General features: G+C 68.4%; 49 protein-coding genes and 1 tRNA gene (1 of these 50 only partly in view). 39 read left to right on the forward strand and 11 right to left on the reverse strand.

Annotated features, from left to right (window positions below; translation table 11 throughout):
• The 16 genes from fliF to P6144_RS08875 all read left to right on the forward strand — a co-directional run.
• On the forward strand, positions 1 to 494 hold the 3' portion of the coding sequence (fliF, locus tag P6144_RS08800; RefSeq protein ID WP_277767359.1) for a flagellar basal-body MS-ring/collar protein FliF. Its footprint begins 1,198 nt before the window's first position; 494 of the gene's 1,692 nt are visible here — the last part of the coding sequence; its start codon lies beyond the left edge, outside the window; it ends in the stop codon at positions 492 to 494.
• The gene (fliG, locus tag P6144_RS08805) at positions 491 to 1,507 is read left to right on the forward strand and encodes a flagellar motor switch protein FliG (RefSeq protein ID WP_277767360.1); all 1,017 of its coding nucleotides are present in this window, start codon (positions 491 to 493) and stop codon (positions 1,505 to 1,507) included. Before fliF ends, fliG begins: the two co-directional genes overlap by 4 nt.
• On the forward strand, positions 1,500 to 2,228 hold the full coding sequence (locus P6144_RS08810; RefSeq protein WP_277767361.1) for a FliH/SctL family protein: 729 nt from the start codon (positions 1,500 to 1,502) through the stop codon (positions 2,226 to 2,228). The genes fliG and P6144_RS08810 overlap by 8 nt, the downstream gene beginning before the upstream one ends.
• Positions 2,222 to 3,550 carry a FliI/YscN family ATPase gene (locus P6144_RS08815; RefSeq protein WP_277767362.1) on the forward strand — a complete coding sequence of 443 codons (1,329 nt, stop codon included), beginning with the start codon at positions 2,222 to 2,224 and terminating at the stop codon, positions 3,548 to 3,550. Before P6144_RS08810 ends, P6144_RS08815 begins: the two co-directional genes overlap by 7 nt.
• Positions 3,543 to 3,968, forward strand: a complete 426-nt coding sequence (locus P6144_RS08820; protein ID WP_277767363.1) for a hypothetical protein — start codon at positions 3,543 to 3,545, stop codon at positions 3,966 to 3,968. Before P6144_RS08815 ends, P6144_RS08820 begins: the two co-directional genes overlap by 8 nt.
• Before the next feature lie 143 nt (positions 3,969 to 4,111).
• Positions 4,112 to 5,524: a flagellar hook-length control protein FliK gene (locus P6144_RS08825; protein ID WP_277767364.1), complete on the forward strand. Its 1,413-nt coding sequence runs from the start codon at positions 4,112 to 4,114 to the stop codon at positions 5,522 to 5,524.
• Between the two features lie 15 nt (positions 5,525 to 5,539).
• The gene (locus P6144_RS08830) at positions 5,540 to 6,181 is read left to right on the forward strand and encodes a flagellar basal body-associated FliL family protein (RefSeq protein WP_347275521.1); all 642 of its coding nucleotides are present in this window, start codon (positions 5,540 to 5,542) and stop codon (positions 6,179 to 6,181) included.
• A 6-nt stretch (positions 6,182 to 6,187) separates the two neighbouring features.
• Positions 6,188 to 7,135 (forward strand): flagellar motor switch protein FliM, encoded by a 948-nt coding sequence (locus P6144_RS08835; RefSeq protein WP_277767365.1) that lies wholly within the window; start codon positions 6,188 to 6,190, stop codon positions 7,133 to 7,135.
• Positions 7,132 to 7,428: a flagellar motor switch protein FliN gene (fliN, locus tag P6144_RS08840; protein ID WP_277767366.1), complete on the forward strand. Its 297-nt coding sequence runs from the start codon at positions 7,132 to 7,134 to the stop codon at positions 7,426 to 7,428. The genes P6144_RS08835 and fliN overlap by 4 nt, the downstream gene beginning before the upstream one ends.
• Before the next feature lie 3 nt (positions 7,429 to 7,431).
• Entirely contained in the window at positions 7,432 to 7,710 is a 279-nt protein-coding gene (locus P6144_RS08845) for a flagellar biosynthetic protein FliO (RefSeq protein WP_277767367.1), read from the forward strand.
• Complete coding sequence (gene fliP, locus P6144_RS08850) at positions 7,710 to 8,537, forward strand: flagellar type III secretion system pore protein FliP (protein ID WP_277767368.1); 828 nt, start codon at positions 7,710 to 7,712, stop codon at positions 8,535 to 8,537. The genes P6144_RS08845 and fliP overlap by 1 nt, the downstream gene beginning before the upstream one ends.
• A 4-nt stretch (positions 8,538 to 8,541) precedes the next feature.
• Positions 8,542 to 8,811, forward strand: a complete 270-nt coding sequence (fliQ, locus tag P6144_RS08855; RefSeq protein ID WP_184163011.1) for a flagellar biosynthesis protein FliQ — start codon at positions 8,542 to 8,544, stop codon at positions 8,809 to 8,811.
• A gap of 7 nt (positions 8,812 to 8,818) precedes the next feature.
• Positions 8,819 to 9,592, forward strand: coding sequence for a flagellar biosynthetic protein FliR (gene fliR, locus P6144_RS08860; RefSeq protein WP_277767369.1), 774 nt, complete (start codon positions 8,819 to 8,821; stop codon positions 9,590 to 9,592).
• Positions 9,592 to 10,728, forward strand: a complete 1,137-nt coding sequence (locus tag P6144_RS08865) for a flagellar type III secretion system protein FlhB (RefSeq protein WP_277767370.1) — start codon at positions 9,592 to 9,594, stop codon at positions 10,726 to 10,728. Before fliR ends, P6144_RS08865 begins: the two co-directional genes overlap by 1 nt.
• Positions 10,729 to 10,776: 48 nt before the next feature.
• Positions 10,777 to 12,186, forward strand: coding sequence for a flagellar filament capping protein FliD (fliD, locus tag P6144_RS08870; RefSeq protein WP_277767371.1), 1,410 nt, complete (start codon positions 10,777 to 10,779; stop codon positions 12,184 to 12,186).
• Positions 12,186 to 12,584: a flagellar protein FliS gene (locus P6144_RS08875; protein WP_277767372.1), complete on the forward strand. Its 399-nt coding sequence runs from the start codon at positions 12,186 to 12,188 to the stop codon at positions 12,582 to 12,584. The genes fliD and P6144_RS08875 overlap by 1 nt, the downstream gene beginning before the upstream one ends.
• A 9-nt stretch (positions 12,585 to 12,593) precedes the next feature.
• Here P6144_RS08875 and P6144_RS08880 read toward each other — a convergent pair whose 3' ends face one another.
• Entirely contained in the window at positions 12,594 to 13,673 is a 1,080-nt protein-coding gene (locus P6144_RS08880; RefSeq protein ID WP_277767373.1) for a CaiB/BaiF CoA-transferase family protein, read from the reverse strand.
• 98 nt (positions 13,674 to 13,771) lie between these two features.
• Between P6144_RS08880 and P6144_RS08885 the strand changes: the two genes are divergently transcribed.
• Both P6144_RS08885 and P6144_RS08890 read left to right on the forward strand, forming a co-directional pair.
• Complete coding sequence (locus P6144_RS08885) at positions 13,772 to 14,308, forward strand: NADPH-dependent FMN reductase (protein ID WP_277767374.1); 537 nt, start codon at positions 13,772 to 13,774, stop codon at positions 14,306 to 14,308.
• Between the two features lie 60 nt (positions 14,309 to 14,368).
• Positions 14,369 to 14,917 carry a response regulator gene (locus P6144_RS08890; protein WP_277767375.1) on the forward strand — a complete coding sequence of 183 codons (549 nt, stop codon included), beginning with the start codon at positions 14,369 to 14,371 and terminating at the stop codon, positions 14,915 to 14,917.
• A gap of 219 nt (positions 14,918 to 15,136) precedes the next feature.
• Here P6144_RS08890 and P6144_RS08895 read toward each other — a convergent pair whose 3' ends face one another.
• The 5 genes from P6144_RS08895 to argH are packed head-to-tail and all read right to left on the reverse strand — an operon-like array spanning position 15,137 to position 19,722.
• The gene (locus tag P6144_RS08895; protein WP_277767376.1) at positions 15,137 to 16,090 is read right to left on the reverse strand and encodes a CorA family divalent cation transporter; all 954 of its coding nucleotides are present in this window, start codon (positions 16,088 to 16,090) and stop codon (positions 15,137 to 15,139) included.
• A complete protein-coding gene (locus P6144_RS08900) occupies positions 16,087 to 16,818 on the reverse strand; it encodes an NAD(P)-dependent oxidoreductase (RefSeq protein WP_277767377.1) in 732 nt (243 codons plus the stop codon). The genes P6144_RS08895 and P6144_RS08900 overlap by 4 nt, the downstream gene beginning before the upstream one ends.
• A 1-nt stretch (position 16,819) precedes the next feature.
• Positions 16,820 to 18,079, reverse strand: coding sequence for a diaminopimelate decarboxylase (gene lysA / locus P6144_RS08905; RefSeq protein WP_277767378.1), 1,260 nt, complete (start codon positions 18,077 to 18,079; stop codon positions 16,820 to 16,822).
• An 18-nt stretch (positions 18,080 to 18,097) separates the two neighbouring features.
• Complete coding sequence (locus tag P6144_RS08910; protein ID WP_277767379.1) at positions 18,098 to 18,346, reverse strand: hypothetical protein; 249 nt, start codon at positions 18,344 to 18,346, stop codon at positions 18,098 to 18,100.
• Positions 18,343 to 19,722 carry an argininosuccinate lyase gene (gene argH / locus P6144_RS08915; protein WP_277767428.1) on the reverse strand — a complete coding sequence of 460 codons (1,380 nt, stop codon included), beginning with the start codon at positions 19,720 to 19,722 and terminating at the stop codon, positions 18,343 to 18,345. Before argH ends, P6144_RS08910 begins: the two co-directional genes overlap by 4 nt.
• A gap of 16 nt (positions 19,723 to 19,738) precedes the next feature.
• On the opposite strand from argH, the gene P6144_RS08920 reads away from it, so the two are divergent.
• The 9 genes from P6144_RS08920 (at position 19,739) to P6144_RS08960 (ending at position 26,373) form a co-directional block, all read left to right on the forward strand.
• Complete coding sequence (locus P6144_RS08920) at positions 19,739 to 20,314, forward strand: TlpA disulfide reductase family protein (protein ID WP_347275529.1); 576 nt, start codon at positions 19,739 to 19,741, stop codon at positions 20,312 to 20,314.
• Between the two features lie 373 nt (positions 20,315 to 20,687).
• Positions 20,688 to 21,416: a pyrimidine utilization protein B gene (gene rutB, locus P6144_RS08925; RefSeq protein ID WP_277767381.1), complete on the forward strand. Its 729-nt coding sequence runs from the start codon at positions 20,688 to 20,690 to the stop codon at positions 21,414 to 21,416.
• 4 nt (positions 21,417 to 21,420) lie between these two features.
• Entirely contained in the window at positions 21,421 to 21,804 is a 384-nt protein-coding gene (gene rutC, locus P6144_RS08930) for a pyrimidine utilization protein C (RefSeq protein ID WP_277767382.1), read from the forward strand.
• Positions 21,804 to 22,598 (forward strand): pyrimidine utilization protein D, encoded by a 795-nt coding sequence (gene rutD, locus P6144_RS08935; RefSeq protein ID WP_277767383.1) that lies wholly within the window; start codon positions 21,804 to 21,806, stop codon positions 22,596 to 22,598. Before rutC ends, rutD begins: the two co-directional genes overlap by 1 nt.
• A gap of 12 nt (positions 22,599 to 22,610) precedes the next feature.
• Positions 22,611 to 23,675 carry a pyrimidine utilization protein A gene (gene rutA, locus P6144_RS08940; protein WP_277767384.1) on the forward strand — a complete coding sequence of 355 codons (1,065 nt, stop codon included), beginning with the start codon at positions 22,611 to 22,613 and terminating at the stop codon, positions 23,673 to 23,675.
• Positions 23,676 to 23,731: 56 nt separating this feature from the next.
• Positions 23,732 to 24,289: an RcnB family protein gene (locus tag P6144_RS08945; RefSeq protein ID WP_277767385.1), complete on the forward strand. Its 558-nt coding sequence runs from the start codon at positions 23,732 to 23,734 to the stop codon at positions 24,287 to 24,289.
• Between the two features lie 285 nt (positions 24,290 to 24,574).
• A complete protein-coding gene (locus P6144_RS08950) occupies positions 24,575 to 25,369 on the forward strand; it encodes a TIGR04255 family protein (protein ID WP_277767386.1) in 795 nt (264 codons plus the stop codon).
• Complete coding sequence (locus P6144_RS08955) at positions 25,366 to 25,911, forward strand: hypothetical protein (RefSeq protein WP_277767387.1); 546 nt, start codon at positions 25,366 to 25,368, stop codon at positions 25,909 to 25,911. Before P6144_RS08950 ends, P6144_RS08955 begins: the two co-directional genes overlap by 4 nt.
• Positions 25,912 to 25,929: 18 nt before the next feature.
• Positions 25,930 to 26,373: a hypothetical protein gene (locus P6144_RS08960; protein WP_277767388.1), complete on the forward strand. Its 444-nt coding sequence runs from the start codon at positions 25,930 to 25,932 to the stop codon at positions 26,371 to 26,373.
• A gap of 110 nt (positions 26,374 to 26,483) precedes the next feature.
• Here P6144_RS08960 and P6144_RS08965 read toward each other — a convergent pair.
• Positions 26,484 to 26,557: transfer RNA gene (locus P6144_RS08965), tRNA-Gln, on the reverse strand.
• Between the two features lie 189 nt (positions 26,558 to 26,746).
• Between P6144_RS08965 and P6144_RS08970 the strand changes: the two genes are divergently transcribed.
• Positions 26,747 to 27,778, forward strand: coding sequence for a Ppx/GppA phosphatase family protein (locus P6144_RS08970; protein ID WP_277767389.1), 1,032 nt, complete (start codon positions 26,747 to 26,749; stop codon positions 27,776 to 27,778).
• 106 nt (positions 27,779 to 27,884) lie between these two features.
• Positions 27,885 to 28,580 (forward strand): RlmE family RNA methyltransferase, encoded by a 696-nt coding sequence (locus P6144_RS08975; RefSeq protein ID WP_277767390.1) that lies wholly within the window; start codon positions 27,885 to 27,887, stop codon positions 28,578 to 28,580.
• Positions 28,581 to 28,636: 56 nt separating this feature from the next.
• Here P6144_RS08975 and rpoZ read toward each other — a convergent pair whose 3' ends face one another.
• Positions 28,637 to 28,981, reverse strand: a complete 345-nt coding sequence (gene rpoZ / locus P6144_RS08980; protein WP_116839672.1) for a DNA-directed RNA polymerase subunit omega — start codon at positions 28,979 to 28,981, stop codon at positions 28,637 to 28,639.
• A 191-nt stretch (positions 28,982 to 29,172) separates the two neighbouring features.
• On the opposite strand from rpoZ, the gene P6144_RS08985 reads away from it, so the two are divergent.
• Positions 29,173 to 30,336 carry a phosphatidylserine/phosphatidylglycerophosphate/cardiolipin synthase family protein gene (locus P6144_RS08985; RefSeq protein ID WP_277767429.1) on the forward strand — a complete coding sequence of 388 codons (1,164 nt, stop codon included), beginning with the start codon at positions 29,173 to 29,175 and terminating at the stop codon, positions 30,334 to 30,336.
• 89 nt (positions 30,337 to 30,425) lie between these two features.
• Here P6144_RS08985 and P6144_RS08990 read toward each other — a convergent pair whose 3' ends face one another.
• Positions 30,426 to 31,205: a manno-octulosonate cytidylyltransferase gene (locus P6144_RS08990; protein ID WP_277767391.1), complete on the reverse strand. Its 780-nt coding sequence runs from the start codon at positions 31,203 to 31,205 to the stop codon at positions 30,426 to 30,428.
• Positions 31,206 to 31,310: 105 nt separating this feature from the next.
• Here P6144_RS08990 and P6144_RS08995 point away from each other — a divergent pair, with 105 nt between their 5' ends.
• From P6144_RS08995 to P6144_RS09010, 4 genes are read left to right on the forward strand one after another with little or no spacing between them, the layout of a single operon-like run.
• Entirely contained in the window at positions 31,311 to 32,537 is a 1,227-nt protein-coding gene (locus tag P6144_RS08995) for a capsular biosynthesis protein (protein WP_277767392.1), read from the forward strand.
• A complete protein-coding gene (locus P6144_RS09000; RefSeq protein WP_277767393.1) occupies positions 32,534 to 33,661 on the forward strand; it encodes a glycosyltransferase family 1 protein in 1,128 nt (375 codons plus the stop codon). The genes P6144_RS08995 and P6144_RS09000 overlap by 4 nt, the downstream gene beginning before the upstream one ends.
• A complete protein-coding gene (locus P6144_RS09005; RefSeq protein ID WP_277767394.1) occupies positions 33,661 to 34,440 on the forward strand; it encodes an ABC transporter permease in 780 nt (259 codons plus the stop codon). The genes P6144_RS09000 and P6144_RS09005 overlap by 1 nt, the downstream gene beginning before the upstream one ends.
• A 25-nt stretch (positions 34,441 to 34,465) precedes the next feature.
• Positions 34,466 to 35,617 carry a lipopolysaccharide biosynthesis protein gene (locus tag P6144_RS09010; protein WP_277767395.1) on the forward strand — a complete coding sequence of 384 codons (1,152 nt, stop codon included), beginning with the start codon at positions 34,466 to 34,468 and terminating at the stop codon, positions 35,615 to 35,617.
• 96 nt (positions 35,618 to 35,713) lie between these two features.
• Here P6144_RS09010 and P6144_RS09015 read toward each other — a convergent pair whose 3' ends face one another.
• A complete protein-coding gene (locus P6144_RS09015) occupies positions 35,714 to 36,382 on the reverse strand; it encodes an ATP-binding cassette domain-containing protein (RefSeq protein ID WP_277767396.1) in 669 nt (222 codons plus the stop codon).
• Positions 36,383 to 36,482: 100 nt separating this feature from the next.
• Between P6144_RS09015 and P6144_RS09020 the strand changes: the two genes are divergently transcribed.
• From P6144_RS09020 to P6144_RS09035, 4 genes are read left to right on the forward strand one after another with little or no spacing between them, the layout of a single operon-like run.
• On the forward strand, positions 36,483 to 37,823 hold the full coding sequence (locus P6144_RS09020) for a glycosyltransferase family 1 protein (RefSeq protein ID WP_277767397.1): 1,341 nt from the start codon (positions 36,483 to 36,485) through the stop codon (positions 37,821 to 37,823).
• A complete protein-coding gene (locus P6144_RS09025; protein ID WP_277767398.1) occupies positions 37,816 to 38,907 on the forward strand; it encodes a polysaccharide biosynthesis/export family protein in 1,092 nt (363 codons plus the stop codon). Before P6144_RS09020 ends, P6144_RS09025 begins: the two co-directional genes overlap by 8 nt.
• Positions 38,904 to 39,950: a hypothetical protein gene (locus P6144_RS09030; RefSeq protein WP_277767399.1), complete on the forward strand. Its 1,047-nt coding sequence runs from the start codon at positions 38,904 to 38,906 to the stop codon at positions 39,948 to 39,950. Before P6144_RS09025 ends, P6144_RS09030 begins: the two co-directional genes overlap by 4 nt.
• Entirely contained in the window at positions 39,947 to 40,771 is an 825-nt protein-coding gene (locus tag P6144_RS09035) for an FkbM family methyltransferase (RefSeq protein WP_277767400.1), read from the forward strand. The genes P6144_RS09030 and P6144_RS09035 overlap by 4 nt, the downstream gene beginning before the upstream one ends.
• Positions 40,772 to 40,951: 180 nt before the next feature.
• Here the strand turns inward: P6144_RS09035 and P6144_RS09040 are convergent, their stop codons facing one another.
• Positions 40,952 to 41,413, reverse strand: a complete 462-nt coding sequence (locus P6144_RS09040; protein WP_277767401.1) for an Lrp/AsnC family transcriptional regulator — start codon at positions 41,411 to 41,413, stop codon at positions 40,952 to 40,954.
• Positions 41,414 to 41,511: 98 nt separating this feature from the next.
• Between P6144_RS09040 and putA the strand changes: the two genes are divergently transcribed.
• Positions 41,512 to 45,099 carry a trifunctional transcriptional regulator/proline dehydrogenase/L-glutamate gamma-semialdehyde dehydrogenase gene (gene putA / locus P6144_RS09045; RefSeq protein ID WP_277767402.1) on the forward strand — a complete coding sequence of 1,196 codons (3,588 nt, stop codon included), beginning with the start codon at positions 41,512 to 41,514 and terminating at the stop codon, positions 45,097 to 45,099.
• The last annotated feature ends 314 nt before the right edge of the window (positions 45,100 to 45,413 follow it).

Raw genomic sequence — 45,413 nt, forward strand, 5'->3', positions numbered from 1 at the left:
AATCGGGCAAGCCGCGCTCGACCGTGGAGATCCAGCAGATCACCCAGCTCGTCCAGGCCGCGGTCGGCTATAATCAGGGCCGTGCCGATCAGGTCACCGTGATCAGCCGCAAGTTCAACGCCGCTGCCGATGCCGCCGACAAGGGCCCGGCCTGGTACGAGGCCGAATGGGTGCCGCTCGCCGCGCGCAATGCGACGGCGCTCGTCATCGCGCTGCTCGTACTGTTCCTCGGCGTCCGCCCGCTCACCAAGGCGCTGCTCAAGAAGCGCGAGGAGCCGGCCGCCGGTGCCGGCAACCGTCCGGCGCTCGCGATGAGCGGTGCGGCCGGCGAGGACGGCGTCGCACCCGGCGCCGCCCCGGTCTCGATCGAGATGCTCGATCATGCCGGCAACAGCTATGACGAGCGTGTCGGCCTGGTCCGCGGCTTCACTCGCGACAATCCGGCGCGCGCCGCACTGGCCGTGCGCGACATGATCAAGGCAGACGCGCAATGAACGCCATCCGCAGCTTCAACGGCGTCGAGCGCGCCGCGGTCCTGATGATGCTGGTCGGCGAGGAGGAGGCCGCGGCCATCCTCCAGAAGCTCGATCCGGAAGAGGTCCGCTCGCTCGGCAAGGCGATGTTCAACGTCGCCGATGTCAGCGAGGCCGAGGTCGAGATCGTCCTCGACGATTTCGTCTTCAAGGCGCGCGAGCGCACCGGCGTCACCTTCGATCCGGCGCCGAAGATCGAGAGCATCATGAACAAGGCGCTCGGCCCCGAGCGTGCCTCGGGCGTGCTCGCCCGGGTGATGCCGGCCAGCCAGGCCGCCTCGATCGAGTGGCTCGACTGGTTCGAGCCCGAGGAGATCGCCGGGATGATCGAGGCGGAGCATCCGCAGATCGCCGCGGTGCTGCTCGCCAATCTCGATCCCGACATTGCCGCCAAGGTGTTCGAGCACCTGCCCGAGGCCGCGCAGCCGCAGATCCTGCGGCGCATCGCCAAGCTCGGCCCGATCCCGCCCGAGGCGATCGAGACGCTGAAGACGATGCTCCAGGGCCGGGCCGGCGCGGGTGCGAAGAAGTCGAGCGGCGGGCTCCAGCTCGGCGGCACGCGCGAAGCGGCGAAGATCCTGTCGGGCGCCCGCAAGGTCACCGAGCAGCGCGTCATGCCCAAGCTCGCCAAGATCGACCGCGACGTTGCGCGCGCGATCGAGGAAGCGATGTTCGTCTTCGACAATCTGCTCGAGCTCGACGACAAGAACCTGTCGACGCTCATCCGCAACGTCGACACCACGATCCTGGTCAAGTCGCTCAAGGGCGTCGAGGAAGACGTCCGGACCCGCTTCCTGGGCTGCATGTCGAGCCGCGCAGCCGACGGCATCCGGGACGAGATCGAATCGCTCGGCCCGATGAAGATGGCGGACGTGCTCGAGGCGCAGAAGGGCATGATCGCGATCGCGCGCGGCCTGGTGAAGGACGGCACGATCCAGATGCCGTCGAAGGGCGGAGACGACGACTATGTCTGATTTCGCGCCGGGCTTTGCCGGGCGGATCAGCGCGGCCGAACATGTCCTTGCCCGCGCCTTTGGCGAGACTGCCGGCTTCGCACCTTCGGAAGTCGAGCGGATCGGCCGCCGGTTCGAGGAGAAGCCGGCACAGCCGCGCCACTTCACGCCGGCCAATCCCGATGCCAACCCGACCGAGGGCTGGGATCCCTTCGCTGCCGATGCGCAGCATGCGCACGAGCACGGCCCGTTCGTCGATCCGATCGCGGCGGCGCACGAGGCGGGTTTCGCCGAGGGCCATGCCGCGGCCGTGGTCGAGATCGAAGCGGCGCAGGCCCGCGAGAACGCATTGCTCGATCAGGTCTCGACGGCGCTCGCCACCGGCGCGCATTTCGATCGCGAGCGGATGGCCGGCCAGCTGCGCCAGACCGTGCTGCATCTCGTCACCCGCATGGTCGGCGAAGTCGGCGTCGCGCCCGATATTCTCGCAGCCCGGATCAATGCCGCGGTCGACCTGCTCGCCGACAGCGCCGAATCGGCGCTGCTCCGCCTGCATCCCGACGATGTGCCCTTCATCCAGGGCAAGCTTCCCGCCACCGTCTTCCCGGTCGGCGATCCGCATCTGGCGCGTGGCGCCTTCGTGATCGAAAGCGCCTCGACGATCGTCGAGGACGGCCCCGATCTGTGGCTTGAGCAGCTCGCCCAGGCGATCGACCGCGTGCCGATCCCGCCCGCATGCTGAACCTCTTTCCCGAAACCTATCTGGAGGGCCTGGGCGTCGGCGATTTCGTCGCCAGGCCGCTGATCTCCGGCCGCCTGTCTTCCTATGACGGGCTGCTGATGGAGGCGATCGGCCTGCAGCTTCCGGTCGGCACGGTCTGCGCGATCGGCGATGGCGACAGCCGGGTCGAGGCCGAAGTGATCGGCTTCCGCTCGGGCAAGACGTTGCTGATGAACCTGGGTGGCCCCGCTGCCCTGCTCCCCAACGCGCCCGTCCGCCCGATCGGCCCTCCCGGAGAGGCCGAGGTGGGCGCGGCGATGCTCGGCCGGGTGGTCGATGGCTCGGGCAAGCCGATCGACGGCCTCGGCCCGATCCGCGGCGCCGGCAAATGGCCGCTCGCCGGCAAGCTTCAGTCGCCGCTCGACCGCGGCCGCGTGCTCGAGCCGCTTGATGTCGGGGTGCGCGCGATCAACGGGCTGCTCACCATCGGCCAGGGGCAGCGCGTCGGCATCATGGCCGGCTCGGGCGTCGGCAAGTCGGTGCTGCTCGGCATGATGGTCCGTGCGGCGCAGGCGGACGTGATCGTCATCGGCCTGATCGGCGAGCGTTCGCGCGAAGTCGCCGATTTCCTCGAGACCAAGGTGGCCGGCGAGGCGCGTGCGCGCTCGGTGGTCGTCGCGGTGCCCGCCAATCATTCGCCGGTGCTGCGCATCCGCGGCGCGCTGCGCGCCACCGCCATTGCCGAGGCATTCCGCGACGAGGGCAAGAAGGTCCTCCTCATCATGGATTCGCTCACCCGTGTCGCCCATGCCGGGCGCGAGATCGGGCTGGCGCTGGGCGAGCCGGCTTCGGCGCGCGGATATCCGCCTTCGGCCATTGCGATGCTGCCCAGCCTCATCGAGCGCGCGGGCACCGATGTGCACACCGGCGGCTCGATCACGGCGATCTACACCGTGCTGGCCGATGGCGACGACGGCAATGATCCGGTGGTCGATTCGGCCCGCTCGATCCTCGACGGGCATATCGTGCTGAGCCGGGCGCTTGCCGAGCGCGGCGTCTATCCCGCGATCGACCTCGGCCCGTCGGTCAGCCGCGTGATGACCGATATCGTCGGCAAGGATCATGTCGGTGCCGCGCGCGTGCTGCGCCGCCACCTCGCGACCTATGAGGAAAATCGGGACCTGGTGCTGATGGGCGCCTATCGCGCCGGCGCCGATCCGGAGATCGATGCGGCGATCGCCTGCCATCCCGCGGTGATGGAATATATCCGCCAGGCGTCCGACGAGATCGTGACCCTGCCCGACGCGGTGACCGAGCTGGTCGGCGTGTTCGGTCATGGCTAGGTCGGTAAAGAAGCTCGACCGGCTTTTGCGCGTCCGCACGCTCCAGCTCGATCTGGTGCGCGCCGACGAAGTCCGTGCCGTCGCCAAGGTCGACCAGGAATCGAAGCTGCGCGATCGTATCGCCAATCTCGCGGCGAACGTGGCACCGGCGCCCAGCGCTTCCGAATCGGCGTCGAGCCTCGCCGCCGCCGCGCATTTCCGCGATCGGCTGCACCAGTCCGCCTTTGCCGCCGATAAGCGCGTGGAAAATGCCGAGCAGAGCCTCGAGATCGCCCGCGCCGCCACGCGCGAGGCACGGCGCGACCAGAATGCGATCGAGAAGCTGATCACCCGTGCCGAGGCCGATGCTGCGCTCAAGGCGCTGCGCGAACTGGAGGAGCTTCCTCCCATGGGTAAAAACCGGCACGATATTTGCTGAGTACCCCGTGAACCACGTTTCACGGGGACTTGAACTTGATCCAGCTTGCCACCGCGCTTCCTGCAATTTCCGTAGGGCCCGTAAAGCCGAACGCCGCGATTTCCGCGGATGTGAGCGGCTTTGCGCTGGCTCTGGGAGCGCTGATGCCCAAGATCGCCGCGCCCGTGACGGGCCTGCCGGGCAAGGCGGGCGACGCTGCGGTGCCTTTGCCGGAGGGGCAGGATCTTGCCGAGGGCGGCAAGGATTTGCCGGATGCCGTGCTCGGCCTCGAGGGCAAGGGCGAGGAGGAGCCGGGCGCCGATACCGATAGCGCCGAGGACGATGCGAGCGCCGAAGAAGCGCCGGCGCCGCCCTACGCCTGGTTCGCGATCGCCCCGCCGCCTGCGGCACAGCCCGAGACGAAGGCCGAGACCGGAGTCGCGGTGACCGTCGAGGCCGGCGGCAAGCGCGCGCGCCGCGAGATTCAGCTGCCCGAGGCGCCGATTACCGAAACGAGCGAGCCCGCCACAGGCGATGCCAAGGCGAAAGCGCCCGGTGCCGGGCCGGCCGCAGCCGCCACGTCCCCGGTGCCGGCGCCGGTCGTGCCGGAGGCCAAGCCGCAATCCGCGGTCCGGCGCGGCGACGTCCAGCGCCAGCCCAAGACCGATGCCGCAGCGGCGGCTATGGTGCCTGCAGCCCGACCGGCTCCGAGCGTGCCTGACGAGGTGCCGGTTGACGAATCCGCGGCCGCCGTCGCCGCCACCCCTGCCGATACCGGCGATACGACTGCCAAAGCGGCTTCGCGGCCCGTCCTTGCCCAGGCGCCGCGCGAGCTGCGCCAGGCGGCCGCCGAGGCCCCCGTCGTCCGCATCACGCTCGACAGGCCGGTCGCGCCGCAGAATGTGTCGATTGCCGACGTGACCCGGAGCCAGCGCCAGCTTGCTGCCGCTGCATCGCAACCGGTGGCCGAGCAGGCTGCCGTTCTCGACGCGCCCCAGCCGCGCGCCGTCACGAGCCAGGCAGGCGATCCGCAGGTCGATCTCTCGACGGTCGCGGCGCCTGCCACCGGCACGCAGACCGCCGCTGCGGTCACTGCCACCGGCCAGGGACAGGACGCCGTGCTCGATACGCGCCACCAGCAATGGACGGCGAAGATGATCGACAAGATGGAGGCGCTGCAGGAGGGCGGGCCGGTTCGCGAGACGCGGCTCAGCCTGATGCCGGAGGGCTTGGGCAAGGTCGATATCGCGATCCGTCAGGACGATGCCGGCAGCCTCCATGTCGAATTCAACACCGATACCCAGGCCGCGCGCCAGCTGATCGCCGACGCGCAGCCCAAGCTCGCCGAGATTGCGCAGGAACGCGGCATCCGGCTGGGCTCGACCAGCGTCGAATCGAACCTGGCCGGCAACAATGGCGGGGCCAATGGCGGCACCGGTGCCGGCTCGAACGCCAATTCGCAGACGAACCAGGGCCAGCGCGGCGACGCCCAGCCCCAGCGCAACCAGCCTTCGGCGCCGCCCAGCGCACGCCGCGAGGCGCAGACTTCCACCCAGGATGACGAACGGATCGCCTGAGATCCCCGGAGATAGATGATGGCCGACACCAAGGATGCGGGCGCCGAGGCGCCGAAGAAGAAGAAAAAGAACCTGCTGCTGCTCGCCGGCGTGCCGGTGCTGCTGCTCGGCGGCGGAGGCGGCGCGGCCTTTTACGGCATGCAGGCGGGCTGGTTCAGCGCCGCTGCGCACGCCGAGGAAAAGGATGAGCCGCATCTCGTGCCCAAGAGCGAAGAGAAGCGCGCGTCCGCCAAGGAAGGCGGCGAGGGCGGCGGCCATGGCGGCGGCGAAGGCGAGGGTGCCGGCGAGGCACCGGGCCATGGCGGCATGCCGACGCCCAAGGGCGAAGGCGGCGACAAATACGCCTCCACCTATTACCCGATGGACAAGGAGTTCACCTCCAACCTCCAGGACAGCGTCCATTTCGTCCAGGTCGGCGTCGCCGTCTCGACCCCCTATGACGAGCGCGTCCTCGAGAACATCAAGACCCACGAGATCGCGATTCGCTCGGCCGTGCTGATGGCGCTGGGCGAGACGACCGAGGACGAAGTCTTCACCGCCGAGGGCAAGCGCCATATCCAGGACCGCCTGGTGAAGGCGATCAACGGCGTTTTGAAGGAAAAGGAAGGCTTTGGCGGCGTTAGTAACGTCTACTTTACCAATTTCATTGTTCAGTGAACGGGCATGGTTAACAGCCCTTCACTAGACGGCACGGCCGAACGGCGGGAACGCCCCCGGACCAGCGCGGAGCACGCGCCGGCGCTGGGGACGGTCAACCTCAATCCGTTCGGCGATCTGGTCACGCTGCAGCACCTCAGTGCGCGGCTCGCCAAGTCGTTGAAGGGCGCGTTCGAATCCCTCCTCCGCAAGGATCTCCGCGCCTGGGCCGAGCCGCTCTCTGTCCAGCGCTTTGCCGACTACAAGGCGGAGCGCGGCAACGTGCTGTCGGCGTGGCAGCCGCTGGTGATGGGCAGTGCCCGCGCCCGCGCCCAGTTCGTGCTCGATGCCGGGCTGGTCTTCGAGATGCTCGACGCCTTTTTCGGCGGCGACGGCGAAGCGCCGCAGCCGCTGCCCAATGAATTCACGCCCGCCGCCGAAGCGCTGGTCGGCCGCCTCGCCCAGTCGGCATCGACGATGCTCGACAAGGCCTGGGAGCCGCTGTCGCGCGTCGCCTTCCGCGCCGAAGCGGCCGTCAATCTCGCCGGCGCGCCCGATCTCGGCGCCGACGATCCGGTGGTCGTCACCCGCTTCGGCATCGCCGCGGGCGAGGGAAAGCCGCACTTCTTCGACATTCTCTATCCCGTCGCCGCTTTGAAGCCGCACGGCGCTGCGCTGATGGTCAAGGTCCATGGCCCCAAGGAAGAGGCCGAACCCGAATGGCGATCGGGTCTCACCCGCGCCGTGATGTCGGTGACCTTGCCCGTGCGCTCGGTGCTCGCCGAGCCGACGCTGCCGCTCGGCCGCCTGCTCGAGCTCAAGGAAGGCGACATCATTCCGATCGATTTCGGTCCCGAGGTTCCGGTGATGGTGGCCAGGCGCCGCCTCGGCACCGGCCTTGTCGGCACTGCCAACGGCCGCGCCGCGGTCCGTCTCACCCAGCTCGAACAGCTTAACGCAGAGGACTTCCAATGAACGACATGACGGCCTCCTTCCAGGTCGACACTGCCGTCGCCGCCAATTTCCGGCTGCTGCAGGACGTCGACGTCAAGCTGACCGTCGAGATCGGTTCGACCCGGCTCACGCTGCGCGAGCTGCTCGCGCTCGGCGAGGAAAGCGTGATCGAGCTCGACCGCGATGCCAATGAGTTGCTCGACGTGTTCGTCAACGGCACGCTGATCGGTCGCGGCGAAGTCGTCACCGTCGGCGAGAAGTTCGGCGTGCGGATGACCGAGCTGGTCAGCCCGGACAAGCGCGCGGGCCGCTGATTCATGACCTGGTACATCATCAAGCTGATCGTGCTGCTGCCGCTCGTCTGCGGCCTGCTGATCGGCTGCCTCTATGCCTGGCGCAAGCTCGAGGCGCGCCTGCCCAAGAACCAGCAGACCCGCATGGTGCAGCTCAAGGAGACGATGATGCTCTCGCCGGGCCTGCGCCTCGCCGTCATCGAATTCGAAGGCCAGAAGCTGCTCGTCTCGGTGAGCCGCAGCGGCGTCACCCTGGTCGACAAGCAGGGCCAAGCCCAGGCCCGGGGACAGGGGCTCTCGTGATGCGCGCGATCGTTCCGGCGCCGCGCACGGTCGGGGGCCGCGCCGCGGTCTTCATCGGGTTGCTGGCCTTCCTCGTCCTCTTCGCCTTCCCGGCCTTCGCCCAGGGCGCCGCGCCCGCGGTGCCGACTCCGGTGGCGACGCCCGGCATGGGCGATGCGGTGGACCGCGCGCTCGGGGATCTCGGCGGCGGCAATGCGCCGCTCAGCCTGTCGCTCCAGGTCCTCATCATCATGGGCCTGCTCTCGGTTCTGCCGGGCATCCTGCTGATGATGACCAGCTTCACGCGGATCATCATCGTGCTCGCGCTGCTCCGCCAGGCTTTGGGCCTCCAGCAGACCCCGCCCAACCAGGTTCTGATCGGCCTGGCGCTGTTCCTCAGCTTCTTCGTGATGGCGCCGACGCTCACCACGATGAACACCACTGCGATCCAGCCCTATTCGGCCGGCAAGATCGGTGCGAGCGAGATGATCGCCAAGTCGGGCGAGGCGCTGCACGGCTTCATGATCAAGCAGACCCGCACCAAGGACGTCACCATGTTCGCCGGGCTCGCCAAGAGCGGGCCCTATGCCAAGCCGGCCGACGTGCCCTTTTCGGTGCTGCTCCCGGCCTTCGTCACCAGCGAGCTCAAGACCGCCTTCCAGATCGGCTTCCTGATCTTCCTGCCCTTCATCGTCATCGATCTCGTCGTCGCCACCGTATTGATGGCGCTCGGCATGATGATGATGTCGCCGACGATCATCTCGCTGCCCTTCAAGCTGCTGCTCTTCGTCCTGGTCGATGGCTGGGCGCTGACCATGGGTTCGCTTGCCTCCAGCTTCGTGAGTTAGCGCGATGGACGCCGAATATTTCCTCACCGTCGGCCGCGAGGCGATGTGGGTGCTGGCGCTTGCCGCCACGCCGATCCTGGTGCCGGCGCTGCTGGCCGGCCTCGTCCTGGGCATGGTCCAGGCGGCGACGTCGATCCAGGAGCAGACGCTCACCTTCGTGCCCAAGCTGATCGTGGTCGGCATCAGCCTGATCATCTTCGGCTCGATGATCCTCGGGCTGCTCGGCGATTTCACGGTGAGCATCTTCGAGCGCATTCCGGATCTGGTGAAGTAACGCCGCCATGCTGATGGGCTTCGGCCTCTCGATCGAGCCGCAGCTCTGGGCGCTCCTGTTCGCGATGGTGCGGGTGGGCGCGGCGTTCATCGCGGCGCCGGTGTTCAGCAACATGGCGATCCCGCTGCCGGCGCGGATCGCGCTCACCGGCGCGATCGGCGTGCTGGTGCTCAACGTGGCGCACATCACGCCGCCCGAGCAGATCTTCTCGCTCACCACTTTCCTCGCCGTCGCCGCCGAGGCGCTGACCGGGCTCGCCATGGGCTTCGTGCTCCAGGTCGCCTTTGCCGCGCCGATGGTGGCGAGCGAAGTCATCTCGATGTCGATGGGCCTGGGCTTCGCCAACACGGTCGATCCCACCGTTGGCCATCCCACGCCGGCGATCGGCACCTTCCTGTCGCTGATGCTCACGCTGCTCTTCCTCGCGGTCGACGGGCATCTCGTCCTCGTCGACCTGGTGGTGCGCAGCTATGCCGTCATGCCCCCCGGCGCGTGGATCGCGCCCGAGCGGCTGCTCGGCATCGCGATGTTCGGCGGCTATACCTTCCTCGCCGGGCTGCTGCTGTCGCTGCCGATCGGCTTCCTGCTGCTCTGCCTCAACCTGATCGTCGGCATGCTCAGCCGCGCCGCCCCGGCGCTCAACCTGTTCGCGGTGGGCCTGCCCGCCAGCCTGCTCTTCGGCGTCGTCGCGATGCTGCTCGCGCTGCCCGCCATGGGGGATTATCTCGTCGTCATCGTCCGTGAAGCGCTCACGATGATGCCCCAGCTGGTGCTCGGCTGATGTCGGAGTCCGCTGGCGAAAAGACAGAAGCCCCAACAGCCAAGCGCAAGCGCAAGGCCGCCGACGAAGGCCAAATATTAAGCTCCAAGGATTTCGGCACGGCGCTGGTGGTGCTGCTCGGCTGCGCTTGGATGGCGATGCTCGGCCCCTCGCTGGTGCGCGCCTGCAAGGAAGTGATGGTCGGCAGCTTCACCTTCGGCGTCGCCGATGTCGAGGATTTCGAGCCCTGGCGCCCGATCGCCGAAGCGGGCTGGAAGCTTGCGCTGCCGATCGGCGGCCTGCTGATCCTCGCGGTGATCGGCGCGATCCTCAGCCATGCCGGGCTCGCCGGCATCCGCTGGAACGCCAAGCTGTTCGCGCCCAAGGCGTCGCGGATCAACCCGGCCTCGGGCCTCTCGCGGATGTTCGGCCCCAATGGCTGGATCGAATTGGGCAAGGGTCTGCTCAAGGTGGTGCTGCTCGGCAGCATCGGCACCTGGCTGCTCTGGTCGATGACCCAGCGCTCGCTTGGGCTGGTCGAGGCCGATCTGCACGGCGCGATCGGCGCGATGGGCAACGACTTCATCCATCTGCTCTTCGTCATGGCGGGCGGGCTGCTGCTGATCGCCGGCATCGACCTGCCGATCCAGATCATCCGGCACATGAGCCGGCTGCGCATGTCGAAGCAGGAAGTGAAGGACGAGCACAAGGAGGCCGAGGGTTCGCCCGAGGCCAAGGCCGCCCAGCGCCAGCGCCAGCGCCAGATCCTCAAGGGTGGCTTCCGCAAGGCGGTCGCCACCGCGAACGTGGTCATCACCAACCCGACCCACTTCGCCGTCGCGCTGCGCTACGAGCAGGGCAGGGACCAGGTGCCGGTGGTGGTGGCCAAGGGCCGCGGCGCCACGGCGCTCGCCATTCGCGAGCTGGCCGGCGAGCTCGATGTGCCGATCCTCGAATATCCGCAGCTCGCCCGTGCGGTCTATTACACCAGCAAGGAAAACCAGGAGATCCGCGACGATCTCTACATGGCCGTCGCCACCGTGCTCGCCTTCGTCTTCCAGCTCAGCAAGCGGGCGAATGCGGTGATGCCGGCGATCACCGTCCCCGAAACCGCACTTTTCGACGAGCACGGCCGCAAACAGGCGCGCCCGCACTAAAAATCCCGCGGCGACGGCCGTTTACCGGAGAGAGCAGGGGGAACGAAGATGGCTGTCGAATCGATCGCAAAGACGCTGGGAACCGGATCGGGGATCGACACCACCGCGCTGGTCGAATCGCTCGTCGAGAACGCCTTCGCCAACAAGAATCACCTGATCGAGACGCAGAGCGACACGCTCACGACGCAGATCTCCACGGTCAGCACGCTCAAGAGCAACATCAGCGATTTCGCCTCGGCGCTCGCCTCGCTCACCAGCTCGGGCTCGCTCGCCACCCAGCCGACCAGCTCGAACACCGGCATCCTCACCGTCACTCGCCTGCCCGGCGCCGATCTCGCCGGCCTCAACGCGACGATGGAAGTGCGCCAGCTCGCCCAGGGCCAGGTCACCAGCTCGCCGGCGTTCAGCGGCGGCAGCAGCACCGTGATCGGCACCGGCAAGCTCACCCTCACCTTCGGCACCGCGACGGTGGCGGACGGCGTGATGAGCGATTTCACCGCGGGCCCGGCCACGCCAATCACCATCGATATCACGTCGTCGAACAACACGCTCAAGGGCATTGCCGACGCGATCAATGCGAAGAAGACCGGCCTCACCGCCTCGATCCTGAGCGACAGCAACGGTGCGCGCCTGGTGCTCAAGAGCGCCACCGGCGCATCGCAGGCCTTCACGCTCAGCGGCACCGGCGATCTCGCCCAGCTCGATGTCGGCAAGAACATCACCAGCTCGACGATCAATTCGACGGCGCAGGATGCGCTGGTTGCGCTCGACGGCGTCGAGGCCAAATATCCGACCAACAGCATCTCGGGCATGATCTCGGGTGCCCGCATCGATCTGGTCGCGGCGTCGGTCGGCACCAAGGTCTCGATCGGTGCCAGCTCGCCGACCACGTCGATCAGCGATGCGGTCACCAATTTCGTCGCTACCTACAATGAAGTGTTCAAGGCGGCCCAGGCGGCGATCGATCCGATCACCGGCCCGCTGCGCAGCGATCCGGCCGCCAAGGATCTGGTGCGCCAGCTCAAGAGCCTGACGCTGACCGAGCTGGTGCCGGGCGCATCGACCGACGTGCCGTCCAAGCTCGCCGATATCGGCGTGAAGACCAATCGCGACGGCACGCTCGGCATCGACACGAGCCGCCTTGCCAGCGTGCTCGCCACCTATCCCAACGATGTCGAGAAGATCTTCGCGGGCAGCGCCGGGCTGTCCAAGGCGCTGTCGACCATCGCCACCAACGCGGCGAGCACCAAGGTCGGGCTCGGCGCCAGCGCCGACAAATATACCAAGGCGCAGACCAAGCTCGAGGAGCAGAAGGACAAGGTCCTCACCGACACCGAGGCCTTGCGCGCGCGGATGACGCAGCAGTTTGCGGCGATGGATTCGAAAGTCGCGGCGTACAAGTCGACCCAGAGCTTCCTCACGCAGCAAATCGCTGCCTGGAACGCGCAGGGCAATTGATGCGCTACGCTTCGGCCCTGGCCGCCAATCCCGCCGCCACCTACCGCCAGATCGATCTTGTCGGCCGCGGCGCCGGCGGCGATCCGCATGCGCTGGTCGGCCTGCTCTACGAGGAGGGCATCGCCGCGCTGCGCACCGCTGCCTGGGCCGCCGAACGCGGCAACTACGCGGTCAAGGGCGAGCGCGTCGCCCGCGCCACCGCAGTGCTGTTCGCGCTCGAGGCCGGGCTCGATTTCGACAAGGGCGGCCAGGTCGCCAAGACGCTGGGCACCTTCTATTACGGGCTGCGCGGCGACATTCTCCAGGCGGCCACGGGCATCGACCCCGCGCCGTTCCGCGACGCCGCCAACAGCCTCGAAGAGATCGCCAAGGCCTGGAGCAGCCTCAAGGCCGGCTAGGCCCCCGCTTCAAGCCCAGCGCTCGAGTACGTCCGCCACGCTTTCCTCCGTCGCCGGCACCGCCATCGCCGGCGTCGTCGAGAAGCGCGGCGCCGGCATTGGCTGCATGACGCCGCCCGGCGCATCGAAGGTGGCGCGCGCGCGGTTGTGCGGATGGAGCGGCGCCTCGGTGAGCGAGAGTACCGGCGTCACACAGGCCTCGCCGCTTTCGAACAAAGCCGCCCATTCGTCGCGCCCGCGCGTCGCGAAGCCTGCCGCCAGCGCCTCGCCCAGCGCCGGCCAGCAGGCGCGGTCATAGGGGTCGAACCGGTCCGCCGGCAGCCCGAGCCCGCCGCACAGCGCGCGGAACGCCTGCGGCTCGAGCGCGCCCACCGCAACATGCCGGCCATCGGCGCAGGCATAGCAGCGATAATAGGGCGCGCCGCCGTCGATCATGTTCGCCGCCCGGGCATCGGCCCAGCGCCCGGCGCCGTGCAGCGCGTAATAGAGCGTCATCATCGACGCCGCGCCGTCGAGCTGCGCCGCCTCGATCACCTGCCCGCGCCCGGTGGCCTGGGCGGCGAGGATCGCCGAGACCAGGCCCAGCGCCAGATAGAGCGCGCCGCCGGCATATTCGCCGATCAGGTTGAGCGGCGGCACCGGCGCGGGCGCCGGCCCGATCGCATGGAGCGCGCCGGACAGGGCGAGATGGTTGATGTCGTTGCCGGGCGTGCCGGCGAGCGGCCCTTCGCGCCCCCAGCCGCTGGTGCGGGCATAGACCAGCCGCGGATTGAGCGCGAGGCAGCGCGCCGGATCGAGCCCGACCTGCTCGGCCACGCCCGGCCGATAGCCTTCGATCACGCCGTCGGCCTGGGCGATCAGCGCCAGCGCCTGCTCGCGCCCTGCCGCCTGGGCGAGGTCGAGCGCCACTTGCGAGCGCCCGCGATAGAGGCTGGCGGCGACCCCGGCGCCCTCCTGCCGCGGCCGCAGGATCCGCACCACGTCGCAGCCGAGATCGGCGAGCAGCATCCCGGCAAAGGTCACCGTGCCCGGGCTGTCGAACTCGACGATGCGCAGGCCCGCCAGGGGTCCGTGCGTTGTTGCAACCATAAGCTCCCCCACGGGCGATTCAGGCCCTCAATAGCCGCTCGCCGCCGCCCAGGTCCACGGACTGGCGCCGCGCCGGGCTTTGGGCTAGCGCAGGGTGCATGACGGCACCTCATATCGTCGCGATCGGCGGCACCCTGCGCGCTGAATCGGCTACCGGACGCCTGCTTGCGGCGACGCTGGAAATGGCGGAGGCGCGCGGCGCCCGCACCACCTTGCTCACCGGCGATGCGATCGCCTTTCCGCACTACGAGCCCGGCAATGTCGAGGGCAACCCGGCGGTGATGCGCTATCTCGAGGCGCTGCGTTCGGCCGATGCGGTGATCGTCGGCTCGCCCGGCTATCACGGCACGCTTTCCGGCCTGGTCAAGACCGCGCTCGACTATGTCGAGGCGATGAGCAAGGACGAGCGCCCCTATTTCGACGGGCTTCCGGTGGGCCTGATCGCCACCGCGGCGGGCTGGCAGGCGGCGGTCTCCACGCTCCAGGCGCTGCGCACGATCACCCATGCCCTGCGCGGCTGGCCCACGCCGATGGGGCTGGCGATCAACACGATCGAGCCGGGCGATCCGATCGCCAAGTGCAACGGCCCGATGGCGCTGATGGTCGGCCAGATATTCAACTTCCTGGAACGCTGATCCAAAGCTGGTTGCGCGCCGCTTAACTGTTTCGTGATTGTTGCTGGCTAGAATGCTGGCATGGACGAAGCTTCGGCACAGGAGGGGATCGGCACGCGCCGCCGGGCCACGCGCACGATCCTGGCAGTCGATGACAGCCGGACCAATCTGCACGTCCTCGCGCACCGTCTCGGCCAGCTCGGCTATCTCGTCGTGCTTGCCGATCGCGGTGCCCAGGCGCTCGAGCTGATCTCGGCGCGCGGCTTCGACATGGTGCTGCTCGATTGCGTGATGCCCGAAGTCTCGGGGCTGCACGTGCTCCAGGAAATCCGCGGATCGCGCGACACCGCCGACCTGCCGGTGATCATGGTCACCAGCCAGGATCATCCCGAAGGCGCGGTCGAGGCGCTGCAGGCCGGCGCAGACGACTATCTCTCGCGCCCCTATGCCTTCGAAGTGCTTGCCGCCCGGATCGAGCGGACGCTCGCCCGCGCGCAGCGGATGGAGGAGCTCAAGCGCTCGAACCTCGCGCTCGATGCCCGCATCGCCGCCCGCGCGATCGAGCTGGGCGAAGTGCGCAGCGAGCTTGCCGCCGCCCGCGCCGAGCTGGAGCGCCGCCAGCGGGCTTGAGGGCTCAGGGCGTATCTCCCCAATTCCGTCATCCCGGCGAAAGCCGGGATCTCGTGCGGTTCCTTTCCCGCGCCTTCTCCTGAGATCCCGGCTTTCGCCGGGATGACGGCTGTGGAGAGGCGCGATGGCCTTCGCGTGGGCCACTCTCTTATTCGTGGGGCGCGCCGAGCCGTTGTGCGAGTGCGGCTTTCGAACGACGTGCTCGAACATTGATACGCCCTAGCCTTCGAACCAGTGCCGCCACAGGAAATAGCCGGCGATCGCCACTGCCGTGACGACGCACACCGCCACCACCCCGGCAAAGGCCCAAGGCTCGTGCGCATAGGGTATGCCGGCGACGTTCATGCCGAGCAGCCCGGTGAGGAAGGTCAGCGGCAGGAACACCATCGCCACCACCGCGATCGTCAGCGAGCGCTGGTCGATCAGTTCCGAACGGAGATCGGTCAGCGTCTCGTGCGTCAGCGCGGCGCGCTCGCGGATGCTCTCCAGCTCCTCGGCCATGCGCGCGGCGCGGTCGGCGGCGGCGGTCAGGTGCAGCCGGTCGTCGTCGGCCAGCCATTCCACCGGCAGCCCGGCGAGCTTCTCCAGCGCGGCGCGCTGCGGATAGAGGAAGCGGCGCAGGCCGATCGCCTTGACCCGCGTCGCATTGACCATCCGGCGCAGGTCGAAGGCACGGTGCTTCGAGATCTGCTCCTCGCAATCGTCGAGCGAATCGCCGAGCTCGGCGACCATCGGGTCGAGCTCCTCGGTGATCGCCTGGGCGATCGCCGCGATCAGGTCGCCGGGATCGAGCACCTTGCCGTCCTCGACCAGCTTGCGCACCGGCTGGATCGCGTTGAGCGGCTTGCGCGTCACCGAGAAGACGCAGCCGCCATGCGCGTACATCCGGATCGAGGCGAGCGGATCGGAGCTGTCGAGCGTCTCGGACGACATGCCGCGCAGGTTCACCAGCGCCGCCGGCCCGAACATGTCGCAGCGCGGGCGCGTCTCGGTCGCGGTCAGCGCGTCGATCACCGGCTGGTCGAGCCTGGCCTCGCCGCTCAGCCAGACCTGGGCGCGCTCGTCATTGGTGGTCAGGTGGATCCAGCTGAGGCCGGCGTCCTTGCCCAGCGCTTCCTTGAGGATCGGCTGGTCGACCTTCCCGTCATGAACGATATACGCAAAGCCGCTCATTCGGCGATCTCCAGCCACACGGAAAGCCCCGGCCCCGGCGCCTCGGGCGGCGCGGCACAGGCGATGCGCGGGGCATCGGCCCGGGCGCGGTTCAGGATCGCGGTCGGCACCGCGGGAAGGTGATATACCCGCTCGGCCTGCGCAAGCGCGCGTGCCTGGCGCAGCGTCAGGTCGTCGGGATCGGCGGAGATCAGCGTGAAGCGCTCGAGCCGCGCCGCCTGCGGATCGCGCAGCCGCGCCACCACGTCGCTGCCCAGCCCTTCGGCCAGCGCGGCGCCGATCGCGCGGCGGCGCTCGGCGATGTCGGGGAAGCGCGTGCGCAGCTCGGGCCGTGCCGCATGCAGCGCGCGCGCAGTCTCGCCCAGATCGGCGGGCAGCTCGGCCTCGAGCTTCTGGCGGATCGCCGCCGCGAGCCCGGCCGAGACGCCGCCGGTGCCCACCGCCACCAGCACGGGATCGCGCTCGACGATCGCCGGCAGGGTGAAGTCGCACAGGTCGGCGCGGTCGACGGTGTTCACGAGCACACCGCGAGAACGCAGCCGGGCGACAATGGGTTCGGGGTCGTCGCTCGCGACGATGGCGAGCGACGCCTGGGCGTCCTCGCCGACGATCGCCGCACCCGCGCGGACCAGCAGCCGGTGCTTGGCTTCCGCCGCCTCGCCGCTGCCGATCAGGATCACCGGCCGCCCTGCCAGCTTCACGAAGATCGGCAGGGCGGTCAGCTTCATCCTACTTCAGCCAGTCCGGGATCTGCTCTTCGCCCATGATCGTCTCGGCGGTGATCCGCCCGGCGACGGTCTCGAAGCGATCGCCCGAGACGAGCACCTCGGGCACCAGCGCGCGGCTGTTATAGGTGCTGGCCATGGTCGCGCCGTACGCGCCGGCGCTGTGCAGCACCGCCAGGTCGCCGCTCTTCAGCGCGTCGATCTCGCGGTTCTTGAGGAACACGTCGCTGCTCTCGCACACCGGCCCGCAGACATTGGCGACGAAGGTCTCGCCGGTCGGCGTCACCGAGGAGAAGCCGTGATAGGCATCGTACAGCGCCACGCGCTGCAGGTCGTTCATCGCCGCATCGACCACCACCCAGGGATTGGTCACGCCCGGCTTCACCCACAGCACTTCGGTGAGCAGCACCCCGGCATTGGCCGAGATGTGGCGGCCGGGCTCGAACATCAGCTCGACGTCCCAGTCGCGGGTCAGCCGCGCGACCATATCGCCGAACGCCTGCGGCGTCGGCGGCACGTCGCCGGGCTTGTAGGCCACGCCCAGCCCGCCGCCCAGATCGACATGGGTGATCCTGTGGCCGGCGGCGCGCAGGTCGGCAACCAGCTTGCCGACGCGCACGAACGCGGCTTCGAGCGGCTCGAGGCTCAGCAGCTGGCTGCCGATATGCACCGCGACGCCGCGCAGGTTGATCCCTTCCAGCTTCGCCAGCCGGTCGAAGATCGCCGGGGCCTGGTCGATCGGCAGGCCGAACTTGTTCTCGGCCTTGCCGGTCGAGATCTTCTCGTGCGTGCCGGCATCGACGTCGGGGTTCACGCGCAGCGCCGCGGGGGCGACCATGCCCTTGGAGGCCGCGATCTCGGCGAGGACGACGCCTTCTTCCTCGAGCTCGAGGTTGAACTGGCCGATCCCGGCATCGAGCGCCTGGCGCAATTCCTTGCGCGTCTTGCCGACGCCGGAGAACACCACGTCCTTGGCCGGGATGCCCGCGGCCAGCGCGCGCGACAGCTCGCCGCCCGAGACGACGTCGGCGCCATAGCCTTCATTGGCGAGCAGGCGGAGCACCGCCAGGTTCGGATTGGCCTTCACCGCGAAGGCGACATGGTGGCGCCCGACCGGCTTCAGCGCGTCGCGAAAGGCGCGGGCGGATTCGCGAAAGGCTTCGGTCGAATAGACATAGACCGGGGTACCGACCTGCTCGGCAATGCGCGCGAGCGGAACATTCTCGGCGTGCAGCTGGCCGCCGATGACTTCGAAATGGGACACTGGGAAACTTCCTGTGGATTAGCGCGGCGGCAAATCGAAATTGTCGCTTCGCCGCTGGCTCGTGCTTTCGATGAGGTCGTCGCTACGTGCCGGGCGCGTCTGGACGGGGGGCTTGAGCAGGTCACCGGGCGACGGCGTCGCTTTCGCACCCTCGGGCGCTACCGGCAGCGATGCCGTCGCCGCAGGTTTGAGCTCCGCGCGGTTGCCGCACGCCGCCAGGGCAAGTGCTCCGAAGAGCGCCGTCGTCAGCACCACCACTCGCTTCATCGCTCTTCCTCCTCGCGGCCCTTGCGTGCCGCCGCGATCGCCTCGCGCACCCGCTTGGGAGACGTCCCCCCGAAGCTGGTGCGGCTCGATACCGAAGCATCGACGCTGAGAACGTCATATACGCGTTCATCGATCCGCGAGTCGATTTCCTTAAGTTGCGCGATCGATAGCTGATCGAGCCGGATGCCGCCCGCCTCGGCGGCGGCAACGGCGCGTCCGGTGATGTGGTGCGCCTCGCGGAACGGGATGCCGCCCTCGCGCACCAGCCAGTCGGCCAGATCGGTCGCCGTCGAGAAGCCGGCCTCGGCGGCGGCGCGCATGCGCTCGAGCCGGAAGGTCGCGCTCTCGACCATCCCGGTCATCGCCGCGATGCTGAGCCCGAGCAGGTCGTGCGCCTCGAACACCGGCGGCTTGTCGTCCTGCATGTCCTTCGAATAGGCGAGCGGCAGGCCCTTCATCGTGATCATCAGCGAGACGAGTGCGCCGGTGATGCGGCCCGAATGGCCGCGCACCAGCTCGGCCGCGTCGGGATTGCGCTTCTGCGGCATGATCGAGCTGCCGGTCGACCATTGGTCGCTCAGCGACACGAAGCCGAAGGGCTGGCTCGCCCAGATCACGAACTCCTCGGCCAGTCGGCTGAGGTGCAGCGCGGCCTGCGACGCGGCGGTGAGATATTCGATCGCGAAGTCGCGGTCGGAAACCGAATCAAGCGAGTTGCGCGTCGGGCCGTCGAAGCCGAGCGCCTTGGCGGTGGCCTCGCGGTCGAGGTTGAAGCCGGTGCCGGCGAGCGCCGCCGAACCGAGCGGGCAGAGGTTGAGCCGCGCCCGGGCATCCTGCAGCCGGCTGCGATCGCGCGCGAACATCTCGAAATAGGCCATCAGGTGATGGCCCAAAGTCACCGGCTGCGCGACCTGGAGATGGGTGAAGCCCGGCATCACGCTGTCGGCATGTTCCTCGGCGCGGGCGAGCAGCGCGTCCTGGAGCGCGCCCAGCGCCGCCTCGGCCTGGTCGATCGCGTCGCGCACCCACAGGCGGAAGTCGGTCGCCACCTGGTCGTTGCGCGAGCGCGCGGTGTGCAGCCGGCCCGCCACGGGTCCGATCTTCTGCGTCAGCCGCGCCTCGGCGAACATGTGGATGTCCTCGAGCGCGAGATCGTCGCGCACGCCCTCGGCCTCGAACTCGGCCGCCACTTGGTCGAGCCCGGCATGGATCGCCGCCGCATCCTCCGCGCCGATGATGCCCTGCTTGCCCAGCATTGTCACATGCGCCTGGCTGCCGCGCAGGTCCTGGCGCCACATACGCTTGTCGAAGGGAATCGAGGCGTTTATCTCGCGCATCACCGCGGACGGGCCTTCGGCGAAGCGCCCGCCCCACATGGCATTGGAGCTGTCCTTGCGCTCGGCGATCTCGATTCTCCTTCTGGCCACGCTGGCAATCGCGGGGTGCGATAAGCGCTCCGGGGCCGGAAGCCAAGCAAACGAAACTATCCCGGCGGCTAATGCCGCCGCACCGGATGCCGCGGCTGCGGACAAGGGCAAGCTCGATCGCAGCCACAAGGGGGAGGCGGCGCCGGACATCGCCTTCTTCGCGCCCGACGGAAAGAAGACCAGCCTCGCTGCCTTCAAGGGCAAGCCAGTGCTGCTCAACCTGTGGGCGACCTGGTGCGCGCCCTGCAAGGCCGAGATGCCCACGCTCGACACGCTTGCCGGCCAGAAGGGCGACACGCTGAAGGTCGTCGCGCTCAGCCAGGACAGTGCGAAGGCGCGTCCGGAATTCGATAGCTACACCGCCGGCTTCCGGCATCTGAAGTTCTGGCTCGATCCCGATACCGCCTTCAGCCTGACCCTGAACGTCAACCTGCCGACCACCATCCTCTATGATTCGGCCGGCAAGGAAGTCTGGCGCGTCTCGGGCGACATGGACTGGACCGGCGCCAAGGCCGCGGCGCTGCTGGCCGAGGCGCGATAGCATCCCATCCATTCGTCATCCCCGCGAAGGCGGGGATCCATTGGCGCCGCATTCGGTGGGTCTCTCAGCCTCAGCCGGAATGGATCCCCGCATGCGCGGGGATGACGGGCTTGCTCGGCAGCCTTGCAATGTAGGATTTCGCCTGCTCGGCCTGCGCGCCTGCCCAGAGGCCGGCCGCTCCTTGGCGCTGTAGGAAAGATAGGACCTCGCACGCGCAAGGATCTTGCGGGATGCGGCGCGTTCCGGGAATTGCGTGAACTCAGGCGCGACGAAGACCCGCTCTTGGCATGTACTTCGTGTCCTTTGGCGAGTGGGTCTTGCGCGCATTGTAGGGGGCTTGTGCGCCGCGTCATTCTCGGGAACACTCCGGGAAATGACAGGCGAACCTACCGTCGGGCGTGACCTTCAGGGGCCGCGCATCGTCACGCTTCCCGCCCGGCCCGAGCCGATCCGCGTGCATGCCGACGAAACGGCGATCGTCGTCATCGACATGCAGAATGCCTATGCCTCGCCCGGCGGCTATGTCGATCAGGCCGGGTTCGACATCTCGGGATCGGCGGGGACGATCGGCAAGATCGCCGCGGTGCTCGATACCGCCCGGTCGGCCGGCATGCCGGTGATCTACCTCCAGAATGGCTGGGATGCCGACTATGTCGAGGCCGGCGGCCCCGGCTCGCCCAACTGGCACAAGTCCAATGCGCTGAAGACGATGCGCCAGCGTCCCGAGCTCAGCGGCAAGCTGCTCGCGCGCGGCACCTGGGACTACGAGCTGGTCGATGCGCTGGCGCCCAAGCCCGGCGACATCCGCCTGCACAAGACCCGCTACAGCGCCTTCTTCAACTCGCAGCTCGATTCGACGCTGCGATCGCGCGGCATCCGCAACATCGTCTTCGTCGGCATCGCCACCAATGTCTGCGTCGAGAGCACGCTGCGCGACGGCTTCCACCTCGAATATTTCGGGGTGATGCTCGAGGATGCGACGCATCATCTCGGGCCGCCGATGATGCAGGAAGCCACGGTCTATAATGTCGAGAAGTTCTTCGGCTGGGTCTCCACCACCGCCGACTTCTGCGGCAGCTTCGGCCAATTGCCCCGGGAGTAGCGACATGCCGTTCGAACCGATCAACCCGCCCCAGTTCCCCACCCCGATCGCGCCCTATTCGGCCGGCGCCAGGGCGGGCAACACCGTCTATGTCTCGGGCGTGCTGGCGCTGGGCGAGGGTGGCGCGGTGCTCCATGTCGGCGATGCCGCCGGCCAGACGCGCCATATCCTCGAAGTGATCAAGACCACGCTCGAGGCGGCGGGCGCTCGCCTCGAGGACGTGGCGATGAACCACATCTTCCTCAAGGATTTCGCCGACTATCCGGTCTTCAACCAGGTCTATGCCGAGTATTTCCCCGGCGCCAAGCCGGCGCGCTATTGCATCAAGGTCGATCTGGTGAAGCCCGATTGCCTCGTCGAGATCGCCTCCGTGGCGCATATCGGCTGATGGCGGAGGCGGGGGGGCTCTATTACGAGGTCCACGGCCCGGCGAACGCGCCGGCGCTGGTGCTGTCCTCGGGGCTGGGCGGCTCGGCGAGCTACTGGACGCCCAATGTCGCGGCGCTGGCGAAGCAGCACCGCGTCATCCTGTACGATCATCGCGGCACCGGCCGCTCGGGCCCGCTGCCCGAAGGGCGCGTCACCGTCGAGGATTTCGCCGACGATATCGTCCAGCTGCTCGATGCGCTGGGGATCGCCCGCGCCAGCGTGATCGGCCATGCCGCGGGCGGCGTCGCCGGGCTCGCGCTCGCGCTGAAGGCGCCCGACCGGATCGACCGGCTGATCGTGATCAACGGCTGGGCCGAGCTCGATCCGCACTTCGCCCGCTGCTTCGACGTGCGGCTCACGCTGCTGCGCCATGGCGGGCCGCGCGCCTATCTCCGCGCCCAGCCGATCTTCCTCTATCCGGCCAACTGGATCTCCGATCACAGCGCCGCGCTCGATGCCGAGCTCGAGCAGCAGCTCGCCCATTTCCCCGATGCGGACACGCTGTCGCGGCGGATCGCGGCGCTGCGCAGCTTCGACATCGCCGGCGATCTCGGCGCGATCGCCACGCCCACGCTGCTGGTGGTGGCGGAGGACGACATGCTGGTGCCGCCGCACTGCGCGCGCCAGCTCGCCGCCGGCCTGCCGCGTGCGCAGCTCGGGCCGCTCGGCTCGGGCGGCCATGCCTGCAACGTCACACGTCCCGATCTCTTCAACCGTCTCGTGCTCGCCTGGCTCGGCCAGGGCGACGAATAGGGAGCAACCCCCATGGAAGTCGGCGTCTTCGTTCCCATCAACAACAATGGCTGGCTGATCAGCGAGAACGCGCCCCAGTACATGCCGAGCTTCGACATGAACAAGGCGATCGCGCTCAAGGCCGAGGAGCATGGCCTCGATTTCCTGCTCTCGATGATCAAGCTGCGCGGCTTCGGCGGCAAGACCGAGTTCTGGGAATATGGCCTGGAAAGCTTCACGCTGATGGCCGGCCTTGCGGCGGTCACCGAGAAGATCAAGATCTACGCCACCTGCCCCACGCTGATCATCCCGCCGGCCTTTGCAGCGCGCATGTGTAACACGATCGATTCGATCAGCCATGGCCGCTTCGGGCTTAACCTGATCACCGGGTGGCAGCGTCCCGAATATAGCCAAATGGGTTTGTGGCCGGGCGACGAGCATTTCCGCAACCGCTATCAGATGCTCGACGAATATGCCCAGATCCTGCGCGAGCTGTGGGAGACCGGGCGCAGCGACCTGAAGGGCGAATATTACCAGATGGACGATTGCCTCGTCCGTCCCACGCCCCAGGGCGACATGAAGATCATCTGCGCCGGCTCGTCGGACGAGGGCCTCGCCTTCTCGGCGAAATGGGCGGACTACGCCTTCTGCCTCGGCAAGGGCGTCAACACGCCGACGGCCTTCGCCTTCAACAACGAGCGGCTGGCCGAGGCGACCGCCAAGACCGGGCGCGACGTGAAGGTGTTCGTGCTGGTGATGGTGATCGCCGACGAGACCGACGAGGCGGCGATGGCCAAGTGGCAATCCTATCGCGACGGGCTCGACATCGACGCGGTACGCTGGTTGATCGACCAGGGCGCGGCCGACAAGAACAACCCGACGACGAATGTCCGCCAGCTCGCCGCCCCAGAAGGCGCGGTGAACATCAACATGGGCACGCTGGTGGGCAGCTATGAAAGCGTCGCGCGGATGCTCGATGAGATGGCCGAAGTGCCCAATACCGGCGGCGTGCTGCTCACCTTCGACGACTTCCTCGAGGGCGTGGAGAATTTCGGCACGCGCATCCAGCCGCTGATGAAGAGCCGGAAAAAGAGCTGAGTGGGCCGCTTGCCGGGCTTTGAGCGTTTAAGAGCTTCCCCTGACGGAGGTTGCGCATGAAGAAACTCCTGTCCCTTGCCGCCATGGCCACGCTGCTGGCCGCGCCGATCGCCGAGGCGCAGAATCACGGCCCCGGCCATGGCCAGCGTCCGCCGCAGGGCGGTGGCGGCCCCAAGCCCGGTGGCCCCGGCAAGCCCGGTGGTCCCGGTGCCGGCCCGTCGCAGCCCGGCCGGCCGGGTAGCGGCCCTTCGCAGCCTGGGCGTCCGGGCACCGGCCCCTCGCAACCGGGTCGCCCCGGCACGCGTCCGCCTGCGCCCCGCCCGCCGGTTGCACGCCCGCCGCATCGCCCCGGCGTCGGCCGTCCGCCGAACTTCCGTCCGATCCATCGCCCGCCCTTCCGCTATCCGCCCGGCTATGGCTATCGCCGCTGGTCGATCGGCGGGCTGCTGCCGCTGCTCTTCCTGTCGAACAGCTATTACTACAACGACTGGTATGGCCTCGGCCTCGGCGCGCCGCCCTACGGCTATCGCTGGGTGCGCTACGGACCCGATCTGCTGCTGGTCAACCTGCGCACGCGCCGCGTCGTCGACGTGATCTACGGCGCCTTCTACTGAGCAAAGGGGCGCGGTCCGGAAACGGGCCGCGCCCTTCCTTCGGGCGGCGGTTGCGTTTCCCCCGAGGGATTGGTTCGGTTGGCTGGAGGCTCTCTGAGGAGAGCATGATTGTTGGCTGTAGCTTCGCGATGGGCGAGTTGCTCAGAGCGAGCTGAAATTGGCAATATGCTGCACGAGGCAGGAATTCCTCTCGGATAGGATTTACCCTTAGGACTCGCCTAACTTGTCCTTGACCCTCCCGTTGACATGATTCCATCGAGTTGCCATCTTCAGCGAAAGGGCAATTTGTTGCTCGGAGACCGTGCCAAAGTGCCATCAGCGGCGGAAAATGGTGCCAGCCCAGAGCGGCTGAAGGCTGAGGGATTCCCTGTCGCTCCCATCATTGAAGCAATCATGGAAGTCCAATTCGCGGGTGGGCTCAATGCCTCCGAGGTGGACGCCGTGCGCGACGCGCTTGCCAAGTTCTATCCCGATCGCGCTGAGACTCGTCAAACGGGCTTCGTTTACGACATCGCTACCGAAGCATTCGATTTGCAAGACGCTAGATCAGTGTTCCGTCTCAGCGGCAACGATGGGACAGAAGTAGCTATTGTTGGCCCGGCTGGCTTCAGCGCATCTCAGCTCACACCATACAAGTCGTGGGAAGTGTTATTTGAGCGTTTCGCGCGCGATTGGGAAAGCGTGGACACGGTGTTGGCTTGCCGCTTGGCCAGCCGCTTGGCTGTGAGGTACGTCAATAGGATCGACGTGCCGATGGATGAGCATGGCACGGCGGAATACGAGCAATACATCGCAAGCCATATCCAGCTTCCGCGAAGCATCCCAACGATACATGACTTCTATCTGCGGTTCGCCTTGCAACTGCCAGAGATTGGTGCGCTCGCGACGGTCCAATCCGCAGTCATGCCGCAAGCCGTCGAAGGTAAAGCGTCCTTCGCGCTCGACATCGACGTAGCCAAAACCGAGGGTTTGGCCACCGATCGAGCAGGATTGTTGAAGCAGCTATCAAGCTTTCGCGCTTCCAAAAACAATCTGTATCGCCAGTTGCTTACCGACAAAGCTTTGGGGGAGTTTCGATGAGCATTATGACGTTGAAGCGGCCTGAGCCAACCTACCGTCAGACAGCATCTGCCTCAGACCAGGGAACGACTTTCAGTCGTACCCGGGTGACCGCTGCGCGCCAGCAAATCAATATCGAACCAATTGGGATTCAGCAAACGACAGATCAGCTTCTTACAGCTGCCCTGCTTCAGGCTACCAGCGTAGTTCGTGATGGGACGCGGGATTTGGGGGTGGATCGAGCGGGAACTCTTGTCGCTCGGATTGCTGAGCTGCTTGATCCCGCGGAATGGGAAGAAGGGGACGAGATCCTCAAAGTTGGGTCAGTCCGGACGCTCGTTCGGACGCTAATCGCCCTTGAGCATGATGTTGGCGGGATCGCTTTGACCCGCGCCGGCAACTTGGCTGTTTCGTGGAGTGGCGACGACGGCAAGCTCCGTGTTGAGGCATTGCCGGACGGTAAGGTCTCTTGGGCCCTTATTTGCCGAGCTGGTGATGTCATAGACGCACGACATCAATCTTCGGATACAATCGCCAACCTTCGGTCTATTTGCGAATCCTGATCCGCCGGGGTGCCCGACGTGGACGAGGCATTGCCCGACGACGCTACAGTCATCCTGCATGTCTCCAAAGGCAGGCAGCTGCCAAAGGACGCGGATATCTGCGAGTCTATCGATCAGGACGCCTTCCGCTGCGATGATGATGGAATATCAGTGACTTGGGTCGAGTATTTCGACGGCCAAGCGTCAGAGCAGTTTCATCAGGCTGCTCATGCGATGAAGGGTGCGATGAAATTGAGGAAATCGGGCGTCATCGTGACTGCCAAGGTAGCGGACATCAAAGCGGTGTTAGCCGAAGTCGGCGTCTCGGTAGAAGTCGTTACCGATCCTCAGCTTGAGAACGAAGCTCATTGTCTCATCAAGGGGATTCAACCCGAGAATCTCACCGGGCTGCTCGCGCTGACCCAAGCCTTCCCACGCGCTGGTTTTATTCAATGCGATACCGTCGAAGGGCTTGTGGGGTAGCCACTAAGACGAATCGCGCAGCGGTGGTTCGCCACCCTCCGCTTACACCCGCTCACCAATGTGGAAATGAAGGAGCAGCTCCATCCCTCTTTCCATATGCTCAACAGAATTGGATGCCCCGTGAGGATTCGAACCTCAATTGACGGAGTCAGAGTCCGTAGTCTTACCTTTAGACGACGGGGCATCACGCGACATCACTGTCGGCAGGCGGCGCGCAATACGGTGCCCACCGTGCTCTGTCAACGCCCGGAAAATGCCGCCTGCCTTGCCCCGGCCTGCGCACTCGGCTAGCCTCGCTTTCAAGCACCGGCGGCGAAAAGCCGTGACGGAACAGAACATAAGCGAGTGATGTATGGGGGATGGCACCGCCAATATGCCCCGCGGCCGTGGTCCCGGCAAAGCCAGGAAGCCCGCGCCGCCTCCGGAAAGGCCGATTCGCGGCCGCTGGCCCGAAGGGCGCCATTATGCGGCGCTCGATCTCGGCACCAACAACTGCCGCCTGCTGATCGCGCGCCCGCAAGGATCGGGCTTCGCCGTGGTCGATGCCTTTTCGCGCATCGTCCGTCTGGGCGAAGGGCTCGCCACCTCGGGCAGGCTCTCCGATGCCGCGATCGAGCGCACCATCGCCGCGCTGCGCATCTGCGCCGAGAAGCTCAAGCGCCGCAACGTGATCCTCGCCCGCTCGGTCGCGACCGAGGCCTGCCGCCAGGCGGCCAACGGATCCGAGTTCATCGAGCGCGTCTATCGCGAGACCGGCATCGCACTCGACATCATCACCGCCGAGGAAGAAGCGCGCCTGGCGGTGCTCGGCTGTCATGCGCTGCTCGAGCCCGGCGACGGCCCGGCGCTGGTGTTCGACATCGGCGGCGGCTCGACCGAGCTGGTGCTGGTCGATTCGCGCGGCGAGGTGCCGCGCATCCTCGACTGGCACAGCGCGCAATGGGGCGTGGTCTCGCTCACCGAAGCCTCGGGCAGCGCCGAGAGCGCCGAGGACCGCGCCGCGCTCTACGCAAGCATGCGCGCCCGCGTGGCGGAGAGTTTCGCGCCCTTCGCCAAGCGGCTGCGCAAGCCGCGCGGTACGCCACGCCTGCTCGGCACCTCGGGCACCGTCACTACGCTCGCCAGCGTCCATCTCGGGCTCGCCGCCTATGATCGCTCGGTCGTCGACGGGCTGATCGTGCCGGCGCCGGCGATGCGCGAGGTCAGCCAGCGGATCGCGGCGATGAGCATGGCCGAGCGCAGCCGGGTGCCGTGCATCGGCTCGGAGCGCGCCGATCTCGTCGTCGCCGGCTGCGCTATCCTCGAGACGATTCTCGATCTATGGCCCGCCGAACGGCTCGGCATCGCCGATCGCGGCATTCGCGAAGGCATCCTCCGCCGGCTGATCAACGGGAGAAGTTTGTGACGTTTTCCGTTGACGGTACCAGCCCGCTCCCCCACCCGGCCTCCCACATGATGATGCCGTTGGGAGGCCGGGTGGGGGAGCGGGCCGGCGCAGCAGGAATGAGGCTATGAGTAGGGGTGGAGGCCGCGGCCATACCCGCGTGCTGACCGCGCGCAAGCGCACCGCGCAGTCGACGCGCTGGCTCGAGCGCCAGCTCAACGATCCGTACGTCAAGCGCGCCAAGGCCGAGGGCTATCGCAGCCGGGCGGCCTATAAGCTGATCGAGCTCGATGAGAAGTTCAGGTTCCTCAAGGGCAAGAAGCGCGTGCTCGATCTCGGCATCGCGCCCGGCGGCTGGACCCAGGTGGTGCGCCGCCGCCTGCCCAAGGCGCCGGTGGTCGGCATCGATCTGCTGCCGGTCGATCCGATCGACGGCGCGATCATCCTGCAGATGGACTTCATGGACGATGCCGCGCCCGATCGGCTGATCGAGGAATTGGGCGGCGCGCCGGACCTGATCGTGTCGGACATGGCGGCCAACACCGTCGGCCATCCGCAGACCGATGCGCTGCGGACGATGGGCCTGGTCGAGACCGCGCTCGATTTCGCGATCCAGGTGCTCGAGCCCGGCGGCGATTTCGTCGCCAAGGTCTTTGCCGGCGGCGCCGATTCGTCGCTGGTCGCCGAGATGAAGCGCAACTTCGCCACGGTGAAGCACGCCAAGCCGCCCTCGAGCCGCAAGGGCTCGGTCGAATGGTTCGTGGTGGCCCAGGGCTTCAAGGGGCGGAAGGCCGCGCCCTCGTCCGAACCGGAATCCGAATAGCAAAAGGGCCCCGGAATCGCTTCCGGGGCCCTTTTGGTTGTCAGCGATTCGCCGGCTCAGCCGTCGTAGTCGCCGCCCAGATTCTGGTTGCGCGGCGGGGCAGCGGCGGTGAGGCGCAGCGCCTCGGCCGAAGCCGCGATCGAGCCGACCTCGTCCGGCGCTTCCTCGTCGTCGATCTGGACGCGCTGCAGGCTCGAGACCACGGCTTCCTCGAGGTGCGTCGGGCGCACGGTCTCTTCGGCGATCTCGCGGAGCGCGACGACCGGGTTCTTGTCGCGGTCGCGATCGATGGTCAGATCGGCGCCGCCCGAAATCTGGCGGGCGCGCTGCGCCGCGAACAGCACGAGATCGAAACGGTTGGGAACCTTGTCGACGCAATCTTCGACAGTGACGCGCGCCATCTACGCTTCCTTGAAAAACGGAGTGTCCGGGAAAGGCGGCGATCTAGGGTCCGCTCTCGTAAAAGTCAAGAAAATCGGCCGCCGAACGATTCCGGCCGCCATGCGTTGGGAACGCACTCGCAACGACTTGGGAAAACATGGAAGCGCTCGCCCCCCTTGCCCCCGATCCCCTGCCCGCGCATCACGGGCCGATGCAGTTCTCGCAGCCGAGCTTCACCGTCGACGGCAACCGGCTGACGTTGTTGCCCGACGGGCCCGAGCGGATGGAGGCGCTGCTCGACCTGATCCGCCGCGCCGAGCGGTCGCTGCGCGTGCTCTATTACATCTATGTCGACGACGATGCCGGCGCCGCGGTGCGCCAGGCGCTGATCGATGCCGCGGCGCGCGGGGTCCAGGTCAGCCTGATCGTCGACGGGCTCGGCAGCGAGCATGCCCAGAGCCATCGCTTCTTCGATCCGCTCCACGAGGCCGGCGTGGAAGTATGCCGATTCGTGCCGCGCTGGGGCCGGCGCTATCTGCTCCGCAACCACCAGAAGCTGGCGCTTGCCGACGAGGCGCGGGTGATCGTCGGCGGGTTCAACATCGAGAACAGCTATTTCGGCACCGTTGCCGAACAGGCCTGGCGCGATCTGGGGCTGCTGGTCGAGGGGCCGGCGGCGGCGCGGCTGGTCGGCTATTTCGATGCCTTGTCGAGCTGGGCCAAGCGCCCCAAGCCGTCGCTGCGCCGTCTCGCCAAGACGCTGCGCGCCTGGAGCGAGCCCGCGGGCGCCACGCGCTGGCTGCTCGGCGGGCCGATGCGGCGGCTGTCGCCCTGGGCCCGCGAAGTGAAGCGCGACATGGAACGCTCCAACTCGATCGACATCATCGCCGCCTATTTCGCGCCCAATCCGGCGATGCTGCGCCGCCTCGATCGTGCCGGCAAGCGCGGGCGGGTGCGGCTGGTGCTGCCTTCCAAGCTCGATCACGGCGCGGCGATCTGGGCGGCGCGCTTTACCTATGCCGGGCTTCTCCGAAAGAATGTCCAGATCTACGAATATCAGCCGACCAAGCTCCACGCGAAGCTGTTCCTGATGGACGATGTCGTGAACATCGGCTCGGCCAATTTCGATATCCGCTCGATGTTCCTCAACCTCGAACTGATGTTCCGGGTCGAGGACAAGGCCTTCGCCGCCTATGTCCGCGCGTTCGTCGACGGCGAGATCGCCCAGTCCGAGCGAATCACGCCCGCGCTCTACAAGGCGCGCACCGGCCCCTGGACGCGGGTGAAGCAGGCGGCCGCCTATTTCGTGATGGCGGTGCTCGACTATAACGTCACGCGCCGGCTCAATTTCGGCCCGCGCAGGCCGCGCGCCTAGAGCGGGTCGATATTCGGGCGGAACTCTCCCCATCGTCATGCTGAAACAAGTTCAGGGTGACGCGGTCTTGTTGGCGCGGCGCCCGAACTTCAAAGTCCGACGGCGCCCCCCAGGGCCGAGGCGACCAGCGGCACGTCCTCGGCATTGTTGACTTCCCAGAAGCCTGCCTCGGGCGCCGGCACCTCGACCAGCCGGATGCCCATGCCGTTCTCGAGGAAGCGCAGCTGCTCCAGCCCCTCGGCGAGCTCGAGCGCCCCCGGCGCCCAGCCGGCATAGGCGGCGAGCGCCGCGGGCGTATAGGCATAGAGGCCGATATGCAGCTTGGGGCGCGCGCCATGGGGCAGCACGCGCTTGGAGAAATAGAGCGCATTGCCGGCCCGGTCCGCCACCACCGTGGTGCCGCCGACGCGCCCCGCCGCGGCGTCGGCCAGCAGCCGCGCCTCGGTCGCCGCATCGCATGCGAGCCAGGGCGTCAGCATCGCCGCGCCGGTCGCGCGCCAGGCGTCCACCAGCGCGGCGATGTCCGATCGGCGGACCAGCGGCGAATCGCCCTGCAGGTTGATCACCAGCTTCGCGCCCGGCCGGCGTGCCGCGACTTCGGCGCAGCGCTCGGTGCCGTTCCGCGCCGCGGCGCCGGTCATCACCGCAGTCCCGCCGAAGCCGCGCACGGCCTCAGCGATGCGCTCGTCCTCGGTCGCCACCACCACGTCGCCCAGGTCGCTTGCGCGCATCGCCGCTTCCCAGGTCCATTGCACCAGCGGCTTTTCCCCCAGCAGCGCCAGCGGCTTGCCGGGAAAGCGCACCGAAGCGAAGCGCGCCGGGACGACGATGAGGACCTCTGCCGGGCGATCTGCGATCAAATCGGACATATCTCCCTTTAGGAGCCCGCTTCCGCAAAGGCGATGCGCATCGTAAGAGACTGGCGAAGAGGGAAAATCGTGGCGACAGGGCCCAATAGTCTGGACGACGGGCAAGTGCCCGTGCCCCCGGCCGCGCGCACGCCGCTGCGGCTGGTCGAGCGGCCGCGCCATTTCCTCTTCCTCCAGGGCCTGCCCGGGCCGTTCTTCCGCCGCCTCGGCCGGCATCTGCGCGAGCGCGGGTCCACCGTGTCGCGCGTCAATTTCAGCGGCGGCGACTGGTGGGACTGGCCCGGCGGCACCGGCTTCCGCGGCGCGCCCGCCGATTTCCCCGCCTGGCTCGAACGCTTCGTTGCCGAGCGCGGAGTCAGCGACATCGTCGTGTTCGGCGATTGCCGCGCGCCCCATGTCGCGGCCCGTGCGCTCGCCGATCGTCGGGGCCTGCGCTTCCATGCATTCGAGGAAGGCTATCTGCGCCCCGATCACGTCACGCTCGAGCGCGGCGGCGTGAACGGCCATTCGAGCTTCCCGCGCTCGCTCCATGCGCTGCGCCTGCTCGACGCGCGGATCGAGCAGGCCGGGGAAGCCGTGGCGGTGCGCAACGATTTCGCGCCGCGCGCCCGCGAAGCGGTGCTCCACCATGTCTTCACGCTGCTCGGCCGCCCGCGCTTCCCGCATCATCGCAACCACCGCTTCTGGCCGGCCTGGCGCGAGGCGGCGGGCTGGCTCGGCCGGCGCCTGCGCCGCCGCCGCGAGCGGCGCGCCAGCCTGGCCGCGCTCGCCGGGCTCGCCGGCCGCCCGATCTTCCTGCTGCCGCTCCAGATCGAAGGCGATTCGCAGCTCGCGGTCCATTCGCCCTTCGCGTCGATCGTCGAGGCGATGGAGCATGTCCTCCAGGCCTTTCGCGCGGCGCCGCCCGAGGCGCGGCTGCTGGTCAAGCAGCATCCGCTCGATCCCGGCGTGGTCCGCTGGCGCGCGCTGGTGACCGAGGCGGCGCACCGGATCGGCGTGGGCGACAAGGTGGCGTTCATCGAACGCGGCGATCTGCTGCCCCTGCTGCGCGTCGCGCGCGGTGTGGTGACGATCAACAGCACGGTCGGCCCCCTCGCGCTTGCCGAAGGCGTGCCGGTGCTGGCGATGGGCGCGGCGATCTACCGGATGGAGGGGATCACCGCCGAATGCAGCCTCGCCGAATTCTGGCGCGATCCGCCCCCGGTGGTGCCCGAGAATTTCGCGCTGCTCTGCCGGGTGCTGCGCGCCAAGTGCCTGGTCAATGGCGGGTTCCACAGCGCGGCGGGGCTCGATCTGCTGGTGCGGGGCAGCGCGGAGCGGCTGCTCGCGTGAAGCGCCCGCTGACGCTCGACATCACCCGGCTGCTGCTGCGCCGCCGCCATGCCACGCCCACCGGCATCGATCGGCTCGAGCTGGCCTATGCCCGCGCGCTGCTTGGCGCGCAGGATCGTCCCGTCGCGTTCGAAGCCTGGGTGCCGGGCATCGGCGCCTGTGGCTATTCGCGCGCCGCGCTGGCGGCGTTGCTCCCCCGGATCGAAGCGCGCTGGGCCGCGGGTGAACCTTCGGGCATCGCGCTGTCGGGCCTGCGTCCGCGCGTGCGCCGCGAAGGTGAGGTGCGGCTGCTCGTCTCGCACCACCATCTCGCCGAGCTCGATCGCCGCCACCGGCCCGATGCGAAGACCTGCGTCTATGTCCATGACGCGATTCCCGCCGATTTTCCCGAATATGCCCGGCCCGGCGGGGCGGAGAAGCACGAACGGCGCCTGCGCAACGCCGCCCGCTTCGCCGACGGCATCCTGGTCAACTCGCACGCCACTGCTGCCTCGCTGGCGCGCTTCCTCGAAGCCCGGCGCCCGCCGCTGCTCGTCGCCCCGCTCGGCGTCGAGCCGCGCTTCGCCGGTGCCGCGCCCGAAGTGCAGGACCGCCCCTATTTCCTCTGCCTCGGCACGATCGAGCCGAGGAAGAACCATCTCCTGCTCCTCCAGGTCTGGCGGGCGCTGGCTGGCGGCGGCGATGCGCCGCGGCTAATCCTGGTCGGGCGGCGCGGGTGGGAGAATGAGAATGTCGTCGACATGCTCGAGCGCAGCCCGGCGATCCGGGCGCTGGTGGTCGAGGCGGGGCGCGTGGGGGATGCCCGGCTCGCCGGCCTGGTCGCGGGCGCGCGCGCGGTGCTGATGCCGAGCTTCGCCGAAGGCTTCGGCCTGCCGGTGGCCGAGGCGCTTGCCGCGGGCGTGCCGGTGATCGCCAGCGACCTGCCCGCGCTGCGCGAGACCGGCGGCGACGTCCCCGACTATCTCGATCCGCTCGACGGGCCCGGCTGGATGCAGGCGATCCGCGACTATGCCGCGCCGGGCAGCGCCCGCCGCGCCGCGCAGCTCGATCGGCTAGGGCATTGGTCGCCGCCTGGATGGGACGCGCATTTCGATGCCGTCCTGCCCTTTCTGGACGGCCTGTGATGCGCGCGCTGCTCGCCGCTGCCGATACCCAGGGCGCGGTGATCCGCGCGCTGATCCTGCGCGAGCTGCACACCCGCTTCGGGCGCGAGAATATCGGCTATCTCTGGCTGTTCGCCGAGCCGATGCTGCTCGCCGCCGCGGTCGCGCTGCTGCACGGCTCCAGCCACTTGCCGATCAGCGGCGGGGTGAAACCGATTCCCTTCGCGATCGGCGGCTATGGGCTGTTCATCATGTTCCGCGCGGTGGTCTCGCGCGCCGAGACGGTGCTGGAGGCCAACCGGCCGCTGCTCCACCACCGCCCGGTCACGCTGTTCGACATGCTCGCCGCGCGCTCGCTGCTCGAGCTGGCGAGCACAATGGTGGTGCTCGCGGTGCTGCTCGGCGCCGCGGTCGCGCTCGGCCTCGCCGATCCGCCCGCGCGCCCCGAATATGTGCTGCTCGCGGTGCTGCTGATGGCCTGGCTCTCCTTCGGGCTCGGCATGCTCGTCGCTGCCGGATCGCACGCGGCGCCGATCCTCGGCCGGCTGGTCCATCCGCTCCTCTATCTGTCGATGCCGGCCTCGGGCGCCTTCTTCGCCATGGCCTGGCTGCCCGCCGGGGTGCGCGAATGGCTCGCCTGGATTCCGCTCGTCCACATCTTCGAGCTGCTCAAGATCGGGCAGTTCGCCGGCTTCACCTCGCACTATGCCGACATCTTCTACGTGACCGGCTGGTGCGGCGTGCTGACCCTGCTCGGGCTGTTCGCGCTCGCCCATCTGCGCGGGCGGCTTGAATTGTGAGGCGCTTTCGGCCGAGATGCGCGGCATGAACCGCATGGTCCACCTCTCCTCCGCCGAGGACGCGGTTCCGCTCGCCCGGCCCGCGCGCTGGTGGCGCCATCCGTTCCTCCTCGCCGTGGTGCTGCCGACCTTGCTCGCCGCGCTCTACCTCTTCGCGCTCGCCAGCCCGCAATATCAGTCGCAGGCGCAGTTCGTGGTGCGCGGGCTCGAGGCGCAGGGGCCGCGCGTCGGCGGCATGGGCCAGCTCTTCGGGCTGGGCGGCGCGCTCGCGCCGGGGCAGCAGGAGGCGCAGAGCGTTCGCGAATATCTGCGCTCGCACGATGCGGTGGCGGCGCTCCGGGCCCGGGGCATCGATCTTGCCGCGCTCTATGCCCGGCCCGGGATCGACTGGCTCTCGCGCCTGCGCCCGGATCGGCCCCGCGCCGAGACGCTGCTCGATTATTACCGCGCGCATGTCGATGTCAGCTACGATCCCGACGACAATATCACCCGCCTCTCGGTCCGCGCCTTCGCGCCGCAGGATGCCCGGCGGATCGCCGCGGCGCTGCTCGATCTCGGCGAGGCGCGGGTCAACGCCTTCAACGCCCGGTTGTTCGACGCGTCGCTCCGCGCTGCCGCCGGCGATGCCCAGTCCGCCGAGCAGGAACTTGCCGTCATCGAGCGCCAGCTCTCCGCCTTCCGCCAGGGCAATGCCGATATCGATCCCGCCGCCAGCGGCGCCGCCGGGCAGAAGGCGCTGGCGGATGCCGAGATGGATCTCGGCCGGCAGCAGGCGCTGCTCGCCGACATGCGCCGCCAGCTCAGCCCGTCGAGCCCCCAGGTCCGCGCGGTCGAGGGCCGGGTATCGGCGCTGCAGGCCGTGGTGGCGGCGGCGCGCGGGCGGATCGCCGGCCAGCCCGGCGCGGTCGCCGCGCGGCTCGGCAATTACGAGGAGCTGCGCCTGCGCCAGGATTTCGCCGCCAAGCGCTACGAGGCGGCGCGCGCCCGGCTGGAGGAAGCGCGTGCCCGCGCGGTGAAGGAGCGGCTGTTCATCGTCCCGGTGGTCGAGCCCAACCTGCCCGAAAAGCCCGATCGCCCCACGCCGTGGCGCACCACGCTCTTGATCTTCATCGGGCTGGCGATTGCCTATGGCATCGGCTGGATGCTGCTCGCCGGGCTGCGCGAGCACCAGGCCTAGCCGCGTGTTGGAAAGATAGGATCAGTCGGGCGTAACGAAGTTGCGCGGGCGAAATGCGCTTTGGCGTGTACTTCATGTACTTTGCCGGCGCCGGCTTCAGGCGACCTTCGCGTCGCGCGCCGCGAAGTGCCGGGCGATCGCTTCCTCGATATGGTCGTAGAAGTTCAGCTGCCCGCCCTCGAGCACCGCGCCGGTGTCGCAATAGTCGCGCAGCGTCTGCATGTCGTGGCTCACCAGCACCAGGCTCGCCTTGCGCCGCCGCTCCATCAGCGCGGCGTGGCAGCGCGCCCGGAAGCGCTCGTCGCCGGCGGCGATCACCTCGTCGATCAGATAGCAGTCGAAATCGACCGCCAGGCTCGCCGCGAACGCCAGCCGCGCCAGCATCCCCGCCGAATAGGTGCGGATCGGCATGAACAGATAGTCGCCCAGCTCCGCGAAATCCTCGACGAAGCCCAGCACCTCCTCCACTGGCCGGCGATAGATACGGGCGATAAAGCGGACATTGTCGGCACCCGACAGGCTCGACTGGAAGCTGGAGGCATAGCCGATCGGCCAGGAGACGCGCATGTCGCGCTCGATCGTGCCGGCGCTGGGCTTCTCCACCCCGGCGATGAGGCGGAGCAGAGTCGTCTTGCCCGCGCCATTGTGTCCGCAGATGCCGATCGACTGGCCGGGCACGATGCGGAAGCTCGCCGATTCGAGCACGGTGCGCCGCCCGCCGCCGCGCAGCGGATAGGATTTGGCGACGCGATCGAAGCGAATCATGAGCCTAGGCTAACTTGCTGGGTCGCCTCGCGAAAGTGCAGGCTTCGCAAGCGCGCTGCGGCCCTGTACGAGAGTCGGCGAAGAAGGGGGACGCCGCAAAATGCGGTTGATGATCGACGGCTATAATCTGGCGCTGCCGCAGGGGACGGGCGTGGCCACCTATGGCCACCAGCTCGCCGCCGCCGCGCAGGGGCTGGGGATCGGCGTCGAGGGTCTCTACGGCCTGCGCGCGCCGTTCAACCCGCGGCTGCGCGAAGTGCTGTTCTACGAAGCGCTGGGCAATGGCCATGCCACCCGCCGGCCTCGCCTCGGCAGTCCCGCCTGGCTGCGCGAGCTCGCCTGGCTCTCGCGCCCGCGCCGCGCCCGCGCCATCCCGGTCGCCGGGCAGGTGCTGACCGGGCAGTTCGCCCACCGCCTGCCGCGCTTCGACGCGCTTCACAGCGCGCCCGATCTGTTCGATCTCGCCGCGCGCAACTTCAAGCGGACCGGCCTGTTCACCCGCGTCGCCATCCCCGGCGGCGCACCCGACGTGATGCACTGGACCTATCCCTTCCCGGTGCGCATGCCGGGCGTGCCCAATCTCTACACGCTGCACGATCTGGTGCCGCTCAAGCTTCCCTATGCCAGCGCGGACAACAAGCGCCTCTACGCCAGGCTGATCCGCAAGGTGATCGCCGGGGCCGATCGCATCGTCACGGTTTCCGAAGCGAGCCGCGCCGACATCCTCCAGCTCTTTCCCCAGGCCGAGCCCAGGCTGGTCAACACCTGGCAGGCGGTGCGCCTGCCCGAAGGCGCCGCCGAGGAGCCTGAGGAGGAGGTCTCCCGCGCCGTGCGCAGCATCTTCGGGCTCGATTGGCGCGGCTATTTCCTGTTCTTCGGCGCGATCGAGCCCAAGAAGAACCTCGCCCGGCTGATCGAAGCCTATCTCTCGCTCGGCACCGACACGCCGCTGGTGATCGTCGGCCAGCGCAGCTTCGGCAGCCGCCAGGAGCTGCGCCTGCTGCGTCGTGACGAATTGAACCCGCTGGTCGCCCAGTTCAGGAACGTCCGCCGCATCGACTATCTGCCGCGCAGCCTGCTCCTGCGGCTGGTGCGCGGGGCGAAGGCAGTCACCTTCCCCTCGATCTACGAAGGTTTCGGCCTGCCCGTGCTCGAGGCGATGGCGCTCGGCACGCCGGTGCTCACTTCGAACACCAGTTCGCTGCCCGAAGTGGCGGGCGACGCGGCGTTGCTCGTCGATCCCTATAGCCCGGCATCGATCGCGGCGGGGCTGCGCGCGCTCGACGGCGATGCCGAACTGCGCGCCCGGCTCGCCGCCGCCGGCCGCGTCCGCGCCGATTTCTTCTCGCCCGAGCGCTACCGCGAGCGCCTCGCGCGCCTCTATGGCGACCTGTTCGAGGAGCGTGCCCGCGCCGGCGCGCTGCGGCCCGCCCATGCGTAACCGGCTGCTGCCCCTGGCCCTGCTGCTCGTCCCGGGCTGTGCGACCCTGCCCGCCGCCGCGCCCACCGCGCACCAGGTCGTCGCCCCTGCCGGTGCGGCCGGAGTCACGGTCGTCGACATCGTCGATGCGCCCGGGCTCGGCGCCGAGGCGGTGCCCGAAGCGCCCGCCTGGCCGATCGCCGATGCCGCGCCGGCAGACGCGACAATCACCGTCGGCGACCGCGTCACCGTCACCGTGTTCGAAGTCGGCTATGCGCTGTTCGGCGCGGCCAGGGACGATGCCGCGCCTGCCGCCGCCGGGCGTACCTTGCCGCGGATGGAAGTGGGCGAGGGCGGCAGCATCGACCTGCCCTATATCGGCGCTATCGAGGCGCTGGGCCGCACGCCCGATGCCGTCGCCGCCGAGATCGAACGGCGGCTGCGCGGCCTGTCGCAGAACGCCCAGGCCAGCGTCACCGTCGATCGCGGCCCGGCGCGCAGCGTCATCGTCAGCGGCGATGTGAAGACGCCCGGCCGCCAGCCGCTCACCAGCGCCGGCGAGCGGCTGCTCGACGTGATCGCCGTCGCCGGCGGCCCCACCGCGCGCGGGGCCGATACCGCGGTGCGCGTCACCCGTGCCGGCCAGTCGGCCGAGATCCGGCTCGATCGGCTCCATGTCGGCGATGTCGCCAATGTCCGCCTCGCTCCCGGCGACCATGTCGAACTGCTCCGTTCGGTCCGCTCGGTCACCGTCCTCGGTGCGGCGCGCACCGTCTCCGAAGTGCCGTTCGACAGCGATGCGCTCAGCCTCGCCGAAGCGCTGGCCCGCGCCGGCGGCCCGCTCGACAATCAGGCCGATGCCACCGGCGTGTTCGTCTTCCGCTACGAGCCGGCGCTGGTCGACGGCGTGCGCAAGGAGCTGCCGGTGATCTACCGGCTCAACCTGCTCGATCCGCGCAGCTATTTCGCCGCGCAGCGCTTCCGCATGCACGAGAAGGACGTGCTGCTGATCGCCAATGCCCGTTCGGCGCAGTTCGGCAAGCTCGTCCAGCTGCTCAACACGCTGGTCACCCCGGCGCTCACCGTCGAGCTGCTCACCCGGTGAGCGATCCGCGCGCGCAGGGCATTGCCTGCCTCGCCGGAATCGCGCCGTGGAAGCGCAAGCGGCTCGCCGCGATGCTTTGCAACGCGCATCCGCCGATATTTGCAAACACCGCCACACGCGCCGTGAAGGCTGCTCGGGCGCGGGGCGGGGCGATCGCCTGCTGGGCGTCGCGCGTCCCGGCCGGGCTGGAGGCGCAAGCCGTCGAAGCGGGGGTGCCGATCTGGTGGATCGAGGACGGATTCGTCCGCTCGGCCGGGCTCGGCGCGGCGCTGGTGCCGCCCTGCTCGCTCACGCTCGACAGCCGCCGCCCCTATTATGACGCCTCGGGCCCGAGCGATCTCGAGGTGATGCTTCAGACCCGCGACTTCACCGCCGCTGAGATCGCGCGCGCCGACGCGCTGCTCGCCCGCCTGCGTGAAGCCGCAGTGACCAAATACAACCTTGCCGGCCCGCTGCCCGATTTGCCGCCGGGCCGACGCGTCGTGCTGGTGATCGGCCAGGTCGAGGACGATCGCTCGGTGCTGCTCGGCGGGATGGGGCTCTCGATGGCCGAACTGCTCGCCCGCGCCCGCGCCGAGGAGCCCGATGCCTTCCTTATCTACAAGCCGCATCCCGATGTCGTCGCCGGGCTGCGCAGCGGCGCGCTGGCCGCGCCCGAGGCGGATCTGGTGCTGCCGCATGCCGATCTGCCGCGCCTGCTCGATCGGGTGGACATAGTGCACACGCTCACCTCGCTCGCCGGGTTCGAGGCGCTGGTCCGCGGGCGCCAGGTGGTGGTGCACGGTGCGCCCTTCTATGCCGGCTGGGGGCTGACGCGCGATCATGCCGCGCCTGCCCGCCGCACCCGCCGGCGCACGCTGGCCGAGCTCGCCGCCGCTGCGCTGATCGCCTATCCGCTCTATGCCGATCCGGTCACCGGGCGGCCCTGCACGCCCGAGCAGCTGGTCGAGGCGCTGGCCCGGACCGGGCCCAGAATCTCCCGCGCCTCGATTGCCGCGCGGCTGGCCGCATGGCATGTCGGCCGCCGGGCAAGGGAGCGATGATGGACAGGGCACCGATCTACGACATCTGGCGCCTGCTCTCCGAACCGCGCGACCAGGTCGAGGCGGAGATCCGCGCGCTGTGCCGCTCCGCCTATTGCGGCGATCACACTGCGCTCGCCCGCGTGCTCGGCCGCTACAAGCTCTATGTCGATACGCGCGATACCGGCATCGCCGCGCATCTGATGCTCGACGGCTTCTGGGAGATGTGGGTCACCGAAGCGATGCTGCGCGCGGTGCGCCGCGGTTCGACGGTGATCGATGTCGGTGCCAATCTCGGCTTCTTCACCCTGCTGCTCGCCGATCTGACCGGGGCGGAGGGGCGGGTGCTTTCCTTCGAGCCCAATGCCGGGCTCGCCGATCGCCTGGCGCCGAGCATTGCGGTCAACGGCTTCGCCGGCTTCACCACGCTGCATCGCTGCGCGCTCGGCGCGGCCGAGGGACAGGTCGCGCTGGACGTCGATCTTCGGTCGCCCGGCGGTGGCCGGGTACGCGAGGATGGTGCGGGCAGCGTGCCGATCCGCCGGCTCGACTCCTTTCCGGAGGCGCTCGACGCCGAATTCATCAAGATCGATGTCGAGGGGCATGAGCAGCAGGTGTGGCGCGGCATGACCGGCATCCTCGCGCGCGGCCGGCCGCTCACCGTCTTCATGGAATTCACCGTCGAACGCTATCCCGATCCGGCCGGCTTCCTTGCCGAGATCGTCGGCGAGGGCTTCGCACTCGCCCTGATCCATCATGACGGACAGGTCCGCCCGATCACCCCGGCCGAGCTTCTGGACGGTCCGCACAGCATCGATCACATGCTCTGTTTGAGCCGCTAGCCACACACAAATCCTCCCCCGGAGGGGGAGGGGGACCAGCGAAGCTGGTGGAGGGGGCTTGCCGCGAGCGATATCGCTTGGGGCGGGCCCTCTCCACCACACCGCTTCGCGGCGCGGTCCCCCTCTCCCTCCGGGAGAGGATTTGCGGAACGCCGACGGCCTCACGAGACATGAATGCGCTCAGTCCTTCACCGTCTCCATCGCGACATAGGTCGAGGTGCTGGCGACATGCGGCAGGCTTGAGATCTTCTCGCCCAGCACGATCCGGTAGCGGCGGATGTCGGCGGTGCGCACCTTGAGCAGATAGTCGAAATTGCTGGCGAGCATGTGGCATTCCTCCACCTCGGGAATGCGGCGGACGGCGGCGTTGAATTCCTGCAGCGCCTTCTCGCGGGTGTCGGCCAGCTTCACTTCGGTGAAGGCGATATGGTCGAGCCCCATCCGCGCCGGGTCGATGATCGCGCGGAAGCCGCGGATGACGCCGCTGTCGGTCAGTCGCTTGAGCCGGACCTGCGCCGGCGTCTTGGAGAGACCCACCTGTCTCGCCAGCTCGGTAACGGTCATCCGCCCGTCCGCGGCCAGGGCGGCGATGATCTTCATGTCGAAGGAATCCAATTCGACTGACGGTGGCGCATTTCTCATGCATTTTGCCTAGCAGATCGGCGCAACAATGGCGATTCCGCCTGTAAAGCGTTATCGATAAGTCGGATCGCCCTTCGATAAGCGCATATAGTCGGCAGATGACCCAGCCCGCGCCCTTCGCCGCCTTCGCCCCGCCCGTCCGCGCGGCGACTCCCCTCCGCCAGGCGATCACCGCCGCCTATCGCCGCGACGAGGCCGAGGCGCTGGCCCCGCTGCTCGAAGCCGCGACGCTCGACGCGACGACCCGCGCCGCTGTGCGCGAGACCGCGACCGGGCTCGTCACCGGCCTGCGCGCCCGCAAGCGTGGCGGCGCGGTCGAATCGCTGGTCCAGGAATATGCGCTGTCGAGCGAGGAGGGCGTCGCGCTGATGTGCCTGGCCGAGGCGCTGCTCCGCATCCCCGACGATGCCACCCGCGATGCGCTGATCCGCGACAAGATCGCCGATGGCGACTGGCGCGCGCATCTCGGCGGCAAGCCGCTCTTCGTCAACGCCGCGACCTGGGCGCTGGTGGTGACGGGCAAGCTGGTGAGCACCGCCGACGACAAGGGGCTGGGCGCCGCGCTGATGCGGCTGGTCGCGCGCGCCGGCGAGCCGGTGATCCGCCGCGCCATCGATATCGCGATGCGGATGATGGGCGAGCAGTTCGTCACCGGCGAGACGATCGACGAGGCGCTCAAGCGTGCCCGGCACGAAGAGGCCAAGGGCTTCCGCTACAGCTATGACATGCTGGGCGAGGCGGCGACCACCGCTGCCGATGCCGAGCGCTATTATCGCGATTACGAGAATGCGATCCACGCGATCGGCAAGGCGTCGGGCGGGCGCGGCATCTATGAAGGGCCGGGCATCTCGATCAAGCTTTCGGCGCTCCACCCGCGCTATGCCCGCTCGCAGGCCGACCGGGTGATGGGCGAACTGCTGCCGCGGGTGAAGACGCTGGCGGCGCTGGCGCGCAGCTACGATATCGGCCTCAACATCGATGCCGAGGAGGCCGATCGGCTCGAGCTCTCGCTCGACCTGCTCGAAGGGCTGGCGCTCGATGCCGATCTTGCCGGCTGGGACGGGCTCGGCTTCGTCGTTCAAGCGTACGGGAAACGCTGCCCCTTCGTGATCGACTGGATCATCGATCTGGCCGGGCGCGCGCAGCGGCGGATCATGGTGCGCCTCGTCAAGGGCGCCTATTGGGATGCCGAGATCAAGCGCGCCCAGGTCGATGGGCTGAGCGATTTCCCGGTCTATACCCGCAAGATCCACACCGACGTGGCGTACATCGCCTGCGCGCGGAAGCTGCTCGCCGCCACCGATCGGGTCTTCCCCCAGTTCGCCACGCACAATGCCCAGACGCTGGCGACGATCTATCGGCTGGCGGGTCCGGACTTCGCGGTCGGCAAGTATGAATTCCAGTGCCTGCACGGCATGGGCGAGCCGCTCTATGAGCAGGTCGTCGGCAAGGCGAAGCTCGATCGCCCCTGCCGGATCTATGCGCCGGTCGGCACGCATGAGACGCTGCTCGCCTATCTGGTCCGCCGCTTGCTGGAGAACGGCGCCAACTCCTCCTTCGTCAACCGTATCGCCGATCCCGAGATCCCGGTGGCCGAGCTGGTCGCCGATCCCGCCGAGCAGGTGCGGGCGATGCCCCATCCCGGCGCGCATCACGACCTGATCGCGCTGCCCCGCGGCCTCTATCCCGATCGCCGCAACTCGGACGGGCTCGATCTCAGCGACGAGGATGCGCTCGCGGCGCTCACCGAGGCGCTCCAGCACAGCACGACGATCGACTGGCGCGCCGCGCCGGCGGACGGGCAGGGGACCGAGCGCAAGCTGCTCAATCCCGCCGATCACCGCGACCAGGTGGGCGTGGTCGTCGAGGCTTCGCCCGAAGCTGCCGCCGCTGCCGTCGCCCGCGCCGCCGCCTCGAACTGGGGCGCGACGCCGGTCGCCGATCGCGCCGCGATGCTCGAGTCCGCCGCCGATGCGATGCAGGCGCAGATGCCGGTGCTGCTCGGCCTGATCGTGCGCGAGGCAGGCAAGTCGCTGCCCAATGCGATCGCCGAGGTGCGCGAGGCGATCGATTTCCTGCGCTATTATGCTGCGCGTGCCCGCGCCACCTTCGGCCCTGCCCAGGTGCCGCTTGGCCCGGTGGTGTGCATCAGCCCGTGGAACTTCCCGCTGGCGATCTTCACCGGCCAGGTCGCCGCGGCGTTGGTCGCGGGCAATCCGGTGCTCGCCAAGCCGGCGGAGGAGACGCCGCTGATCGCCGCGCAGGCGGTGGCGCTGCTCCACGCTGCCGGCGTGCCCGCCGATGCGCTCCAGCTCCTCCCCGGGGACGGCCCGATCGGCGCGGCGCTCGTGGGGGCGCCGGAGACGGCGGGCGTGATGTTCACCGGCTCCACCGATGTCGCCCGGCTGATCCAGCGCCAGCTTGCGCCGCGCGTGTCGGCCTCGGGCAAGCCGATCCCGCTGATTGCCGAGACCGGTGGCCAGAATGCGATGATCGTCGACAGCTCGGCGCTCGCCGAACAGGTGGTTGCCGATGTTTTGGCCTCGGCATTCGACAGCGCCGGCCAACGCTGCTCGGCACTTCGAATCCTCTGCCTCCAGGAAGAAGTCGCCGATCGCACGCTGGCGATGCTCAAGGGCGCGCTCAAGGAGCTGCGAATCGGCCGAACCGATGCGCTGGCGGTCGATACCGGCCCGGTGATCACCGCCGAGGCGCAGGCCAATATCGAGAAGCACATCGCGACGATGCGCGCGCGGGGCCACGGGATCGAGCAGCAGGACCTGCCTGCCGCAACTGCGCACGGCACCTTCGTCGCACCGACGATCATCGAGATCGGGAATATCGCCGATGTCGAGCGCGAGGTGTTCGGCCCGGTCCTCCACGTTCTGCGCTACCGCCGGGACGACCTCTCGGCGCTGATCGATGCGATCAACGCCACCGGCTATGGCCTCACCTTCGGGCTCCACACCCGGCTCGACGAGACGATCGCCGAAGTCACGGCGCGGGTGCAGGCAGGCAATCTCTATGTGAACCGCAACGTGATCGGCGCGATCGTCGGTGTGCAGCCGTTCGGCGGGCGTGGGCTGTCAGGCACCGGGCCCAAGGCGGGCGGTCCACTCTATCTCGGCAGGCTGACCGGCGAGGCGCCGGTCGCGGTCGAGCCTGCGCCGACGCCGCCGGCGCTGCTAACCGAATTTGCCGAATGGCTCGATGCGCAGGGCGAGGCTGCGGCCGCCACCACTGCCCGCCGCTACGGCGCCGCTTCGGCGCTGGGCATGGAACGCGAGCTGGCCGGGCCGGTCGGCGAGCGCAACCTCTATGTCCTGCATCCGCGCGGCCGCATCCTGCTGCGTCCGGAGACGCGGGACGGCCTGTACGAGCAGATCGCCGCTGTGCTGGCGACCGGCAATCGCGCTGCGCTGGAAGCCATGGCGCTGCCGAAGGGATTGCCGCCACGCATCGCTGCGATGTTCGCTGCTGCCCCGGGCGTCCATCCTGCCTCGGCGCTGGTCGAAGGCGATCCGGTCGCGCCGGCCGAGCAGCTGGCGGCACAGGACGGGCCGATCGTGCCGATCCTGGCACGCGGCGCGGCGGGCTATCCGATCGACCTGCTGCTCGAGGAGGTGTCGATCTCGATCAACACCACGGCGGCCGGCGGCAATGCCAGCCTGATGACGATCGGCTGACGGCGCGTCCACAAAGGGGCTTCGGAAGCCCGATGCGAAAAAAGATTGGGAAAGTGCATTTTACCGGTTGACGCGAATCGGTCGGGAACATAGATGGCCACCTCCCGGCGGCGAGGCGCTCGCTTCTCCGCTCTTCCGAACTTCGGTTCGGGCAGTTCTCAACTAGCTGGCTCGGCTTCGGCCTTGCTGACTTGGGCCTCGCAAGAGGATGTTCGAAGCACGCTTCGGGCAAGGACACGCTCTTTGACATAGTGATTTAGATGAAGGGACATGTGGGCGGCGGCCCCGGGTCTGGCGGCTTCTAGGCGTCAGTA

This window comes from Sphingomonas sp. HITSZ_GF, assembly GCF_029543155.1.
Classification (GTDB): domain Bacteria; phylum Pseudomonadota; class Alphaproteobacteria; order Sphingomonadales; family Sphingomonadaceae; genus Sphingomonas.

Bases quoted from the DNA above. Each gene is read 5' to 3' on its own strand.
- fliG (WP_277767360.1), top strand. From the start codon at position 491: ATGAACGCCATCCGCAGCTTCAACGGCGTCGAGCGCGCCGCGGTCCTG.
- P6144_RS08810 (WP_277767361.1), top strand. From the start codon at position 1,500: ATGTCTGATTTCGCGCCGGGCTTTGCCGGGCGGATCAGCGCGGCCGAA.
- P6144_RS08815 (WP_277767362.1), top strand. From the start codon at position 2,222: ATGCTGAACCTCTTTCCCGAAACCTATCTGGAGGGCCTGGGCGTCGGC.
- P6144_RS08820 (WP_277767363.1), top strand. From the start codon at position 3,543: ATGGCTAGGTCGGTAAAGAAGCTCGACCGGCTTTTGCGCGTCCGCACG.
- P6144_RS08825 (WP_277767364.1), top strand. From the start codon at position 4,112: ATGCCCAAGATCGCCGCGCCCGTGACGGGCCTGCCGGGCAAGGCGGGC.
- P6144_RS08830 (WP_347275521.1), top strand. From the start codon at position 5,540: ATGATGGCCGACACCAAGGATGCGGGCGCCGAGGCGCCGAAGAAGAAG.
- P6144_RS08835 (WP_277767365.1), top strand. From the start codon at position 6,188: ATGGTTAACAGCCCTTCACTAGACGGCACGGCCGAACGGCGGGAACGC.
- fliN (WP_277767366.1), top strand. From the start codon at position 7,132: ATGAACGACATGACGGCCTCCTTCCAGGTCGACACTGCCGTCGCCGCC.
- P6144_RS08845 (WP_277767367.1), top strand. From the start codon at position 7,432: ATGACCTGGTACATCATCAAGCTGATCGTGCTGCTGCCGCTCGTCTGC.
- fliP (WP_277767368.1), top strand. From the start codon at position 7,710: ATGCGCGCGATCGTTCCGGCGCCGCGCACGGTCGGGGGCCGCGCCGCG.
- fliQ (WP_184163011.1), top strand. From the start codon at position 8,542: ATGGACGCCGAATATTTCCTCACCGTCGGCCGCGAGGCGATGTGGGTG.
- fliR (WP_277767369.1), top strand. From the start codon at position 8,819: ATGCTGATGGGCTTCGGCCTCTCGATCGAGCCGCAGCTCTGGGCGCTC.
- P6144_RS08865 (WP_277767370.1), top strand. From the start codon at position 9,592: ATGTCGGAGTCCGCTGGCGAAAAGACAGAAGCCCCAACAGCCAAGCGC.
- fliD (WP_277767371.1), top strand. From the start codon at position 10,777: ATGGCTGTCGAATCGATCGCAAAGACGCTGGGAACCGGATCGGGGATC.
- P6144_RS08875 (WP_277767372.1), top strand. From the start codon at position 12,186: ATGCGCTACGCTTCGGCCCTGGCCGCCAATCCCGCCGCCACCTACCGC.
- P6144_RS08880 (WP_277767373.1), bottom strand. From the start codon at position 13,673: ATGGTTGCAACAACGCACGGACCCCTGGCGGGCCTGCGCATCGTCGAG.
- P6144_RS08885 (WP_277767374.1), top strand. From the start codon at position 13,772: ATGACGGCACCTCATATCGTCGCGATCGGCGGCACCCTGCGCGCTGAA.
- P6144_RS08890 (WP_277767375.1), top strand. From the start codon at position 14,369: ATGGACGAAGCTTCGGCACAGGAGGGGATCGGCACGCGCCGCCGGGCC.
- P6144_RS08895 (WP_277767376.1), bottom strand. From the start codon at position 16,090: ATGAGCGGCTTTGCGTATATCGTTCATGACGGGAAGGTCGACCAGCCG.
- P6144_RS08900 (WP_277767377.1), bottom strand. From the start codon at position 16,818: ATGAAGCTGACCGCCCTGCCGATCTTCGTGAAGCTGGCAGGGCGGCCG.
- P6144_RS08910 (WP_277767379.1), bottom strand. From the start codon at position 18,346: ATGAAGCGAGTGGTGGTGCTGACGACGGCGCTCTTCGGAGCACTTGCC.
- argH (WP_277767428.1), bottom strand. From the start codon at position 19,722: ATGTGGGGCGGGCGCTTCGCCGAAGGCCCGTCCGCGGTGATGCGCGAG.
- rutB (WP_277767381.1), top strand. From the start codon at position 20,688: ATGACAGGCGAACCTACCGTCGGGCGTGACCTTCAGGGGCCGCGCATC.
- rutC (WP_277767382.1), top strand. From the start codon at position 21,421: ATGCCGTTCGAACCGATCAACCCGCCCCAGTTCCCCACCCCGATCGCG.
- rutD (WP_277767383.1), top strand. From the start codon at position 21,804: ATGGCGGAGGCGGGGGGGCTCTATTACGAGGTCCACGGCCCGGCGAAC.
- rutA (WP_277767384.1), top strand. From the start codon at position 22,611: ATGGAAGTCGGCGTCTTCGTTCCCATCAACAACAATGGCTGGCTGATC.
- P6144_RS08945 (WP_277767385.1), top strand. From the start codon at position 23,732: ATGAAGAAACTCCTGTCCCTTGCCGCCATGGCCACGCTGCTGGCCGCG.
- P6144_RS08955 (WP_277767387.1), top strand. From the start codon at position 25,366: ATGAGCATTATGACGTTGAAGCGGCCTGAGCCAACCTACCGTCAGACA.
- P6144_RS08970 (WP_277767389.1), top strand. From the start codon at position 26,747: ATGCCCCGCGGCCGTGGTCCCGGCAAAGCCAGGAAGCCCGCGCCGCCT.
- P6144_RS08975 (WP_277767390.1), top strand. From the start codon at position 27,885: ATGAGTAGGGGTGGAGGCCGCGGCCATACCCGCGTGCTGACCGCGCGC.
- rpoZ (WP_116839672.1), bottom strand. From the start codon at position 28,981: ATGGCGCGCGTCACTGTCGAAGATTGCGTCGACAAGGTTCCCAACCGT.
- P6144_RS08985 (WP_277767429.1), top strand. From the start codon at position 29,173: ATGCAGTTCTCGCAGCCGAGCTTCACCGTCGACGGCAACCGGCTGACG.
- P6144_RS08990 (WP_277767391.1), bottom strand. From the start codon at position 31,205: ATGTCCGATTTGATCGCAGATCGCCCGGCAGAGGTCCTCATCGTCGTC.
- P6144_RS09005 (WP_277767394.1), top strand. From the start codon at position 33,661: ATGCGCGCGCTGCTCGCCGCTGCCGATACCCAGGGCGCGGTGATCCGC.
- P6144_RS09010 (WP_277767395.1), top strand. From the start codon at position 34,466: ATGAACCGCATGGTCCACCTCTCCTCCGCCGAGGACGCGGTTCCGCTC.
- P6144_RS09015 (WP_277767396.1), bottom strand. From the start codon at position 36,382: ATGATTCGCTTCGATCGCGTCGCCAAATCCTATCCGCTGCGCGGCGGC.
- P6144_RS09020 (WP_277767397.1), top strand. From the start codon at position 36,483: ATGCGGTTGATGATCGACGGCTATAATCTGGCGCTGCCGCAGGGGACG.
- P6144_RS09025 (WP_277767398.1), top strand. From the start codon at position 37,816: ATGCGTAACCGGCTGCTGCCCCTGGCCCTGCTGCTCGTCCCGGGCTGT.
- P6144_RS09035 (WP_277767400.1), top strand. From the start codon at position 39,947: ATGATGGACAGGGCACCGATCTACGACATCTGGCGCCTGCTCTCCGAA.
- P6144_RS09040 (WP_277767401.1), bottom strand. From the start codon at position 41,413: ATGAGAAATGCGCCACCGTCAGTCGAATTGGATTCCTTCGACATGAAG.
- putA (WP_277767402.1), top strand. From the start codon at position 41,512: ATGACCCAGCCCGCGCCCTTCGCCGCCTTCGCCCCGCCCGTCCGCGCG.